This window comes from Sphingopyxis sp. (assembly GCF_050725615.1).
GTDB lineage: Bacteria > Pseudomonadota > Alphaproteobacteria > Sphingomonadales > Sphingomonadaceae > Sphingopyxis.
The window spans coordinates 1-49,032 of the sequence record NZ_JBOHHU010000023.1 but is presented as its reverse complement, the minus strand read 5'-3'; the positions used below and the strand labels follow the sequence as shown (position 1 = coordinate 49,032).

The window sequence follows — 49,032 nt, the reverse complement described above, 5'->3', positions numbered from 1 at the left end:
TACACCAGCGGCACCACCGGCAAGCCCAAGGGGGCGGTGCTGTCGAACCGCAACCTGTTCGGCCTGCGCCTCCCCAACCTCGAGGGCGGCGAACCCTGGACGAAATGGGATGCCGATGAGGGCGTGCTCGTGGCGATGCCCTGCGCGCATATCGGCGGCACCGGCCTCAATGTGATGGCGCTGGCGGCCGGGGTCGGCAGCCATGTGCTGGCCGAATTCGACACCGGGCGCGTTCTCGATCTCGTCCAGCAGGGGCGGATCACCCGCTTCTTCATGGTGCCGGCCGCGCTCCATCTGCTGCTCCAGAACCCGCGCTGCGCCGAAACCGATTTCAGCCGGCTCAAATATATCCTCTATGGCGCCGCGCCGATCCCGCTCGAACTGCTGCGGGCGTGCATCCAGATGTTCGGCGCCGATTTCATTCAGGCCTATGGGATGACCGAGACCACCGGCACCGTCATCATGCTGCCGCCCGAGGACCATGACCCGAACGGCAATCCGCGGATGCGGTCGGCGGGTCGTCCGATGAAGGGGGTCGAGGCGCGCATCGTCGATGGCGACGGCAACGACGTCCCGCTCGGCGAGGTGGGCGAGATCATCACCCGCTCGTCGAACAATATGCTCGGTTACTGGAACCTGCCCGAAGCGACGGCATCGACGCTCGACAAGGACGGCTGGATCCATACCGGCGACGCGGGCTATATGGACGCCGACGGCTATATCTTCATCCACGACCGGATGAAGGATATGATCATCTCGGGCGGCGAGAATGTCTATCCCGCCGAGGTCGAGAGCGCGATCTTCGGGCATCCGCAGGTGCTGGAGGTCGCGGTGATCGGTATTCCCGACGACAAATGGGGCGAGACGGTGAAGGCCGTCGTCGTTCCCAAGCCAGGTGAAAAGGTCGATCCCGCGAGCATCATCGCCTGGGCCCGCGACCGCATCGCGCCGTACAAGGTGCCCAAGTCGGTCGACGTGATCGAAGCGTTGCCGAGGAACGCCAGCGGCAAGATCCTGCGCAAGGACCTCCGCGCGCCCTATTGGGAGGGGCGCGAGCGGATGGTGAACTGAGCCGTTTGCGGCTAGGTCCTACCGATGAGGTCGGTCCGATTCCTGTTCGCCCTGCTGCTCGCCAGCCTGTCGTTTCCGTCGATCGCGGCCGAGGAGGCTGCGGCGCCGCAGCCGCAGGTGGTGATGATCGAGACCAATCCCTGGCTGATGGTTATGGGATCGGATTCGCCCGCCTTCGCGCTCTACGACAATGGCGACCTGATCTATGCGCGGGGCGACGCTTATCGCTTCGTCCATCTCGATGCGGAGGCGCGCGGCAAGCTGCTGGCCTCGATGAACCTCGCCGACGCTGCGGCGCACCAGGGCAATATCGAGACCACCGACGCGACCGACCAGCCTGAAAACCTGTTCTTCGTCTTCGATAGAGAAAGACCCTGGGCGCTTCGTGTCTATGGGGGGATGGCGCCATCCGGCACCGATCGGGGCGGCTCGCCGGTCGAGGCTGCGGTTCCCGCCGAGGTCCAGCGACTCTACGACACGATCGCGACCTTCGACCGCGCCGATGCGACCATATGGCTGCCCGCCAAGGTCGAGGTCATGATCTGGTCCTATGACTATGCGCCCGATCCGTCGATCCATTGGCCGGTGGGCTGGCCGGGGCTCGACGATACCGATACGCGCAAGCGGGCCGACGACAGCTTCAGCCTCTATGTGCCCTCGGCGATGCTGCCGCAGCTCCGCGACTTTCTGGCGACCCGCAAGGAACGCGGCGCGGTCGAGATCGGCGGCAAGAAATGGGCCGTCTCGCTGCGCTATCCCTTCCCGGGCGAAGAAAAATGGATGGGCGGTGGTGAGTGACATCGCGCGCCCTATTGGGAGGGGCGCGAACGGATGGTCAATTGAGGGCGTTGCGCCATTGGCCATTTCGGGCCATTGGGTCTGAAGCAAGGGGCTAACTTGCTGTATTGAAACGTCTACGGGGGATTGGTGATGTTGGGGTGGCTATTCCGTTTGCCTGCGATTGCCTATTTTGTGATTGCGGGTTTGCTGGTCGCAGGCGGTATTGCGATGTTCTTTTCGATGCGGGCGGACGATTCCGCGCGGGCGGCGGCACTCAGCCACGCGCCGCCGGCTGTGATCACGCTCGATGAGCTGAAACCGGCGACATACAAGGCCGATTATGACGAGATTGTGCTGAAGGCGCAGGCTTTTCCGCAAGGGATGATCGAATCGGTCAAGACCAAGGGATCGCGCGAAGTGGGGCGGACGCTCTATATGCCGCTCTTCCCGCTCGCGGCAAAAACGCCGGACGAGCCCGCCACCGCCGTGATCGTCGTCGAAGGCACGATTTCCGACGACGAAATCGGCAAGATGTTTGTCGCGCCCGGCACGATCGGACCGGTCGCGCAGGTCGACGGCATCTTTGAAGGAGAATCGAGCCTCGACCGATCGAAGGCCATCGAGGCCCTGCAGCGGACGGTCAAATTGTCGCCGGATTTCGCGATCATCAAGCCCTTCGTTCATGGTCGCAAGGCCGATCTTGCGCCGAAGGGCGACGGTCCTGCGGTGTTGATCGCCGCGCTGGTCGCGGCCGTCGTCAGCGCCTTGTTCGGTTTCTATCGCAAGCAGAGCGAGCCCGGTTATGGCGACCGCGCGGAGGGCTATCAGCCCTAGCGGACGATCGCCGGGCCGGTCGTGATCCCTTTGTGGAGATCACGGCCGCCTGCCTTGCGACCGCCGTGAAGCCGGCCTAGGTTAGGGCGTCGGCCTCGACCGTCGGGACAAGGGGCTGCGGGGAGGTTCGATGCCGTTTGGCCTGGCATTTGCGCTGATGGCGACACCGGTCGCGGCCTCCGCCGTTCCGGTCACCGTCATCACGGTCCACGACCTGACCCCCAAGGAAATCCGCGCGATGCAGCGGCGCGACCGGCAGCTGGTCCGGCTTTGCCGGAGCGTCGCGCGTCATCGTGGCAACCTCGCCAAGTTGCTCGTCGCCAAGGGCGCCGACAGCGATACGCTGTCCGAAGTCGCGTGGCAGCTTTGGGACGGTGAAGATGGCTGCCGCCGGGACCGGGCGCTGGCGATCGACGTGACGCGCCGGGTCATCGACGGCAAGGCGCTGACCTTCGTCGATGTCGATACGGTCGCGCAGCTCGCTATGTTCCTCCAGTCGCGCGGCGAGCCCGCCGATATGACCGAACTCGCCGAGCTTCGGCGGATGATGTGGGTGCGCGGCGACCATTATGGCGTCGGCGCTTCCCCGACCTGGTCGGCCGATGAAAAGCGCGATTTTGTCGCGCGCGACGATATTTGGGCCTTCATCGACAGTGCCGAACGGCGCGAGGGATGGAAGCATCGGGCGATGCTGCTCGAGGCATTGCTCGACCCGCTGTCGCCGCGCCACGACGCGGGGCGTGCCGTCGCCATGATCGAGGCTGACAACGACAGCCGCGACTGGACGCGCGCGGCGCGGCTGTTGCTTGACGGCAATGGATTGCCTGCGGACCCGGCGCGCGCCGAAGCGCTGCTGGTCCGCGCGGCGCCTCATAATGATGATGCGCGCCTGTTGCTGCTGCCGATCCTTGCGCCGCGGCTGGACAGTGCCGATCCGGCCGTTGGTCAGGCAGCGCTGACGCTGATGGAGACCTGGGCGTCCAGGACCGAACCGGGCGGCGCGGCGACCCGCGCGTTATTGTGGCCGCGCCTCGTCAAACAGCTGTCGGCGCCGACGGTCGACGAGCAACGCGCCGCAGCCTACGGGCTCACGCAATATGCGATTCTGGGGAGCGACGGCGACCGCCGCCCCCTGTTCCAATGGCTCGACACGGCGCTGCGGCGTGGCGACGAAGCCGGGAAGGCCGCCAGTTGGGCCAATCTGGGCCGCCTGTCGATGAACCGGGTTCCGGGCGCCGAGGCGGTGATGGCCGCGGCTTATGAGCGCGCCGGCGGCCTGCTCGATGGCGGGGCGCTCCAGCAGGGAAATTTCCTGCCCTTCATCACCGCCGACGATTATCCGGCACGCGCGATACGCGAGGAGAGTGAAGGGGTCGTCGAAGCCGAAGCCGTGATCGCACCCAATGGCCGCGTCCTGCATGTCGTGGTGACGCGCTCGGCGTCGCCGACGCTCGACGAGATCGTCCAGCGGGTCGTCGTTCGCCGCTTCCGCCTCAAGGACAAGCCCGAATTTGCCGGGCATTATGTGCGCGCCAAGCTGCCGCCGATCCAGTTTCGCTTACCCAATTGCACCCCTGGCACCGAACGGGCACCCGCGGTCGAGACGGCAATATTGGTCGATGGCGATTATTGCCGCCAGCCTATCCAGGACGTGCCGATCTCCGCCACGACTGTCGGGGCCGCCTCAGAAAAACTGCGTACCGCCGTCCTGGTTGATGATCGCGCCGGTCATATAGGCGGCGCGCTTCGATAGCAGGAAGGTGAAAAGGTCGGCGAGTTCGTGCGGGCGACCGACGCGGCCCAGCGCGACCTTCATCCCCCATTGTTCGGTCATCCAGCGGTCGAGCGCCGCCTCGGGATCGCCGCCATAGGCCGCCACCGCCTGCTGCGTTGCCGACGCCAGTGCTTCGGTCGCGACCGCGCCGGGGGCGACGCAGTTCACCCGCACGCCCTTGGGCCCATAAGCCATGGCGAGATTCTTCGACAGCGCCGCGATCCCCGATTTCATCGCGACATAGGGGTAAAGGTGCGCCGCCGCCGCGCGCGTCGAATAGGAGGCGGTGAGCACGACCGCGCCGCCGCCCGACGCCGCGATGATCGGCAGCGCGGCCTGGCACGCGCGGACGCTGGTCATCAGCACCGCCTGAAAGCTCGCCTCCCACTGCGCGTCGCCTTCGTCCTCGAAACCGCCATGGCTGAGCACGGGCCCGGCGGTGACCGCGAGCCCGTATAACCGCCCGAAGTGATCGGCGGCGGACGCGATCGCGGCTTCGACTTCCCCCGGCCGCGTGGCGTCGGCGCTTCGCACGATCACTTCGGCGCCGAGGTCGCGCAGCGCCCGAGCCTTCGCCTCGCCGCGTTCGACGTCGCGCGCGATCAGCGCCAGCTTCGCGCCTTCCTCGGCCAGTTGCCGCGCGGTTGCATAGCCCATGCCCTGCGTCCCGCCGACGATGGCAATCGGTTCTCCGGCCAGCCTCAAATCCATCGGCGCGTTCCCCCTATGCCGTCTTTTGCCGTTCGCGTGCCCGCACGAACGCGTCGCGCGCCATGCAGCGCGCCAGCCACGCCTTGGTTCTCTCGCCGAGCACATCGTCGGCGCCCAGCGTCGTCGCCAGATACGCGGCATAGCCGATGACGATGTCGGCGATCGTGAAGCGCCCCGCGACAAGCCATTCGCGCCCGTCGCCCAGTGCCGCCTCGATGCTCTTCGCGCGGCCGCCGAAAAAGGCCTTATAATCGTCGACCGCTTGGCGCAGCCGCCGTTCGGGCGCCTCGACGCGCGTGTAGCGCAGCATGATCGCGAGCGGGAAGGTCAGCGTCGCATCGCTGCGGTGGAGCCAGTTGCGATAATCCCAATAATCGGGTTCGTCGCGGCGCACCTCAAGCGGCGTCCCCTCGGCGATGCGCTCGCAGATCGCGGCGGACTCGGTCATCAACCGCCCGTCCTCGACCCAGCCGGGCACGGTCATCAGCGGGTTTACCGGGCGATAGTCGGGGGCAAAGGCGCGCGGCGGAAAGGGCAGGACGCGCAGGTCGATGTCGACGCCGGTCTCCAGGGCCGCCCACAGGCAGCGCAGCGAGCGTGCGTCGGCGCAATGATAGAGGATCGGAAGCGTCATGCGGCGATATCCTTCTGTCGCTCGATATGCAGGCGATGCTCGCGCCAGGCAATGAACAGCCCGCTCGCGACGATCAGCGGTGCGCCCATCCACGTCGTGTCGGCGGGCAGGGTCCCGAAGAACCACCAGCCGCAAGCGATCGACCACAGCAGGCTCGAATAATCCATCGGCGTCACCACCGACACCGGGGCGAGGCGCAGCGCGCCGGTCAGCGACAATTGCGCCACCGCACCAAGCAGTCCGAGCCCGACGAGCAGGCCCCATTCGCTCGTGCTGTGCGGTGTGAACACGAAGGGCAGGGCGATGCCGAGCGGCGCCATCGAGATCAGGCTGAACCAGAAGACGATCGTCATCGCGCTTTCGGTGCGGCCGAGGTCGCGGACCTGGATCGTGATCAGCGCGGTCATCACCGCGCCGCCCAGCGCGATCAGCGTGCCGAGCCCATGGTCGCCCTCGAAACCCTGCATCAGCAGGGTTGTCGGGTTGAGCACGATCAACACGCCGACAAATCCGACGATCACCGCCGCCCATCTTTGCCACCCGACGCGCTCGCCGAGCAGCGCGGCGGCAAGGAAGACGCAGATGATCGGCACCGACAGGTTGATCGTTGTCGCCTCCGCCATCGGCAGGAAGATCATGCCGCCGAAATTGAGCGCCATGCCGGTGAGCCCCATCATCGCGCGGCGCGCATGGATGCCGATACGCCGGGTCTTGAACAGACCAAGACCGCCGTGCATCAACGCCCATATCACTAGCAGCGGCAGCACCAGCGCCTGGCGCCAGAACAGGCTTTCGATCAGATGGATGCCCGCGGCGTCGATATATTTGACCAGCACGAACATCACCGACAGGCTGAGCATCGCGAGCAGCCGGAGCGCGATCCCGCCGAGATAATGTTGCGGCGGATCGGATGCGCGGACGGGGGTCATGCGCGGCGCATATCAGGGCGGAGATGCTTTGCAAGCTATGCATCGCCATAACGCTTGCCCCGCCCGCCTTGTCCCGCTAATGGCGCACTCCGGCCTAGGGGTATAGCTCAGTTGGTAGAGCATCGGTCTCCAAAACCGAGGGTCGTAGGTTCGAGTCCTACTGCCCCTGCCAGGCCGGCGTTCCGGAGTGTGTCGAGGCGCCAGAGCTTCCGCGCGTAAAAATCCCGGCATGGATCGGCGCGGGAAGGGCCGAGCGGTCCCGGGACTTTTCGGCCTGACCTTCCGCCTATAGCCGATCTCCGCCCGCTCACGGCCAAAGTCGATTATCCGCGACCCTGCTTGGTGAAACGGACGACGCAGGACAAGGTCACGAATATCGCCCCGCTGAAAACAAGCATCGCGTCGACCGAAAAGCTGCCCACGGCCAATCCTGCCAGCGAGGGAAGCAGCGCGGCGCCGCCCAGTTGGAAAGCGGTAAGGTAAAGGACCGCGCGGCGGCCCGGGTCGATTTCGATCAGCCAGCCGGCGAAGAAGGGCAGGGTGAAGAGCCAGACAAAACCGAAGGCAATGCTCACGGCGATGATCGCCGCCATGCTGTCGCGGCCGAGAAAAAAGAGGGCGACCAACACGGCGCCGACGAGGGCGCAAACGGAAATCGTGTGTCGGTTCGGCAAGCGTTCGCCAAAGCGCGCCGCCGCGAGGGCGCCCACGACCTGCGCGACTAGGCATAGCGAGACCGCGGTCCCCTCGAAGGTCGGAGGATATCCATAATGAATGAGCCAGAGGCCGAAATAGCTCCATACCGAGACGATGGCGCCGAGGAACAGGCCTGCGCCAAGGAGTGCGGTCAGGCTGGCGGGCGTCAAGGCGCCGCGCTCGCTGTCCGGCGCTGCGGGCCGAAGCTGGCGGGGAAGCGATAGCGCCGAAGCGGCAGCGATCGCGCCGGCGGCGGCGAGTGCGACCAGTGCCGTGTCGGTGCGGGAACTGGCCATGGCCAGGAAAGGAAGCGCCGCCGCGACGACGGCTTGCAGAAGCGTTTGCACGGCCAGGAAGATGGCGCTGGCCCGCTCGACCCGCGTCACGCGGGAAATGGCGACGAGGGCGGAGGCGACGAGCACCCCCTCGCTCAGGCCAGCGATGGCGCGCGCCGACGCGAGGATGGCCATGCCCGACTGGCCGGTCATCGCAAGGTTCATGGCGGCGAGGACGAGCCCCGCAAGACCGATCACGACCTGCCCGCCCGCCCGGCGGAGCAACCCGATCCCGGCCAGCGAGCCGAGAACCATCGCGAGCATTTCGATCGTTACCAGATTGCCGACCTGCGCTTCGGCTATGCGGCCCTCTTGGACCATCGCCCCGAGCAGGACCGGCTGAACGCCGAGGACGAGCAGCGCGCAGGAGCCGATCAGGATGGAGGTGGCGAGCGTCCGGCCGGTGACCGGCGACAGCGGGGCGGTCAAGGCGCGGTCTTTCGGTCGGTGCGGAGCGGCAGATATTCGGGAAGAAAGGTCCGCGAATAGGCGATGCGCGCGCGGCGGGCCTGCTCTTCCATCGCGTCGGTGATCAGCCCGTGGCGACGGATCGACAGCGACCAGATCGCATCGTTGATCACGATGACTTCGACGAGCCGGTCGTGGAGGTCGGGAATCTCCGGCATCACGAATCTTTGCGCCATCAATTCGATGCTGCGACCCGCCGTGACATAATTGCTGTCGAGGTCCTGCGTGCGAATGTCCGAAGACCAGGCCGGCCCTCCCAACAGGACCTGGCGTGCCGCGGGATGCGCGTTGAACCATTGCTGGCCCGCCCGATATTGCAGCGTCTGCAGATCCTGCCAGCTTGCGACCTCGTCGGGCACCGATGTCAGCACCCCCTCTTCGAAGCGCTTGAGGTAGCGTTCGGCCAGCGCGCTGAACACCAGCTGCGGCTCGGGGAAGAAGTGATAGATCGAGGGCGGCGAGATTTCGACTTCGGCCGCGATGGCATGGATGCTGATCGCCGAGGGGGGCAGGGTGTCGAGCAGGCGCTCGGCGCCGTCCAATATGGCCTCGAACCGGGCGCGGCTCCGTTTCTGGGCGGGGCGGCGGATTTCCGCCCGGGTCAGTTCGTTGATCGTCATGCACCCTCCTGATCCCGTCGATCATTCCCGCTGAGTGCGGGGAAAGCAACCATTTATCCGATTTATACATACGTTTTATCAAAAATTCTTGACTCTTACGTTCGTATTGCTCTCTAAATCGGATAAATATCCGAAAATGGAAAGAGGGGAAGTCGATGAAACGCGCTTTTGCACTGATTTCGGTTTCGCTGCTGGCGCTTGCTCCCGCCGTCGCGGCGGCGCAGGACGCGGGCGAGAGCGAGGGAATTGACGAAATCGTCGTCACCGCGCAGCGGCGCTCGCAGAATATCCAGGATGTCCCGATCAGCATCACCGCGATCAGCGGCGAGGCGCTGACCGAAGTCGGCATCCGCGATCCGCGCGATCTGTCGCTGCTGGTCCCAGGCCTCTCGTCGCAGGCGGGCACGTCGGCGACGACCACCTCGCTGTTCCTGCGCGGCGTGGGCATCGGCGACTTCAATTCGAACACCACCGGCGCGGTCGGCGTCTATGTCGACGACGTCTTCCTCGGCGCGAACGCCGGCAAGCTGTTCAACGTCTTCGACAGCGAGGGCATCGAAGTGCTGAAAGGGCCGCAGGGTACGCTCTATGGCCGCAATACCACGGCGGGCGCGATCCGCTTTTCGTCGCGCAAGCCGACCGACGCGCTCAGCGCCGATGCCGCCGTCTCCTATGGCCGTTTCAACGAGGTGCAGGTCGAGGGCGGGGTCGGCGGGCCGATCGCGGGCGATGTGCTGAAGGCGCGGGTCGCCGGCACCTATCTGCGCCGCGATGGCTGGCTGCTGAACCGCGTCACCGGCAACAAGCTCAACGATCTCGACATGTGGGCGGGGCGCGCGATCGTCGATTTCACGCCCAATTCCGACATCTTGATCCGCGCAATCGTCCATGGCGGCCAGAACCGCGGCGGCGCGCGCCAGTTCCAGCATCGCGGGCAGGGCATCGACTTTGCCGGCAACCCCAATTTCGCGAACGGCGTGCCGCTCGACGCCTTGGGCTATGCCGATACCGACGGCGATCTCAATGCGGGGGATTATGACATCGAGGGGCAGGAGCGGGTCAATGTCTTCGGCGGCTCGCTGACCGCGAGCCTCGATATGGGCGGGGTCATGCTGACGTCGATCAGCGCCTATGAGCAGGTGCGCCGCAGCACCGTCGAGGATACCGACGCCAGCCCGAACAATGTGCTGACCGCGACCTATATCGACCGGCCAAAGCAATATAGCCAGGAAGTGCGGCTGCAGTCGAAGGACGGCGGCGCGGTGAACTGGATCGTCGGCGGTTATTATTTCCACGACAAGCTCGTCACCGAGAGCGCATTCGACATCCTTCGCGTGTTCCGCGATCCGAACGATCTTCTCGGTACTTTCGACCCGGCCAATTCGATTGGCAATTTCGCCTATCCCTATACGCAGACGACCGAGAGCTGGGCGGCGTTTGCGCAGGCCGACGTCAAGCTGTCGGACAAGCTGACCCTGACCGGGGGGCTGCGTTATTCCACCGACAGCATCGATTTCGATTTCCACAGCTTTTTCGACGATGTGATCACGGTGCCGGTGCTCGACTTCACCGGGTCGAAGACGTTCAAGGACCTGTCGTGGCGCGCCGCGCTGTCGTTCCAGGCGACCGACGATCTGCTCTTCTACGCCTCGTCGTCGAAGGGGTATAACAGCGGCGGCTTTGCGGGCGGTTCGTCGAGCGATCCGGCCCAGTTGCAGCCGTTCCGGTCGGAAAAGCTCTACGCCTATGAGGCGGGTTTCAAAAGCGACCTGCTGGACCGCAAGTTACGTTTCAACGCCGCCGCTTTCTATTACGACTATCGCGACTTGCAGGTGTTCGTCGTCGATACGTCTGGCGTGATCCCGGTCCAGCGCAAGCTGAATGCGGGCAATGCCGAACTCTATGGAGTCGAGGTCGAATTGCAGGCGCAGCCGTCGCGCAATTTCAACGCCTTCGTCAATGCGAGCCTGCTCCACGCGCGGTACAAGGACTTCACCGCGCTCGCGGCCGAGGATTATTCGGGCAACAAGCTGGTCAACGCGCCCGAAGTCGCGATCTCGGCCGGCTTCTCGCTGACCCAGCCGCTGCCGGGCGACAGCGCGCTGCGCCTCCGCGTCGACGGCAGCCTTCAGTCGGAGGTGTTTCTGACCCCCGACAATGTGCAAGCCAACCGCGTCAAACCCTATGGCATCGCCAATGCCCGGCTGTCGTGGCTGTCGGCTGACGAGACGCTTGAGGTCGCGCTCTGGGCCAAGAATATCACCGGCACCCGCTATGTGACCTATGTGTCGCCGGTCGTGACGATGGACCAGCTTAATTACAACGACCCCGCGACCTATGGCATCCAGGCCGTCGTGAAATTCTGATGACGGGCAGGGCGCGCCATGAGCGCGCGCCCATCGAAGGAAAGACGATATTATGACCAGAACGCAGGATGCGGCGCTGCGCGCGCGCGCGCTCAAGGTGATCCCGAACGGCATGTACGGCCATGAATCGGTGCGCCTGCTCCCCGACAGTTTCCCGCAATTCTTCAGCAAGGCCGAGGGGGCCTATATCTGGGACGCCGACGGCAATCGCTATCTCGACTATATGTGCGCTTATGGGCCGAGCCTGCTTGGCTATCGCGACGAACGGGTCGAGGCGGCGGCAAGTGCGCAGGCGGCGCTCGGCGATACGCTGACCGGACCGTCGCCGCTCATGGTCGAACTCGCCGAAACCCTGGTGGAGATGGTCGACCACGCCGACTGGGCGATGTTCTGCAAGAACGGCACCGATGCCACCACCATGGCGATGAGCAGCGCGCGCGCGCAGACCGGCAAACGGGTCGTGCTGGTCGCGAAGGGCGCCTATCATGGCGCCGCGCCTTGGTGCACGCCGATCCCGGCAGGGACCGTCGCCGAGGATCGCGCGCACGTCCGCACCTATGCCTATAACGACGTCGCGAGCCTCGAAGCGGCGGTCGTCGAGGCGGGCGACGATCTTGCCGCGATCTTTGCATCGCCCTTCCGTCACGATGCCTTTATCGATCAGGAGGCGCCCGACCCTGCTTACGCCCGCCGCGCGCGCGCTTTGTGCGACGAAGCGGGGGCGATGCTGATTGTCGACGAGGTCCGCGCGGGTTTCCGTCTCGCGCGCGGCAGCAGTTGGAGCGAACTCGGCGTCCAGCCCGATCTCAGCGCGTGGGGCAAATGTTTCGCGAACGGCCATCCGATTTCGGCTTTGCTTGGTTCGGACCGCTGCCGCGAAGGCGCCGGTTCGATCTATGCCACCGGATCCTTCTGGTTGTCGGCGGTGCCGATGGCGGCGGCGATCGAGACATTGCGGATCATCCGCGAGAGCGATTATCTCGAACATATGGCTCGCCTTGGCGATCACCTGCGGTCGGGACTCGACGTCGCCGCGACAAAGCATGGCTTCACGTTGCGGCAGACCGGTCCGGTGCAGATGCCGCAGATCATGTTCGCCGATGATCCCGATTTCCGCGTCGGTTACGGCTGGGCAGAAGAAATGCTGGCGCGGGGTGTCTATATGCACCCCTGGCACAATATGTTCCTGTGCGCTGCCGTGACCGAAGCCGACATCGACATGACGCTCGCCGTAGCGGACGAGGCGTTTGCGGCGCTTGCGGCACGACGCGGCGCCCTCGAACCCCATCCGATCCTCGTCGCGCTTGCGGCGGCGACGGCCGGCTGACCATGCAACTCGATCTGCTCGCGATCGGCCTCACGACGATCGACATCACGGTCTATCCCGTCGCGTCCTTGCCCGATGGCGAGGCGGGGCAGATCGTCGAAAAGATCATCTTGTCGCCGGCGGGCACTGCGGGCGGGACCGCGTTCATTGCGCAAAAGCTGGGCCTTCGCACCGCCATCGCCTCGGCGGTCGGCGACGATCCGCAGGGGCAGTTGATCCGGTCGGTGTTCGATGCAGCCGGGGTCGACACTAGCCTGCTCGCCGTCGATGCCGCCTGGCCGACCTCGACCACGGTCCTGCCCATCCGCCCAAACGGCGATCGTCCGAACTGGCATATGATGGGGGCGAGCATCTTCGCGCCGGTTACCGATGCGGTCTTTGCCGCGCTTTCCCGCACCGCCGCCGTTCATTGGGGCGGCGTGGGGTTTCCGGGCGCTGCGGGGAAGGGGGCCGATCTGCTGCAAGCGGCACGCGAGCGGGGCATTTTTACATCGTGCGACCTGATCGCGCCGTCGGATGCGGCGCAGGCCGATCTCGACGCCCTGTTGCCGCACGTCGACCTGTTCATGCCCAGCCTTGCCGAGGTCCGCGCGCTTGCCGGAACCGACGATCCGATCGAAGGCGCGCGGCGTTTCCTGGCGCGGGGTGCGGGCGGGTGCCTCGTCAAGATGGGGAGCGAAGGGGCGCTGCTCGTTCTGGCTGACCGGCAAATTCACGTCCCTGCACACCTTATCGATCCGGTCGACACGGCCAGTTGCGGCGACAGCCTCTGCGCGGGATATATCGCGGCGCGCGCCCGTGGCCTCGATCCCGCCGAAGCCCTGCGTTTTGGCGTTGCGACCGCGGCGCAGGTCGCGCTCGGCGTCGGCACGCTGGGCAAGCTCGATGGCTATGATGGGACGCTGGCGTTCCTGCGCGAGACGCCGGTGCGGGAGGAGCTGTGATGACCGAAGACGAAGCCCGGCAACAGCTTGCCGATGCGATGCGCGCGCTCGACGCGCGCGGACTCAATCGCGGGACGTCGGGTAATCTGTCGGTCCGCTTCGCCTCTGGGATGTTCGTCACGCCGTCGGGCATCACTCCCGATCGCCTGACCCCCGACCTGATGGTCTTCGTCGACGCGGACGGCGGCGTGGCCCCCGGCGCGGCAAAGCCATCGAGCGAATGGCGAATGCATATGGGCATCTATCGACGCCGCGCCGATGCCAAGGCCGTGGTTCACTGCCACGCCCGCCACTCGACCATATTGGCCTGTGCCCATCGCGAAATCCCGCCGCTCCACTATATGGTCGCGGTCAGCGGTGGAGCCAGCGTCCCGGTCGCACCCTATGCGACGTTCGGCAGCGAAGAATTGGCGGACGGCGTCGTGCGAACGCTGGACGGCCGCCTCGCCTGCCTGATGGCCAATCATGGCCTGATCGCCCTTGGCCCGAACCTCGCGACTGCGATGGCGATCGCCGAGGAGGTCGAAGAACAGGCGGCGGTCTATTGCGGCACGCTGGCGATCGGTGGCCCAAAGCTGCTCGATGCCGCCGAGATGCAGCGGATCCTCGGCGCCTTCCGCCGTTACGGGCAGCGCGAAACGGACGATTGAATCCGGTATTTTCTTCTCAAAAGCCACCCGGGCGATCGTGCCGATCAGCTTCCGACAATGGCGTCGATCCGGGTGGCAAGCGCCTCGTCGCGCGAGGACACTCCCGCAGCGTCATGGGTGGTGAGCCAGATATCGATGCGGTTATAGACGTTGCACCATTCGGGGTGGTGGTCGGCACGCTCGGCGTCGATGGCGATCCGCATCATAATCTCCATCGCTTCCGAAAAATCTCCGCATTCGAGTCTGCGGTGGAGCGCCTTGCGTTCGGCATCGTAACGCCAATGGGGGAGCCGGTTGAGGAGTTCCGTCAATTCGGTCGGATTATAGGATTCGATCATTATCGCCTCAATGGTCGTGGGTTGTGAAGGGTCGCAGGATTGCTGGTCGCCCGCGTTCCATCGATCCGGGTTTCCCCGGCGCTGCGGGCCATGGACACGAGGTCGATCATGTTGCCGGCAGCACGACCGCGCGACACTCACCAAATCCGATCGAGACATATCCGGCGGCCGAGGCCTGCGCCTTGAGGATCAGTTCATCGCCGTCCTCGAGGAAGGTCCGCGTTTCGCCGTTCGGCAAGGTCAGGGGACGAGCCCCGCCTTCGCTGATTTCGAGCAGACTGCCGAAGCCCGATCGTTCGGGGGCCGAGATGGTGCCGGTGCCGAGCAGGTCGCCCGGCGACAGGTTGCAACCGTTCGAGGCGTGATGGGCGACCATCTGGTTGACCGTCCAGTACATGCTCGTCGCCGGACCGCTGCTCAACCGGAAAGGGGCGGCGCCCTGCGTCCGCATTCGCCGGGTATGCAGGAAAACCTCAAGGGTCAGGTCGAGCGCGCCATGTCGCTGGTCATTGTCGTCGCGCAGATAGGGCAGGGGGGCAGGATCCCCTTCCGGCCGCGACGGCTGCGACGTGCGGAACGGGGCCATCGCATCGGCGGTGACGATCCATGGCGATATGGTCGTGTGGAAATTCTTCGCGAGGAAGGGGCCGAGCGGCTGATATTCCCACGCCTGTACATCGCGCGCCGACCAGTCGTTCAGCAGGCAGAAACCGGCGACATGATGGCTCGCCTCGGCGATGGAGAGCGGTCGTCCAAGCGCATTGCCCGCGCCAATCCAGACCCCGAGTTCCAGTTCATAGTCGAGCCGCGCGGTCGGTTCGAAGACCGGCGCATCGGCATCGGGGCCCTTGCGCTGGCCATACGGCCGGCGAACGCCGACATCCGAAGGCCGAACCGAGGAGGCCCGGCCATGATAGCCGATGGGCACATACTTATAATTGGGAAGCAACGGGTTGTCGGGTCGAAACTGCCTGCCGACATTATTGGCATGGTGAATGCCGACATAGAAGTCGGTATAGTCGCCGATCCGCGCCGGGACGAGGAGTTCGCAGTCGCCGGCGCGAAACAATTTGTTCTCGACGATGTTGCGATAGTCCGGATCGGACAGAAGTTCGCTGATCCGCCGTCGCAGCGCCCGCTTGCGGCCGACCGGAAGCCCGAGCAGCGCGTTTGCGCCCGGCTGCTGGCAAGCCTGCACCACCAACGGATCGAACAGCCCGGCGTCGGCGCATGCCTTGAGGTCGAGGATCTTGTCGCCGATCGCGGTGCCGATACGCTCCGGTCGGTCCGCCGGCGCAAACAGGCCGAGCGGCAGATTCTGGATCGGAAAGTCGACATGCCCGTTCGCACTATCGACCCAGCTCGTGCGAGCCGGGTCGTGCGTCTCGTCGGTCGTCCACCAGCTCATGGTGCCACTTGCCCGAGGCTGGCGAGGAAATGGGGGATATTCTCCCGGGTCAGGCCGGCAATGTTGATGCGACCGTTCGGCGCCATGTAGATGCCGTGGCGAGCGCGCATTTCGGCGACCTCGCCGGGCGCCATCGGAAGCATGGCGAACATGCCGCGCTGACGCCCGATGAACGCCAGCGACGGCTGCCGTGCGGCGACCGTTTCGCGCAGCCCGTTGATACGAAGGCGCATCGCGGAGAGTTCGGCCTCCCAGTCCGCGCGCAGATCCCGGGAATCGAGGATGATCCGGACCAGCGCGGCCCCATGATCGGGCGGCATCGACCAGAGGCTGCGGGCGAGCGCGAACATGTTGCCGCGAACCAGCGGTGCGGTCCCCGCGCGGGGCGACTGGACCCAGAGCGCCCCGACGCGGTCGCGGTAGAGGCCGAAATTCTTGTCGCAGCTATAGGCAAGAAGCGCGGCGGGAAGCGCCGCGAACATCGCGCGGGTCGCCGCCGCATCCTCGTCCAGCCCGTCGCCGAGTCCCTGATAGGCGAGGTCGATGAGGGGGATGATGCCCTTTTCCTCGCAAAAGCCGGCGATCGTCGCCCACTGGCCGGGGGCGAGCGTCGCGCCGGTCGGATTGTGGCAGCAGCCGTGAAGAAGCAGGATGTCGCCGGGCATGGCAGCTTCCAGATCCTCCATCATGGCGGCAAAATCGATCGTCGCGGCGGCGACATCGTAAAAGCGGTGGCCCGCGACCTTCAGACCGGCGGAAAGGAAGATCGGTCCGTGATTGGGCCATGTTGGCTCGCCGATCCACACCGTGGCGTCGGGGGCTGCCCGTTGCAGCAGTTCGGCGCCGAGCCGGAGTGCGCCGGTGCCGCCGGGCGTCTGCACGCCGCAAAGGCGGGGCGAGCGGGCGATATCCGATCCCAATGCGACCTCGGCCAGAAGCTCGGCAAAGCGGCTGTCGCCGTCGGCGCCGAGATAGGATTTTGTCGATTGGTCCTGAAGGAGATGCGCTTCGGCCGATTTGACCGCGCGCATTACCGGGGTCGCGCCATCGTCGTTGCGAAACACGCCGACGCCCAGGTCGATTTTGTCGGGGCGATCGTCGGAACGATAGAGGCCGATCAGGCCGAGCAATGCATCGGCCGGCACGGCGTCGAGCTGGTCAAAGCCGTCCCAGGCACGCGCGGCGACGGGAGAATACGCGTCGATCATGGCAATTCCTTCGTGCGGTTATAGGCCTGCGTCCCCTGGTGGATGACGGTGTCGCTATCGAGCAGGTCGGCGGGCGCGAGATCGCTTTGGCTCTCAAGCTCTCGATAGAGGGGTGCGAAATCATTCTCGACGGTTTGGCGAAGCAGGTCCTCGAAGCTGTCGATGACAAAATAACTCTGCTGATAATCGTCGATCTTGTAGCGGGTCCGCATCAGCCGCCGGAGGTCGAAGCCGATCCGGTTGGGCGACGGGTCGTCGAGCGCGAAAACAGACTCGCCATAAGAGGACACGATCCCCGCGCCATAAAGCTTGAGATCGCCGCCTTGCCGGATCAGCCCGAATTCGACCGTGTACCAATAGAGGCGGGCGAGATTGTCGATCGCGCCCAACCCGTCGGCCCGCAGCCCGCCCTCGCCATAGGCCTGCATATAGTCGGCGAAGACGGGGTTCGCGAGCAGCGGGACATGGCCGAACACATCGTGGAATATGTCGGGTTCCTGCAGATAGTCGATCTGGTCGGGACGACGAATGAAGCGTCCCGCGACGAAACGGCGGTTGGCGAGATGCTCGAAGAAAAGGCGATCGGGAACGAGGCCGGGAACCGCGACGACCTGCCAGCCGGTCAGCTTGTAGAGCCGCTCGGACAGTTCTTCGAAATCCGGAATGCCCGGCTTGGTCATCCGCAGCACGTCGAGCCCGTCCATGAACTCGGGGACGACCCGACCGGGGAGCATCGCCGCCTGACGATCGAACAAATGATCCCACATCGCATGTTCGTCCGCAGTGTAGGATGTCCAATCCTGCGGGATCGTCCAGTCTTCGGCGGCGCCCGCAGGGCGCTCGAGAATTTTCTGTTCCATGAAAAGCATATCGCACGCCGCCGCCGAAAAGGGGTTTCAATTTCGCGCCGCCAGCGGCAGTATCTGATAAAAATAATTCGCAGATTGGCCATAAAATGAAAAATGATGCAAATCTTGACGGCATAGACCGGCGAATCATCTCGGAACTTCAGCGCGATGCGTCGATCAGCCATGCCGAACTCGCCGAACGGGTCGGCACGTCGACGGCCTCTTGCTGGCGCCGGCTCAAAGCCCTGGAGGCGGCGAATGTTCTGACGCGGGCGGTACGGCTGGTGAACCCCGGAGCCATCGGCCGCGACGTGAACGTGCTTTGCAATGTCCGCGTACGAAGCCACGCGCAGGAAGACACGGCCGCCTTCGAAGCCTTTGTGCTGCGCCGACCGGAAATCGTCGAATGTTTCTCGATGTCGGGCGAATGGGACTATCTGCTGCGGATCGTCGTGGCCGACGTCGCCGACTATAATGAGTTCCTGATGCGCACCTTGCTGCCGCAATCCTGCGTGAGCGGAGCGGCGTCGCATTTTGCCCTCAGTACCGTCAAATATACGACCGAACTGCCTGTCTGATGGCCGGCCATCCGTCCGGCGGGTTGCGGTAGATGCCGGCTGATGGGAAGCGTCGAAGCGACGATGGCATTCGCCTTCCGGCGTAGCGCCGCCAGCACGGGTGGCGCCAAGCCGGTTCCCAGGTCAAACAAGGCGCTTCCGGCGAGCAGCTGTCGCCGCTTCAGCGTAGAGCCGGTCAGGCTCCTCCCTTTCTCTATCACGCTGAAACCGCACACATCGCGTCGGATTCGATCGCCTGCGGCAAATTCGCCTTGTCAGGCTGGTCCGTATCCGCCGCCACCGGGTGTCTCGATCACGATCATGTCGCCTGCATCCAGCAGGACATGGTCGGTTCCGGCCAGCGCCGCTCTGCTGCCGTCGGCGCGCTCCACCCATTGCGAACCCGTGGCGCCCGGCTCGCCGCCGGCCAGCCCGAAGGGGGGCAGGCGGCGGCGCGATCCGACGAAGGTGAGCGTCATCGGCTCTAGCGCGCGGATGCGGCGGATCGCCCCGTCGCCGCCGCGCCACCGGCCGGCGCCGCCCGATCCGTCCCGCGTGCCGAAGCGCTCGAGCCGCACGGGGTAGCGAAGCTCCAATATTTCGGGGTCGGTGATACGCGTGTTGGTCATGTGGCTGTGGACGGGGCCGGTGCCATCGAAACCGGGGCCTGCCCCCGTGCCGCCACAGATCGTTTCATAATATTGATAATCGTCGGTGCCGAAGAGCAGGTTGTTCATCGTGCCCTGCGCGCTGGCGGTCGCGCCGAGCGCGCCGAGCAGGGCGTTGCAGATCGCCTGGCTGACTTCGGTATTGCCGGCGACGACCGCGCGGCCCGGTTCGGGCGAAAGGAAGCTGCCGCGCGGGACGATGATGTTGAGCGGCCGCAGGCAACCTTCGTTGAGCGGGATATTCTCCCCGATCAGGCAGCGGAAGACATAGAGCACCGCCGCGTTGGTGATGGCGGGCGGGGCGTTGAAATTGCCCTCGCGTTGCGCGCTGGTGCCGGTGAAATCGATCGTCGTCGACCGCGTGTCGTGATCGACCCGGATGCTGACCTGCAGCACCGCGCCATCGTCCATTTCATAGGTGAAGCGGCCGTCGGCGATCCGGTCGAGCACCCGGCGGACGCTTTCCTCGGCATTGGCCATGACATGGCCGGTGTAGCAGCGGATGACCGGCCAGCCATAGCGTGCGACCAGCCCTTCCAGTTCGCGCGCGCCCGCTTCATTGGCGGCGAGCTGCGCCTTGAGGTCGGCGATGTTCACATCCGGACTGCGCGCCGGATGATCCCCTGACAACAGCAGTGCGCGGAGCGCCTCCTCACGAAATTCGCCCGCGCTCACGATCAGGAAATCGTCGATGACGATGCCTTCCTGGGCGAGGCTGGTCGAATCGGCGGGCATCGACCCCGGCGTGATCCCGCCGATGTCGGCATGATGCGCGCGGTTGGCGACGAAGAAGCGGATCTCCTCGCCCGCCGCGTCGAACACCGGCGACACCAGCGTCACGTCGGGCAGGTGGGTGCCGCCGTTGAAGGGATTGTTGAGGACGACTGCGTCGCCGGGCCGCAGCGTGCCCTTGCGCGCCGCGATCACCGCGCGGACGCTTTCGCCCATCGCGCCGAGATGCACCGGCACATGCGGCGCGTTGGCGATCAACGCCCCCTGCGCGTCGAACACCGCGCAGGAAAAGTCCAGCCGTTCCTTGATATTGACGCTGGTCGACGTGTTCTCCAGCACTGCGCCCATCTGTTCCGCCGCGCTCATAAACAGGCTGTTGCACAGTTCGAGCAGGACGGGGTCGGGCGTGTCGCTGGCCGCAAAGCCATGTTCGACCCGCGACTGTGCGGTCAGCAGCAAGGCCCCGTTGGGGAGCATATGCGCGAGCCAGCCCGGCTCCACGACGGTCGTCGATATCTCCTCGCGGATCAGCGCGGGTCCGGTCAGTTCCTGTCCCGGACGTAGCGTGGCGCGGTCATAGACCGGCGCGTCCCATGTCCGCCCGCCGGTCCAGATCTCGACCCGGTCGATCGGCGCGCCTACGTCGCCTGCGGCCAGGGAAGGACGGTCGATGCTGTCGCCCGGCCGCACCGCTTCGACGACCAGCGTTTCGACGACGAGCCCGCGTTCGGGCGATGCGAAACCAAAACGTGCGCGGTGCGCGTCCTCAAAGGCGGCGCGCATGTCTGCGATCGCACCAAAGGGAACACCCAGCGCCGTATCGGTGCCATCGTAGCGCAGATGAACGGTCGCGCGATGCTCCAGATCCGACGCGCCGAACTGGGCGAGACCCCGAGCGGCCTCGACGGACAGCCTGTCCGCCGCCGCCTTCATCGCCGCCATATGCGCTTCGTCGAGTGGCAGTTCGACCGCCTGTTGCCGCGAGCTGGTCTGATCCGCCAGCCCCATGCCAAAGGCCGACAGCACCCCTGCGAAGGGGTCGATCAGCACCCGCGTCATGCCCAGCTCCTCGGCGACCCGGCAGGCGTGCTGCCCGCCCGCGCCGCCGAAGCATTGCAGCGTGAATTCGGCGGCATTCTGCCCGCGCGCCAGCGCCACGCGCTTGATCGCGGCGGCCATGTTGGCGACGGCAATGCGCAGGAAGCCCTCCGCCATGTCGCGTGGATCGGAACCGGGAAGCTGTTCGGCCAGCTCGGCGAAGCCCGCCGCGACGGCATCGGCGTCGAGCGGCTGGTCGCCATGCGGACCGAAGATCGACGGGAAATAAGCGGGCACGATCTTGCCGCACATGATGTTGGCGTCGGTGACGGTCAGCGGGCCGCCGCGCCGATAGCCGCGCGGTCCCGGATTGGCGCCCGCGCTGTCCGGTCCCGCCCGGAACCGGCTGCCGTCGAAATGCAGGATCGATCCGCCGCCGGCCGCGACCGTGTCGATCGCCATCATCGGCACGCGCATCTGCACACCCGCGACCTGCGTGTCATAGGTGCGCTCGAACTCGCCGGCGAACAGCGCGACGTCGGTCGAGGTGCCGCCCATGTCGAAGGCGATCACCTTTTCCTCGCCGACCGCTTGCGCCGTCCGGGCCGCGCCGACGACGCCGCCGGCGGGGCCCGACAGGATCGCATCCTTGCCCTCGAACTGCCCGGCATCGACCAGCCCGCCGCTCGATTGCATGAAAAACAGTGCGGTGTCGCCCAGCTCGGCGGTCACTCGGCCAACATAGTCGCGCAGCACCGGCGACAGATAGGCGTCGGCGACGGTCGTGCTGGCGCGCGCCACGATGCCGACCAGTGGACTGACCCGGTGGCTCGCGGACACCTGGGCAAAGCCCGCCGCGTGCGCCGCGTCCGCCACACGCTGCTCCATGGCGGGATATTTCCATGCGTGCATCAGGGCGATGGCGCACGCTTCGAAACCCTGCTCGCGATAGCGGCGCAGCATGTCCGTCAGAGCGGCCATGTCGAGGTCGTCGATCGGCTGGCCGTCGACGCCGATCCGGCCGCCGATTTCCTCGACGGCCTCGTACAGCGGCTTGGGCAACCTGACATCGAGTGCGAACAGGTCGGGCCGGGATTGATGGCAGATCTTGAGCAGGTCGCGCAATCCGTTGTTGACCAGCAACAGCGTGCGGGCGCCCTTGCGCTCGAGCAGGGCGTTGGTCGCGACCGTCGTGCCCATTTTGACCTCGGTCACCGTGCTCGCCGGAATGGCGCTGTTCAGCGGCAGGCTCAACAGCCGGCGAATCCCCGCCGTCGCGGCGTCGCGATATTGCTCGGGATTCTCGCTGAGCATCTTGGTCGTATGCAATCGTCCGTCGGGCGCCTTTGCCACGACATCGGTAAAGGTGCCGCCACGATCGATCCAGAATCGCCATTCGCCCACATCGATCTCCCTTCGCGAGCGCATGCAATCAAAACAATGATAAATTGTCAATATAATGTCGGTAAAATCGTCGTTGACTCGCTTCGCCCACGGCGTTCTGGTGCCACATCCGCGTGTGGAGATTGCAAAAATGACGCCTGACTCTTCGATGCCGATCGTTTCGTCGTCCCATCTGGCGGCCGGAAAATCGCCGGCATTGTCGGAGGTGGAATTCAGCCTGACCCTGGCGGCGAATGCCTATCACCGCTGGATGGTGCGATGCGCGACCGCCGCCGGGGCGCAGTTGACGCCGCTCGAAGTGCTGATCCTCCACTCCGTCTATCATCGCGGCCGGCCAAAGCGCTTCATGGACCTGATGCTGGTGCTTCACATCGAAGACGCGCATCTCGCCAGCTACGCCGTGCGCAAGCTGGTGAAGGCCGGGCTGGTGAAGACGCAGCGGCAGGGCAAGGAGAAGCTGGTCGAGGCGACCGAGGAGGGCATCGCCTTTTGCAATCGCTATCGCGATGCCCGCGAACAACTGCTGGTCGAGAGCGTCAAGGCGGGGGGAGCGACGGAAGAAGCGCTGTCGCTCACCGCGAAGCAACTGCGCAATCTTTCGGGCGACTATAACCAGGCAGCGCGGGCCGCAGCGACTTTGTGATAATTCATCGATAAATTATCTTTGACAGGGCTGCGCTTTCTTGATGATTTGAAAGGCAGGGTCATCGGGGGGCAATTCGTGACGGACAGTCGGTTGGAACGGAACGGATCGGATCTGGCATCGCTGCATGACGGCGGCGAGGCGGGAGGAGTTGCCGACGAGAATGTCAATCATCCGGGCCGCGCGCGCGCCTTCGTCGCCAGCCTGTCGGGCACGGCGCTCGAATATTATGATTTCGCGATTTACAGCTCGGCTGCCGCGCTGATCTTCGGCCAGCTTTTCTTCGACGCCAGCGACCCGATGACCGGCACCCTGCAGGCGTTCGGCACCTATGCCGTCGGTTATCTGGCGCGGCCGGTCGGTGGCATATTCTTCGGGCGGCTCGGCGACATCGTCGGGCGCAAGGTCGTGTTGGTCTACACGCTGTTGCTGGTCGGCATATCGACCTTCCTGATCGGGCTTCTCCCGACCTATGCGCAGATCGGCAGCACCGCTCCGGCGTTGTTGATCTTGCTGCGCTTCGCACAGGGTGTCGGCGTCGGCGGAGAATGGGGCGGCGCGGTGCTGCTCTCCAGCGAATTCGGGCGCGCCGATCAGCGCGGTTTCTGGGCGTCGGCCGCGCAGGTCGGGCCGCCGCTTGGGACCTTGCTGGCGAACGGCGTGCTTGCCGTCCTCACCCTGACGCTCGACGACGAGCAGTTTCTGCAATGGGGCTGGCGCGTGGCGTTTCTGATGTCGCTGCTGCTGATCGGCTTCGGCTTGTGGATCCGCAGCGCGCTGGAAGAAACCCCGGTGTTCAGCAGTATCGAGGCCAGGGGCGAGCAGCCAAAGGCGCCGATCTCCGAAGTCTTTGCAAAACAGCGGCGCCCCCTGGCCGCCGCGATCCTCGCACGACTGGGTCCCGACGTCCTGTATGCGATGTTCGCGGTTTTCGTCCTCACCTTCGCGACGCAGCGGCTTGGGTTGACGCGGGCGCAAACCATATCCTCCGTCCTCATCGGATCGGCGATGCAAGTGCCGCTGATCCCGTTGGCGGGTCATCTTTCGGACCGGTTCGGACGCCGTTTCATCTATGCCATCGGGGCTATCGGCGGCGGTCTGTGGAGCCTGGGCTTCTTCGCGCTTGTCGACAGCCAGGCCAGCCTGATCTGCGGGGTGATCGGTGCGCTGATTTTCCACGCGCTGATGTATGGACCCCAGGCCGCCTTCATCGCCGAACAGTTCGAACCGCGCCTGCGTTATACCGGATCCTCGCTCGCCTACACGCTGGCCGGCGTGCTGGGAGGGGCCATCGCGCCGCTTGTGTTCAGCTGGATCTTGTCCGGTGGCGATGCAGATTGGCTGATCGGCGCCTATATCGCCTCGGCCTGCCTATTGACGCTGCTGGGAATCTCCATGGGGAAGGGCGCGCCTTCGCTTCGTGGGAATAGTCGCGGCGGATAGCGGCGCTGACGGGTTTCAACGCATTGGTGCGCTCGAACGATCGGTTCGCGGTTTCGACAACCTGGCCGAGGCCGGATCGGCGACGCCGGCGAGCGGATGGTTCGGTTTCCTCCCGACGACCCAATCGTCGCGCTCCGTAGAAAAGGATTTTGTCGCGGCCGATATGGGGCTAATGGGTGCCGACCGGTGTCGTTGCCGCCCCGCAATATTGGGGCAATGGGCAACGCCGCCGACAGAGGCCACGTCCTCGCCCGCGCTCGCGGGCCTTCAAGTCCGGGACGGCCCGGCAGCCCGTTGAAGGAGGCTGCCACCATGGCCTGGATTTATTTGACTATCGCTGGTCTGCTTGAAATCGTCTGGGCCTTTGCGATGAAGCAATCGGATGGTTTTACGCGCCCCACCGCGTCGGCAGTCACGCTGGTCGCGATGGTCGCCAGCTTCGCCCTGCTGTCGCTGTCGCTGAAATCGCTGCCGCTCGGCACCGCCTACACGATCTGGACCGGCATCGGCGCGGTGGGGGCCTTTGCGGTCGGCATCATCGTCCTCGGCGAGCAGGCGAGCGCGATGCGGATTCTTGCCGCGCTGCTGATCGTTGCGGGGCTGGTGTTGATGAAGCTGTCGTCGCCCGCCTAAAGCGCGTCGAGCATCGCCCTCATCCTAGCGACATAGGTGCCGGCGTGGCCGTGCGTGGTGATCTTGTGGAAATCGGCGACGATATCGGCGACCGCCCGTTGGCCGCTCTTCTCGGCGAGTTCGATTTCGGTCTTGAGCAGGACATGCAGGAACCCGATCATATTGCCCGACCGGGCGAGGGGCAGGTCGTCGGGCGGCGCCTCCGCCCTCGGTTCGCGCGCCGGCGGCTTGACCGGATCGACGAGGGTGGTGGGGATATCGGTCCGCGCCGCCGGCTCGCTCAGCAGGGTCCACAGGTCGTTCGCCTGCGCGTCGCGCGCTGTCAGATGCTTCAGCCCCAGTTTCGTGCGCAGCGTCGCGAGGATCGAGGTGTGATCATAGGGCGTCGGATCGACCTTCCCCCGGGGCACCCACGGCGACACGATCACGGCGGGTACGCGCACCCCGTAGCGGCTGAAATCGAAGCAATAGCGGTTGAGATATTCCTGGCCCGCCGGGGTCTTGTCGCCCGGCGGCACCGCGCTCCCCGGCGCCACGCTGTCATAGAAACCGCCATGCTCGTCATAGGTGATGATCAGCAGGCTGGTGTCGCGGATCGGCGACTTTTCGCCGAAGACCGTCTCATAGACGAATTTGATCAGCCCTTCGCCGCCATAGCAATTGTCCTCGGGGTGCTGCGACGATCCGCCGACATAGGTCGGTCCGTCGAACGTCTGCCCGTCGGGATCATGCTGTTTGGCAAAAAAGCTCGCGCCGAAATTGGGTTCGATGAAGGTATAGGGGATTTCGGCATAGGCCGCGCTGCCGTCGGCACGGCGGGCGTGGACGTCGCCTTCGAACCAGCCGAGCGACCAGATATCGGCAAGGCTCAGCCTCTTCAGCGACGCGACCTGCGAAATCCAGCCGCCCTGCCAGGCGTGCGAGGGTTTGTCGCTGAACGCATTGCTCTTGTCCTGATACAGCCGGAACCGGTGGCCCGCCGCGCGCAGGGCGTCATAGATCGAGCCATTTTCATATTCGAAGCCGCGCAGCGTTTCCCACGGCAGTTCGCTGTTCATCTCGGGGCTGACGTCCATCCCCGCCGATGATCCGCCATGGACGAAGAACCGGTTGGGCCAGGTCGGTCCCGGCAGCGAACTGTGCCAGGCGTCGCACACCGCAAATTCCTGTGCGAGCTGGTACAATATGGGCAATTGCGCGCGCGTGTCGAAGCAGCCCATGATGTCCCTGTAATCGGCTGGATCGGGGGTGCCCGTCCCTTCGCTGACCGAGGTCGCATAGCTGCTGACAAAACCGCTGAGGTCGATCGTGGGATAATGGCATTGGCTGCAATCGACCGGATGCGGATCCGTCTTCGTGCCCTTGTCGCAGCGGTTCAGATAGGCCTTCGCCGCGTCGGCGCCGCATAATTGCTGCAGCACATCGGGAAACTCGTGCCCCGGATCGGTGGTCATCGACCAGCGCGCGGGAGCGTGGATCGGATAGGGGACGCCGCGATAGCTGTTCGAGGCATCGGCCGGCGCGACGCGCAGTCCCGGCAGCCCCGACCGCCCGAGCATCTGGTCGAACGAATGATTCTCCAGCATCAGCACGAAGATGTTGGTGATCGCGGCCTTGGCGACGTCGGACATGGTCGATCCCCCCCGGAATGAAACACATGCGCCCTGTATTTTCGTCAACTTGTGGCCCGATGCGCCGGGGACGGCAATCGAAAATCGAACCGCGTTGTTGACATGAATGTCAATTACTGAAAGCTTCGCGGCGGGATTGGAGACAAGGCGACGTGGCAGAGCAACAGGCTTCGACGGCGCCGTCCGTCCCCGCGATTTCCGCGCCGGTCGGTGACATGCCCGACACATCGCTTCGCCCGCGCACCGTCGTCGCCTACGCCGCGACCGCAGGGCCGACCGCGATCCTCAGCCTGCCGTTCAGCGTCTATCTGCCGCCCTATATCGCCGAGGGCGGGGTGATCGCAGTCGGTCTTGTCGGGCTGCTCTTTTCGCTCACCACGATCTGGGACGGCGTCGTCGACCCGCTGATCGGGACGATGATCGACCGCGTCCGCACCGGGCTCGGCGCGCACCGGCGCTGGATGCTGCTCGCGCTGGTGCCGCTGGCGCTGCTCCTCCTCACGATCGTGACCGTCGGCAATGCCTTGCCCTTCGCGGCGCTCTTCCTGCTGATGGTCCTCTTCTATTCGAGCTACAGCCTCTATGAGGTCGCGCAGCTGTCGTGGGGGGCGGCGTTGGTGCGCAGCCCCGCCGACAGCGCGCTGCTGTACGGAATGCGCGACTGGTTTGCGAAGATCGCGCTGATCGGCGCCTTTGCCGCGCCTGCGGCGGCGCAGCTGGCGATCCCGGGGATCAGCCTGCAGGGGCGTATCCTCGCTTATGCCAGCCTGTTCCTGCTCATGGTGCCCGTCGCGCTGTTTGCGATGCGGCTGGTGCCCTTGCGCAGCGTCGTCGCCGAACCCGGCATCGGTTGGCGGAACGAGATCCGCGCCTCGTTCGGCTTCACGCCGCTGATGCTGCTGTTCGGGGTGACCTTTCTCAACAGCTTCGCCTTTGGTTCGCTGACCTCGCTCTTCATCTTCTTCGCCGCCGCGGTGCTCGATCTCGATACCCAGAGCGCGGTGCTGCTGTTCGCGAGTTTTATCGGGGGCGCCATCGCATCGCCGATCTGGACCTTCCTGGCGCGTCGCTTCGGCAAGCCAAGGACGATGATCGCGATGGCGCTGCTGATTTCCGCCCTTTTGCTGGGGACGCTGGTGCAGGAGCCGCGCGGACTTGCACAGGCGGCGGGCTTTTCGCTGTCGCTCGGCACCGGCTTCGTCGGCCTGCTGTTCATCTATTCGATGCTCGCCGACCTCGTGCCGCGCGACGCCGAACGCTGCGGGCGCAGCCGCTCGGCCTTCCTGTTCGCGCTGCTCAACCTGATGCAGAAATTCGGCGTCGCCGCTGCGATCGCGGTCAGCTATGCGCTGCTCGGCCTTGTCGGTTTCGATCCGCAGAACGGTAAAGCGTCGGCGAACGCGCTGCACCTGTTGTTCGTGCTGCAACCGGTGACCGCCTGGGCGATCATGGTCGGCCTGCTGCTCGCGATGCGTCCGCACATGCCCCACCGCGCCGCCAGCCTTTGACTTGCAATCGCTCCCGCGCGCAAGTAAAGGCCGCTCCATTCGGACAGATGCGCCGTTTTCCTTCCGCCTTTCGCCGACATGCTCGGGGAGGGTGGGCGGACTATTGCCCAAAGCATGGTTGACGCTTGGGCAGTGGCAACCCATCTGGCCGATATTCGGACGCTTACGAGGACAGCAGGATCATGGCGAAGACCAGCCCCGGCCAATTCATCAATCAGGTGAAGGATGAAGCGCGCAAGATCGTTTGGCCCACCGGCCGCGAGACGGTGCAGACGACGATCCTGGTGCTGATTATGACCACGATCCTCGCCTTCTTCTTCCTCGGCGTCGACACGGTTTTCAACGCGATCGTCAGCTGGCTGACGTCGCTCGCGCGCTGATCCGCGCAGGCTTACAGGGATAGGATAGACATGGCGCGCTGGTACATCATTCACGCCTATTCGGGTTTCGAGAACAAGGTCCGCGATTCGGTGATCGCCGAAGCCGAGCGCATGGGCCTGTCCCAGCTCGTCGAATCGGTCGAGGTCCCGGTCGAGACGGTGACCGAAGTCAAGCGCGGCAAGAAGGTGCAGGCGGAGCGGAAATTCTTCCCCGGCTATGTCCTCGCCAAGCTGACGATGACCGATGACGTCTATCACCTCGTCAAGAACACCCCGAAGGTGACGGGCTTCCTGGGGTCGATGGGCAAGCCGCAGGCGATCAGCGAGGCCGAAGCCGCACGCATCCTGAACAGCAAGGAAGAGGCCGCAGCCCGCCCGAAGCAGGAAATCCGCGTCGACTACGAAATCGGCGACCAGGTCAAGGTGCTCGACGGTCCCTTCGCCAGCTTCAACGGGCTGGTCGAGGAACTCGATTTCGAAAAGGCGCGCGTCAAGGTCAGCGTCTCGATCTTCGGTCGCGCCACCCCGGTCGAGCTCGACTTCGAACAGGTCGAGCGCATGAAGTGACGGCCCGCGCCGTCGTTCTCCTCCAGGAACGGACAAGCAGATGAGCCTGACTCCCGACGCGATTCAGGCCCGCATCGACCGTGCCCGTGCGATCAACGCCAGCGTCGATGTCGGCGAAGTGGTCGCCGCCGTCGCGCGCCTGTTCGACCTCGACGCCGTGTCGGGGGTCGACGACGAATTTACCTTTCCCGCGCTCGCGACCACCGCGCGCGACCGCATCTTCGGCGGCCAGGTGATCGCGCAGGCGATGGTCGCGGCGGCGCGCACCGTCGATCCCGACAAGCGGGTCCATTCGCTCCACGCCTATTTCCTGCGCGGCGGCGACGAGACCAAGCCGCTGCATTTCCGCGTCCACCGCGATTTCGACGGACGCAGCTTCGCCAACCGCCGCGTCGTCGTGCGCCAGGACGGGAAGGTGATCTTCAACCTCACCGCCTCGTTCCAGAAACCGACCCCGGGCCTCGCGCATCAGGTGCCGATGCCCGAGTTGCTGCCGCCCGAAGAATGCCGCGATTTCCTCGAGACGATCGCCGCCGACCCCAATGTCTCCGAAGACTCGTTCAACCATATGGCGCGGCGGCGTCCGTTCGAGCTGCGCAACCATCGCCCGCCCGCGTCGGCGAAGGCGACGCAGCATTATCAATGGTTCCGCGTCGCCGCGCCGATCGGCGACGACCCGCTCGTCCACCAGGGTTTCCTTGCCTTCGCGTCGGACATGGGGCTGCTGTCGTCGGCGATGCTGCCGCACGGGCTCAACTGGTCGACCCCCGGCCTGTTCTCGACCAGCCTCGACCATGCGATGTGGTTCCACGACGATGTGCGCGTCGACGAATGGTTCGTCTATGTGATGGATAGCGACTGGTCGGGCGCCAGCCGCGGCCTCAATCGCGGCTCGATCTATCGGCAGGACGGCACGCTGATCGCTTCGGCGGTGCAGGAAGGGCTGCTGCGCCTCGCGCCACAGGGCTAAAAGCCTTGCTTCGCCGCCGATTTCCGTCTACCGGCGCCGCTTCGCGTCAGATACGGGCGTGATTCCGCGCGGGAGGAGGGGGTGATGCCCCTCTGTTCGACCGCTTATTTTGAGGGTCTCCGGCAACGGATGCCCGACAGAAAGAAAGGAGGCCATCATGGCCAAGAAGATTAGCGGCTATATCAAGCTGCAGGTACCGGCAGGGACCGCAAACCCCTCGCCGCCGCTCGGGCCGGCACTCGGCCAGCGCGGTGTCAACATCATGGAATTCTGCAAGGCGTTCAACGCCGCGACCGATTCCATGGAAAAGGGCACCCCGACCCCGACCATCATCACCGTCTTTGCTGACAAGAGCTTCAGCTTCGTCACCAAGACGCCCCCGGCGACCTATCTGATCAAGAAGGCCGCGAACCTGAAGTCGGGCTCCAAGGAACCCGGCAAGATCAGCGGTGGCAAGATCGCGCGCTCGAAGCTCGCCGAAATTGCCGAGATCAAGATGAAGGATCTCAACGCGAACGATCTGGAACAGGCAACGAAGATCATCGAGGGCAGCGCGCGCTCGATGGGCCTCGAAGTGACGGAGGGCTGATCCGATGGCAAAGCTGACCAAGAAGCAGAAGGCCCTCGAGGGCAAGGTTGACGCGCTGAAGCTTCACGCCGTCGACGAAGCGATCAAGACCGTGCGCGAGCTGGCCTCGGCCAAGTTCGACGAAACGCTCGAAATCGCGATGAACCTGGGCGTCGATCCGCGCCACGCCGACCAGATGGTCCGCGGCGTCGTGACGCTCCCCGCCGGCACCGGCAAGGACGTCAAGGTTGCGGTGTTCGCGCGCGGCGACAATGCCGAAAAGGCGCTGGCCGCCGGCGCCGACAAGGTCGGTGCCGAAGACCTGATGGAAGATATGCTCGCGGGCAACCTCGACTATGGCCGCGTCATCGCGACGCCGGACATGATGGGCATCGTCGGCCGCCTCGGCAAGACGCTGGGTCCGAAGGGCCTGATGCCGAACCCGAAGCTGGGCACCGTGACCCCGAACGTCGCCGAAGCCGTGAAGGCCGCCAAGGGCGGTCAGATCGAATTCCGCGTCGAAAAGGTCGGCATCATCCACGCCGGCCTCGGCAAGCTGTCGTTCGGCGAGGAAAAGCTCCGCCAGAACTTCGACGCCTTCGTCGATGCGATCGTCAAGGCCAAGCCGGCCGGCGCGAAGGGCAAATATGTCCGCAAGATCGCGCTGTCGTCGTCGATGGGCCCGGGCGTCAAGGTCGACACCGCCGACGTCACCGGCGCCTGATTTCAGGCACATGACTTAGGGAAGGGCCGGGGGAAACCCCGGCCCTTTTCTTATGGGATGATGGCGGTCTTCGGGGCGGGGAGCCGACGTTGCCGATCCTCCCCATGCTTCGTCACAGGGAGGATTGGATGGTCCATCGACCTTTGCGTGCTCAGAGTGCCCGCGTCCAATATTGGAGGTCGTGCGGCTCCTCGCCGCTGCCGCCGACCGTTTTCCACTCGAACGACGCGGTCACGCCCGCGAGCGGAGCATAGCCGCGGCCGCGCCAGAAGGCGTCGAGCGGGCGGTAGCTCTCGGGCCGGGCCGGGTGGTCTGCGGCCCGGATGACGCTGCAGAAGGCGGCGCGCGATGCGCCCAGCGCGCGTGCCTGCGCTTCGCGGCGGTCGAAGAAGGCGTGGCCGATGCCTTGGCCGCGATATTCGGGCAGCAGCACCGATTCGCCGAAATAGAAGGTACGGGCGATGTCGAAGCCCGCCGCGGCGAGCGGCACCTGCCAGGCTTGGTCCTGTGTGGCCAGCGGCGCGGCGGTGGCGGCGCCGACGATCATATCGCCGTCGCGCGCGACAACGATCACCGCGCCCTCTGCGGCGGCGAAGGCGGCGAGATAGTCGGCCTCATAGGCGGCGTCGCCATCGTAGAGATAGGGGAAGGCGTGAAAGACGGCGATGCGGAGTTCGGCGAGCGCGGGCAGCACATCGGCAAGCCCCGCGCCGGTCATCGGCGCAACGTCGATCGTCATGCGCCGACCTGTTGGAGCCAGTCGGCGAGATTATAATAGGTGGTGATGCGGTCGATTTGCCCGGCCGCGTTCACCGACAGGAAGGCGCCGGCGGGAAGGCGGTACGTCTGGCCCGTCGCTTCGGGCAGGCCGTCGTCGGTCGCGAGATAGGTGCCATTGACGATGAACTCGGCGGCGGCGCGCTCGCCTTCGACAAAGATCACCATGTCGGTGAGCTGCTCGCGGTAGCAGCGCGTCATATGCGCGTTGAAGTCGGCGAACAGCGGCTTGCCGTGGCGCGGCTCGCCCTGGTTGACGTCATGCCGCACATCGTCGGCGACGAGCGCGAGCATCGCGTCGGTGTCACCGCTATTGAACGCGGCATAATAAGCGGTGACGATGTCGCGGGTGGTGGTCATGGCTATTCGGTCCCCATTTCAAGCTCGTCATTGCGAGCGAAGCGAAGCAATCCAGAGCGGTTTACGCGACTCTGAATTGCCGCGTTGCTTCGCTCCTCGCAATGACGAAGTTTGTGATATTTCGGGGCTAAATCACCGCCATATTATAGCAATGCCAGCTGAAGATCGCCGCGGCGCCGCGGTGGGGGCGCCAGGCTTCGGCGATCTCGCGGATCGTCTTTTCGCTCGGCCGCGCGTCGAGTTGCATGATGCGGCCGACGGCTTCCTGCACCGCAAGGTCGCCGGCGGGCCAGATGTCGGGGCGTCCCTCGGCGAAGAGCAGATAGATTTCGGCCGACCAGCGGCCGATGCCCTTGACCTTGGTGAGCAGCGCGATCGCCTCCTCGTCGTCGGCAGGCAGGGCATCGAAGGCGAGGTCGCCGTCGATGACGAGCTGCGCGAGGCTCTTGGCATAGCCCTGTTTCTGCGCCGACAGGCCGCAGGCGCGTAGCGCGTCGAAATCGGCAGCGGCCATCACCTCCGCCGGGCATCCCTCGCCGAATCCGGCCTCAAGCTTGTTCCAGATCGAGGTCGCGGCGGCGACGCTGACCTGCTGGCCGACGATCGTGCGCAGCAATGTGGCATAGCCGGGTGCGCGGATGCGCGGCTCGGGGTAGCCCGCATGGCCGAGCGCCCGCGCGAACCCCGGCTCGATCCCGGCGAGCGCGTCGATTCCGGCGTTTAGCTGCTGCTGGCTCAGGCCCATGCCGATATTCTCCTTTTGTTCCGACTTGTCTAACTAGCAGCGCTTGATTTGCCGCGCAACGCGCGACATAGCGCACTCGAATCGAACGATATGGGGATGCACATGGCCAAGCTGATTGTGGTGACGCGCGACGGGACCGAACATGAGATCGAGGGCGACACCGGCCTGACCGTGATGGAAAATATCCGCGACGCGGGTTTCGACGAACTGCTCGCGCTGTGCGGCGGTTGCTGTTCGTGCGCGACCTGCCACGTCCATGTCGAGGTCGCGGTGGGCGACATGCCCGCGATGAGCGAGGACGAAAACGACCTGCTCGATTCGACCACCGACCGCGACGACAGCTCGCGCCTGTCGTGCCAGCTGCCCTTTACCGAGGCAATGGACGGCCTGAAGGTGCGGATCGCCGCCGAGGATTGACCCGCGTCAGCGGCCCGCCGTGGCGACCGCGTAAAGCGCGATCGCCGCGGCGTTGGAAATGTTCAGGCTTTCCATGCGCGGCGAGATCGGCAGTTTCGCCAGCACGTCGCAATGCTCCATGACATTGTGGCGCATGCCGTCGCCTTCGGAGCCGAGCACCAGCGCGACCTTGCTGCCGTCAAGGACCGACCCGAGCGTCGTGTCGGTGTCGCCCATCAGCCCGATGCGCCAATATTGCGCCTCGGCGATCTCTTCGAGCGCACGCGACAGGTTGACGACGCGCACCCATGGCACCATTTCGAGCGCGCCCGACGCCGAGCGCGCGATGACGCCGCTCTCGGGCGGGCTGTGGCGATCCTGGGTGACGATCGCGGCGGCGTCGAAGGCGGCGGCCGAGCGCAGCACCGCGCCGATATTATGCGGGTCGGTGACCTGATCGAGGACGATGATCGGGCGGCGGCTGTCCGCGTCCGTCTCTTCCTGTAACAGGTCGCCGAGATAGAGGCCCTCAAGCGGGTCGACCTCGATCACCAGCCCCTGGTGCGGCGCGTCGCGCGCGACGAGTCGCGCGAGGTCGGTGACCTCGGCATAGCTGATCGGAACCACCGGCGGCAGGTCGAGCTGGCCCAGCGCCTCGCGGGTGCCCCAGATCCGCTTGACGGTGCGTTCGGGGTTGGCGAGTGCGGCGAGAACGGCGTGCCGGCCCCAGAAACGAATGGGTTGTCCCTTGGACGATTGGCCGGCGGGGCGACGATGGCGTGAAAATTGTCTCATAACGCCGCGCCTTTCCCACGAGCGGCATTGACAGGCAAGCCTCGTTTCGCCATTGGGCCACTTCCCAAAGCGGACCCCATGGACAGGTGGCCGAGTGGTTAAAGGCAGCAGACTGTAAATCTGCCCGGGTTTCCGTACGCTGGTTCGAATCCAGCCCTGTCCACCATTCCCCATCCCCACCCATCCAAGTTGCGCCCGGAAGTCGAGGTTTCCTGCGGATCGCGGCAGTGATTCGCGCCCTGACCTGTCCACGCCGATCCACCTTTGGCCGATGTCGAGTGTGGGAAAAAATGGGGAAAACAAGGAGCCCTGAAAAGGCTTTCTGCAACCTGGGCGAAGGCCGAATCCGGGTCGGACGCAATGGTGAGAGGACATGGTCGGAAATCGATTGGGAAGCGCGCCTACCGCCGTGGACCGCTATGGGAGAAGCGCCGTGAGGTGAGGGCCGCATGGTCAAAATATTGCCCGCCCTTCCGCGAACAATGGCCGTTCGCACGTCAGGACGCTGTGGGCGTTTTGTCCCGCCTGTTCAGGCATGAAGCGTGCAAGCCTTGCGCGTCGCCCGTTCCTGCCTGACAGAGAGGTTTCCACCTGGTAGCGGATGATGTCGTGACCTCAGAAAATATGGGCGGTCTCCTCGAAGAGATTGAGCGCAAGCGGCTGGCCATGCGTCCGCTCGAGCCCGACCAGAATGAGTGCGAACGTCTGGGCCAGCAGGCGCTCGACCATGCGCTCGACTATCTGCGCCAGATTCCCGAGGGTCCGAGCAACTGGCCGGCTGACGGCGTATTTTCTCACCGCCTCGATCCCGAGTTCCCGGAGGTTGGCCGCGAAGCGACGGCCATATTCGACTATATCGCCGAGGCCGTCGATCGACCCGGCTTCGCCGCGACCTCGCCGCGATTCATGGCCTATATCCCGGGCGGCGGGCTTTTTCACAGCGCGCTTGCCGACATGCTCGCCGCCACGTCGAACAAATATTCGGGCTTTGCGTCGGCGAGCCCGGGTGCCGTTCGTCTCGAAAATCTCGTCACGCGCTGGCTGGCGGACGTCGTCGGGTTTCCGGCCGAAGCCGCAGGTACGCTGACCTCTGGCGGCAGTATTGCCAACCTCACCGCGATCGTGGCGGCGCGCGATGCGCGCGACCCCGACGGCGGCGGGGCGGTCTACCTCACCCGCTGCGCGCATCACTGCGTCGACAAGGCGCTGCATATTGCGGGCCGCGCCCGCGCGCCGCGGCGAACGATCGCCACCGATCCGCACCAGCGAATGGATCCTGCGGCGCTCGCCGCAGCGCTCGAAGCCGATCGCGCGGCCGGGATCAAGCCCTGGCTGGTCATTGCCTCGGCGGGAACGATCGACACCGGCGCGGTCGATCCCTTGCGCGACATTGCGGCCTTGTGCCGGGACTATGGCGCCTGGTTCCACATCGACGGGGCTTATGGTGGTCTCTTCGCCCTGTGCGACGAGGGCCGCGCGATACTGGACGGCATTGAACTGGCCGACAGCGTCGCGCTCGATCCGCACAAGACGCTGTTTCTTCCCTATGGGACCGGCGCGGTGCTGGTGCGCGACGGCCGCCACCTGCTCGCGTCGTACAGCTCGAACGCCGCCTATATCGAGCCGCTGGGCGACTATGGCGTGGGTCCGTCACCGGCCGATCTTTCGGTGGAGCTGACGCGGCACTTTCGGGCGCTGCGGCTTTGGCTGCCCTTGCAGCTCGCCGGCGTGGCGGCGTTTCGGGCGGCGCAGGCCGAAAAGCTTGCTCTGGCGCGCTATTTTCACGCGCGAATGCAGGGGGTTGCGGGCATCGAGACGGGGCCTCCCCCGGACCTCTCGGTCGTCGCCTTCCGCTATGTGCCGAAGTCGGGGGATGCCGATGCCTATAACGAGGCGCTATTGCGGCGCCTCGTCGATGACGGGCGCATTCTTCTCAGTGGAACGCGCGTCGATGGAACCTATGTTCTGCGCTGCGCAATCCTGTCATTCCGCACGCACATCGAACATGTCGACGAGGCGATCGATACGATCGTCGCTGCCATCGCGGAAGCGGCTTGAGGGCGAGCGAGGGCGACGCTCGGCCTTTGCGGACAGCCAGCCTTAGCCGTACGCCATCATGGCCGCGAGGCGGCGCGCGATGATCGTGTCGGCGTCGGCCATGATCCGATCGATCAGGTCGCGGCAGGTCGGCAGGTCGTGGATCAGGCCCTGCGCCATGCTGGCCCAATAGACGCCATGATCGAGGTCGCCGTTCGACAACAGTTCGCGGCCCCGTGCACCGGCGACAAGATGGGCGACGTCAGCGAAGGTCGAGTCAGGCTGATTCAGGACGCGAACGACGTCTTCGGCCACGCGATTGCGGCCGACGCGTGCGGTGTTGTTGAGCTTGCGGAACAGCAGGAGCGTGCCGCGTTCGTCATTGTCGAGATACGCCCGTTTGACGTTGGGGTGGATCTGCGCCTCCTGCGTCGCGCAAAAGCGGGTGCCCATGTTGACGCCGTCGGCGCCGAGCGCGAGTGCCGCGACGAGCCCGCGGCCGTCGGCGATGCCGCCGCTGGCGAGCAGCGGCACCTTGACCTTGTCCGCCGCCGCCGGGATCAGGACCAGCCCCGGTATGTCATCTTCGCCCGGATGGCCGGCGCACTCGAACCCGTCGATCGACACGGCGTGCACGCCGAGCCGCTCGGACGAGAGCGCATGGCGCACCGACGTGCATTTGTGGATGATCGTGATGCGGCGCGCGTGCAGCATGTCCCACACCTCGCGCACGGCCGGGGTTCCCGCCGTTTCGACGATGGTGATGCCGGCGCCGGCGATCGCATCGACGATGGCCGGATAGTCGGGCGGGTTCATCGTCGGAAACACCGAGATGTTCACCGCGAAGGGCTTTGCGGTCATCGCCTGGCAGCGCTCAATCGCATCGCGCAGCGCCGCAGCCGACGGGAAGGTGAGGGCGGTCAGCATGCCAAGGCCCCCCGCATTCGACACCGCCGACGCCAGTTCGGGCACGCCGACGATCTGCATGCCTCCCTGCACGATCGGATGTTCGATCCCGAGCAATTCCGTGATCCGCGTGGTCAGCGCCATCTGCTTCTTTCCGTTGCGTCGGTTGTGCCCGACTTTAGCGCTCGGCCTGAGCGGGGGGAGGCGTCGCTATGTCGCCGAAATGCGGGCCCTACCATTCCAGCCAGAAGGACTCGGTCCCGGAGGTCACGCCGCCGAGATGCCGGATTTGTTGACCGGGCTCGAGCCGGAAGCCGGGGATCCGGGCGAACCATTCTTCCAGCAGGATTTTGATTTCCAGCCGGGCGAGGAACTGGCCGGGGCAGATGTGCGGGCCAGCGCCGAAGGTGACCTGCTTCTTCACCGCGCGGTCGAGGTCGACCTCGAACGGGCAACGTGACCAACGAATCCTATATCACGGCGGTCTCGACCTACCTTGACACGCTTGTCCGCTATCGTGGTAAGCCTTCGGTTTACGGCGTCTCGGTCCAGTTCAAATATTGATCAGCCTTCCGGCGTGCGGGGTCGTCATCGCTGGCGACCCCGCACTCATTTCAGGACAACAAGAATGAGTTCCGGCGAATTTCCCGAGAAATTGACCTTCCTGCTTCAGGAGTTCGAGCGCTCATCGCTTCGGGAAGTGCATATCCGGCGCGGCGACATCGAAATTCATCTGTCGCGCGGCGCGGCGTCGGCGCGCAGCGCCCCGGTTCGCCGGGACGGGCAGGGCGGGGTTCCGGCTCCGACCGTAAAGGCTCCGGCCGCCGCGCCGGCTGCAGCCGCTGCTGCGGCACCCGCCGCCGATCCGGCGGCGAACCTGCCGCCGGGCGGAGTGATCATCACGGCGCCCAACATCGGCACCTTCTATCGTTCGCCCAAGCCCGGCTCCGCGCCCTATGTCGAGGTTGGCGACACGATCGCCGAGGGCGACGAGCTTTGCCTCATCGAAGTGATGAAGCTCTTCACCGCGCTCAAATCCGACAAGGGCGGACGCATTCACAGCATCCTCGTCGAAGACGGCGTCATGGTCGAGGGTGGGCAACCCCTGTTCGTGGTGGTGCAAGGCTGATGGCGATCAAGCGTCTGTTCGTCGCCAATCGCGGTGAGATCGCCCTCCGGGTCGTTCGCGCCGCGCAGGCGCTCGATATCGAAACCGTGGTCGCGGTGTCCGAAGCCGACCGCGACAGCGCCGCTGCGCGCCTTGCCGATCGCGCGATCGTCGTCGGTCCGGCGGCGGCCGCCAAATCCTATCTCGATCCGCGCCTGATCGTCCACGCCGCCCGCGAAAGCGGCTGCGACGGGCTCCACCCGGGCTATGGTTTCCTATCGGAGCGCGCCATTCTCCCGCGCCTCTGCAACCAGCATGGCATCGCCTTCGTCGGACCCGAGCCCGACATGATCGACGCGCTCGGCGACAAGCTCCAGGCGCGCGCGATGGCGGGCGCGGCCGGCGTCCCGCTCGTGCCCGGAAGCGAATGCATCGCGAGCGCCGCCGATGCGCGCCGCGAGGGCGACCGGATCGGCTATCCGGTGCTGCTCAAGGCATCGGCGGGCGGCGGCGGCCGCGGCATGGTCATCGCGCATAATGGCGACGACGCCGAGGCGGGCTTTCACCGTGCATCGGCCGAGGCGGTCGCCGCCTTCGGCGACGGCACCCTCTTCATGGAGCGCTTCGTTCCCGAAGCGCGCCACGTCGAAGTGCAGCTGATGGGCGACGGGCAGGGCCGCGTCCTCCATTTCGGCGAGCGCGACTGCTCGGTCCAGCGCCGCTACCAGAAGCTGATCGAGGAGGCGCCCTGCGCCGCCATGTCCGACGCGCTGCGCGCGCAGCTCCACCAGTCGGCGGTCGATCTCGCCGCCAGCGTCAATTATCGCAACGCCGGCACTGCGGAATTCCTGTTCGACGTCCAGCGCCAGGAATTTTATTTCATCGAGGTCAATGCGCGTATCCAGGTCGAGCATCCGGTGAGCGAGATGATCTCGGGCTTCGACCTCGTCCAGGAACAGATTCGCATCGCCGGCGGCGCGACCCTGTCGGTCGCGCAGGACGACATCAAGCTTTCGGGTCATGCGATCGAGCTGCGTATCAATGCCGAGGACGCCGCGCGCGACTTCATGCCGAGCCCCGGGCGCATCACGCGCTGGGAACCGCCGACGGGCGAGGGCATTCGCCTCGACAGCCATATGGCGGCGGGCGCGATGATCCCGCCCTATTATGACAGCATGGTGGGCAAGCTGATCGCGCATGGCCGCGACCGCGCCGATGCGATCGCGCGACTGGTCGCCGCAATCGACGAATTTGCGATCGAAGGCGTGCCGACGACGCTCGGCCTGCAGCGCGCGATCATCACGCACCCCGATTTTATCGAGAACCGGATCCATACGCGCTGGCTCGAACAGGTCGTGCTGCCCGACTTCGGAAAGGCAGCGGCATGAGCGACGTCCAAGACCCGTTCGCGGCCGCGATCGACGACCTGCGCGCGCTGATGACGAGTTTCCTCGATAGCGACTGGTCCGAGGCGCATGTGATCGATGCGCGCGGCGAGATCTTCATCGCGCGCGAAGGCGGCGGGCCCAATCCGTTGCTCGACGAAGTCGGCGGCTATGAAGCGGCCGATGTCCCGGCGGCGGGCGCGCTGCGCGATCTTGCTGCGCCGCATGTCGCGACTTTGGTGTCGATCCTCGCGCCCGGCGACCGGGTCGCGGCGGGCGCCGAACTCGCGCGGCTTTCGGTTCTCGACGAAGAACAGCCCTTCCTGTCGTCGGCGGCGGGCGAAGTGGCCGAGGTCTGTGTCTCGGCGGGCGCGCTGGTCGAGCATGGTACGATCCTCGTTCGCTTCCGGGAATCGGGCGAATGACGACCGTTTCGCGGGTCGCCGTGTGCGGCGCCGGCGCCATGGGATCGGGAATTGCGCTGATCGCCGCGCAGAGCGGCGCGACCGTGCGCCTGTTCGATCTCTCCGCCGACGCGCTCGCCGCCGCGCGGGCGCGCACCGGCAAGGCGCTCGACGGTCTGGTCGCAAAGGGACGCCTCGAAGCCACCGACGCGGCCGCGATCCTAGGGCGCATCATCTGCACCGAGGATCTCGCGACGCTCGCCGACAGCGAGTTGGTCATCGAGGCGATCGTCGAAAATGCCGCGATCAAGGCCGAGTTGTTCACGCGGCTCGAAGCGATCGTGGGGCGCGAGGCGGTCCTGGCGAGCAACACCTCGTCGTTGCCCATCGCGGGCCTCGCAAAACCGCTGGCGCAACCCGAGCGCTTCGTCGGCATGCATTTCTTCAATCCGCCCGCCGCGATGAAGCTGGTCGAGATCGTCTCGGGTCCGGCAACCGATGCGGCCGCGTCCGACACCGTCACCAATGCGGCCAAGGCGTGGGGCAAGGTCGCGGTGCCGGTCGCCGATGTGCCGGGTTTCATCGTCAACCGCGTCGCACGCCCATTTTATGCCGAAGCCTTCACTGCGCTCCAGGAACAGGCGGCGAGTGCGGGGGCGATCGACGCGGCGGTCCGCGCCGCGGGCTTTCGCATGGGGCCGCTCGAACTCACCGACTTCATCGGACAGGACGTCAACTTCACCGTCGCCCGCTCGGTCCATGACGCCTATTTCGGGCGTACCCGCTTCGTGCCGCAGCGCGCGCAGGCCGCGCTTGTCGATGCGGGCTGGTATGGGCGCAAGACGGGGCGCGGTATCTATGATTATTCCGAAGGCGCTCCGGTGCCCGCCAGCATCGACGCCGAACCGCGACCGGCTCCGGACGGGCGAGGCCGTGCCGAAGCCGAGGCCCTGCTTCGCTCGGCGCCCGGCGACCTCCTCGCTGTCGGCGGCGCCTCGCTCGGCATCACCGCCGGGCGCACGGCAAGCGCTCTTGCGACCGAAACCGGCAGGCCGGTTGCGCTGATCGACTGGACGCTGGCCGAGAATGAGGGTCCGATCATCTTCGCGGCGTCGGACGGTGCGGCGGCCGAGGTCGCGATCGACCTCGCGGGCGCGCTCGGGCGCGCCGCGATCCGCATCGCCGATCGTCCGGGCCTCATCGTCTGCCGCACGCTTGCGCAGATCGCCAACGCCGCCGCCGACGCCGTGTTCGAGCATGTCGCGGGCGAGGAGGACATCGATGCCGCGATGCGCTTTGGCGCCAATTATCCTGTCGGCCCCTTTGCCTGGGCCGATCTTTACGGTCGCGGGCGGGTGCGCGCCGCACTCGCTGCGATCGCCGACGAAACCGGCGAGGCGATGTATCGCCCGTCGCAATATATGAGGAACTGGATGTGAGCGAAGCCGATGCCAGCCTGATCTGCGAGCGGCGCATCGAACATGTGCTGCTGCTGCGCCTCAACCGGCCCGAGAAGCGCAACGCGCTCGCAACCGACCTGCTCGGCCGCATCGCCGATGCGCTCGACGCGGCGGCGAGTGATCCCGCCGTGCGTGCGGTGATCGTCACCGGAAACGAGAAGGTTTTCGCGGCGGGCGCCGACATCGGCGAACTCGCTTCGCGCGATACGGCCGGGGCGATGAACGATCCGCGGCCGGCAATCTGGGCGCGGATACGGGCGTTTTCCAAGCCGCTCATCGCCGCGGTCGAAGGCTGGTCGCTCGGCGCGGGCAACGAGCTTGTCATGTGCTGCGACCTTGTCGTCAGCGGCGCTTCGGCGAAATTCGGACAGCCCGAAACCAATCTCGGGATCATTCCCGGGGCCGGCGGGACCGCGACCTTGCCGCGTATCGTCGGGCGCGGCCGGGCGATGAAGATGGTCCTGCTCGGCGAGGCCCTGACCGCCTCCGAAGCCTTGCATGCGGGCCTTGTGACCGACGTCGTCGGTGACGGCCAGGCCGTCGCGGCGGCGCTCGAACTCGCCGAAAGGATCGCGGCGCGCGCGCCAATGGCCATGCAGCAGGGGAAGGCGCTCGTCCGCGCGGGTTTCGAGACTCACCAGACGGCGCATCTTGCGATGGAGCGCCAGGCGTTCGCGGGCCTGTTCGGCACCGCCGACAAGGTCGAAGGCGTATCCGCCTTTCTGGAGAAGCGCCCCGCCGTGTGGCAGGGGCGTTAGGTTTCAGCCGGCAGTGCTCCGATCGGAACCGCTCCGCGACTGGAGCGCATCGCGCACGCCGCTACGGCTGGCGTCATTTTCGACCAGGTCGCCCGAGGCGCGTTGCGACCTCTCATAAGCGGCGAGCCATGCCGTGCCTTCGAGTTCGAGCGTATCGCGTTTGCGCGCTCGCATCGCGGCGGGGTCTTTCGCGGCGAGTTGCTCTGCCAGCGCTAGCGCGCGGGGGAGAACCTCGCTCTCCTCGACGACATAGTTGAAGAAGCCCGTCGGCTCGAGGTCCGCCGCAGTGAAGCGCGCGCCGGTGTACAGCATCTCGCGCAATTTCGGTTCGGGGAGCCGCAAGGCGGCAAAGCGGCCCGCGCCGCCGCTGAGCAGCCCGAAATCGATTTCGGGGACGGCGAAAGCGGCCGATGCGGCGGCGATGCGAAAGTCGCAAAGGCTGGCGAGGACCATGCCGAGTCCGATCGCGGCCTTGTTGATCGCCGCGATCGTCGGCCGGTCGAGCGCATGAAAGCGCGGTAGCACGCTGTTGATGAAGGCGTAGCGTTCGGCGCGCGCCGCCTTGGTGATTCCCTCGAAATCCCGGAGGTCGGCGCCGCCGCACCAGGCGCGCGCATCGTCGGGGGCGGCGAGGACGAGCGCACGGATCGCCTCGTCGGCCTCGACATGGGCGATCAGGTCGCCGAGCGCGCGATATTCCGCGATCGAGAAAGCATTGACCGGGGGGCGGCAAAACGTCGCGATCGCGACACCATCGGCGCGGCGTTCGAGCGTGAACGCCCCGAAGGCGATCGATCCCGACGTTTCCGCCACCGCGTCAGTCGGCCATTTCGAGGTCGAGGCCGGTGAGCTTGCGCAGCGCGGCGAGATCGAGCCCGTCGACCATCTCGACGACCTTCGCGCCATCGGGGCCGAGGTCGAAGATGGCGAGGTCGGTGTAGAGCCGCGAAATGCATCCAAGCCCGGTCAACGGGTAGCTGCATTCTTTCACGAGCTTGCTCTCGCCGGTCTTGGAAAGCAGGTCCATCATCACGAAGACCTGCTTCGCCCCGACCGCGAGGTCCATCGCGCCGCCGACCGCCGGGATCGCGTCGGGCGCGCCGGTGTGCCAGTTGGCGAGATCGCCTTTCTCGGACACCTGATAGGCGCCCATTACGCAGATATCGATATGGCCGCCGCGCATCATCGAGAAGCTGTCGCCATGGTGGAAGAAGCAGCCCCCGGTGAGCAGCGTCACCGGCTGCTTGCCGGCGTTTATGAGGTCCCAGTCGATATCGTCCTCGGCGGGTGCCGGCCCCATGCCGAGAATGCCATTCTCGCTGTGAAGGAAGAAATCGCCATCGGTGGGGAGGAAATTGGCGACCTTGGTGGGAAGCCCGATGCCGAGATTGACATAGGTGCCTTCGGGAATGTCCCTGGCGACGCGCGCCGCGAGGGTTTCGCGATCCATCCGTTGCATGTCCATGTCTCCTTCAGGCCGCCGTTGCGGCGCGGGTGGGGATCGCGACGATGCGATTGACGAAAATGCCGGGGGTGACGACGATCTCGGGGTCGAGTGTCCCCAAGGGATCGACCTGTTCGACCTGTACGATCGTGTTTTTGGCCGCCATCGCCATGATTGGGCCGAAATTGCGCGCCGCCTTGCGATAGACGAGATTGCCCCAGCGGTCGGCGGCCCAGGCCTTCACCAGCGCGAAATCGGCGTGGATCGGATATTCGAGGACATAGTGGCGCCCGTCGATCTCGCGCGTTTCCTTGCCCTCGGCGAGCATCGTTCCATAGCCTGTCGGCGTGAAGACGGCGCCGAGGCCCGAGCCTGCGGCCTGGATGCGGCAGGCGAGATTGCCCTGCGGCACGAGCTCGAGTTCGAGATCGCCCGCGCGATACCGTGCCTCGAAATGCACCGAATTGGCCATGCGCGGATAGGAGCAGATGACCTTGCGCACCCGGTTCGCCTTGATGAGGGCGGCGATGCCGACTTCGCCGGTGCCGGCATTGTTGCTGATGATCGTGAGGTCGGTGGCGCCATGATCGACGACGGCGTCGATCAGTTCGGCAGGGACCCCCGCCTCGCCGAAACCGCTGATCATAATCGCCGCACCATCGTGCAGGCCCGATACGGCCTCGGCGGCGGATGCGGCCAGCTTGTCAATCATCTGTCCTGTCCCTTGATTTGCCCAACATCGTTCAATCCCGTCGCCGGCGGCCGTCTGACGCGACCTAATGCTTGTCCTTTTACGCCGCCACCAGCGGCGCCGGCGTACAATATCCGCCATCCATATAGAGCAAAGGTTCGGCGCCCGCCGTCCTGCTCATATGCCGCACGCGACCGATGAAGATATCGTGCGTGCCATGGCTGTGCTTCGCCTCGAGTTCGCACTCAAACACCGCGACCGCACCTTTCAGCATCGGCTGGCCGAGTTCGCCTTCATCCCATTGGCCGTCGAGAAATCGCGCTGTGCCCGAGAGGCCGCGCTGGGCTGAGAAGATCGCGACCGTTTCGACGTCCCGGGGCGAGAGCAGGTTGACGCTGAATCGCCCCGAGGAGGCGATCAAACCGTTCGCGCTGGCGTTCCGATTGACGCAAACGAGCAGCATCGGCGGCTCGGCGCAGAGCGAATTCCACGCCGTCGCCGCCATGCCGGTCCGTTCGTCGCCATCGGCCGAGCAGATCAGCGCGACGGGTCCGGGGACCACGCGCATTTGCGCGACGAAGTTCGCCCGGTGATCGTCGGGGCAGCAGTCGGCCTGCAAAGGGACGGCGCTATCGGCCACTTGAGAACTCCAAAACCGATGAATGATCGGATATTGATATCATTGTCTACGAGATATTCAAGGTATCTCTTGGTATTTTTGTCTGAATGACGTAGATAATACGATTGATCATTGGATTTATGGATGGACTCGAAGGAGCGCGATCATGGGTGATGTGGCAACGGCGGCTTCCCTTGTCGCGCGGGGGGGAGGAAGGCGTCATGAGCTCGCGATAGCGACGGTCGAGGAAATCATCGACGAGGCGCGCAATGGGCGCATGTTCATCCTGGTCGACGATGAGGATCGCGAGAATGAAGGCGACCTCATCATCCCCGCCCAGATGGCGACCCCCGACGCGATCAACTTCATGGCCAAACATGGGCGCGGGCTGATCTGCCTCGCGCTGCAGCGGCAGCGCACCGAACAGCTCGGGCTCGAGATGATGTCGAACCAGAACCGGACGCGCCACGAGACCGCGTTCACCGTGTCGATCGAGGCGCGCGAAGGCGTCACCACCGGGATCAGCGCCGCCGACCGCGCGCGCACGATCGCGGTAGCCATCGACGCCGCGCGCGGCCCCGCCGACATCGTGACCCCGGGACATGTCTTCCCGCTCGTCGCGCGCGATGGCGGCGTCCTCGTGCGCGCCGGGCATACCGAGGCGTCGGTCGATGTCGCACGCCTGGCCGGACTTAACCCGTCGGCGGTGATCTGCGAAGTGATGAAGGCCGATGGCAGCATGGCGCGGCTCGACGATCTCATGGAGTTCGCGGCCGAACACCGGATGAAAATCGGGACGATCCGTGACCTCATCGCCTATCGCCGCAAGCATGACCGCATGATGAAGCGGATCGGCGAGCGAAAGGTCGTGAGCGAATTCGGTGGTGAATGGAAAGCAATCGCCTTTGAAAACACGTCGACCGGCGAGGAAACCCTCGCACTGGTCAAAGGCGAAATCGATCCGGCGAAGCCGACGCTGGTGCGAATGCATCTGCTGTCGATCATGCACGACGTCTTCGCCGAGGCCTCCGATCGCACGCACCTCGTCGAGAAATCGATGGAGATGATCGGGGCGGCGGGAAGCGGGGTCATTGTGATGATCAACCGCTTCGTGAACGACTATGTGAGCCGCGCTCTCATCCCGTCGACCGACCCGGTGCGCCGCGACATTGCGCGGAGTCTCGAGCTTCGCGATTATGGGGGCGGCGCCCAGATCCTCGCCGAGCTCGGCGTGCACGACATGATCCTGCTGACCAACGCCCCGCAATCGCTCGTGGCGCTCGAAGGCTATGGCCTGTCCATCGTCGAACAGCGGCCGATTTCCTGAGCGCGGCCATCTGCGATGAGGAGGTGAGGCGATGATGGACGTCAGCCCGTGGAGCCCCGCGGAGATCGTCGAAACGGCCGTGTCTGACGACCCGCGCCACTGGGTTCCTGCTGCGACCGAGGGGGTTTGGATGCGTCCGCTCCTCTTCGATACCGTGCGCGGCGCGTGGACGAATGTCGTTCGCATCGACATGCATGGCTTCATCAGTCGCCACGCGCATCCGTCGCCGGTGCACGGATATGTCATTCGCGGATCATGGCACTATCTCGAGCGCGACTGGCGCGCGGAAGCCGGGAGCTATGTCTTCGAAGCGCCGGGCGACATCCACACGCTGACCGGCGACGGATTTTCCGAAACGCTGTTCTGGATCACGGGAACGCTCATCGAACTCGATAGCAACGGCAAGGCGGCCGGCTATGCCGATGTCTTCACACGGATCGAGCAGGCCGCCGCGCATTTCGAAAAGGTCGGCCTCGGCAGGGATTATGTCCGCAGGTTCATCCGTTAGACCGGCTGCAGCGAGCGCATCGCGATTCGGCCCATAGGATATCCGGTTCCGCTCCGCATCCCGGCCTTCTTATCCGTCGAGCTTCGCTTCGGCCTCCAGCAGCCGCACCAGCCGTTCGGCCATCTCGGACCCGGCCTTGGTCAAATTCTTGGGCTTGCGGTACAACAGCCAGGTGATGATCAACTGGCTTGATCCGCCGATGATCAGCGCCGCCGTCTCATAGAGATTCTGTTTCGGCGATACCCAGCCTTCCGATATGCCCTCTTCCAGCAACTTGATGACCGGCTTCGCAAAATCGTTGATGCTCGTCTGGACCTCGGTGTCGACGACCAGCACGCTGGGCCAGATTTCGAGATAGAAGAGGCGGGCCCAATCCGCATGCTCGCGGGCATAGTCCGCCGACAGCGTCAGATAGAGCACCAGGCGCTCGCGCGCGCTTTCCTCGCCCGTCAACGCGTCGCGGTAGGATTCGAAAAAGGCCGAGAGATTCTTGAGCGGAAGATCATAGGCGAGATCCTCTTTGCTCTTGTAATATTCATAGAGGGTCGACGTCGAAATGCCTGATTCTGCGGCGATATCGGCAATCCTCGAGCGCGAAATCCCGTCGCGCGCGAACACCCGCAAGGCTGCGGTCAAAATCTGCTGCTCGGTCCGCTTGCTGCGATCCTGCTTGCGCTCGGTGCCACGGCGCGAGCGATCCGTTATTTCCGCAAGAAGAATATCCCAATCGTCGCCGGCCGCTACTTCCACGCCGCCTGCGGGCGCAAGTTTACCTGCCTTGGGCATGCCGCCTCCAAATCCGATCTTTGTCCAGCTTTAGCCGGAGAACTCCGCCTGTCTCTGCACGTCTAAGCGCATCCCTACAAGCTGAAAACCGGCAAGAAAAGGACCGAAGCCATCCGATCCGCCACCATGAACCATGCTCAGCTGATCGTAAACGGTCCCAGCTGCCCGAGTGAACGCCGGTTGAGATCATGGCCCGGATATTCCTCGCGCTCACGAAAGCGCGGCAGGACGACGCCGCCGTTTACGAGGTCCGCTATGGCAAGGGCGGGCGAGGGTGCGCTCCCGCTGCGGTCTTCCATTCCGATCTGGCCAATATCGCAAAGAGCGATCACGGATAGAGGCGCTCGATCATCGCGTTGAATCTCGCCGGCATGTCGGTCCCGGCGGATATCGTCCGAAAGCGCTGTCGCAGCATGGCGAGCCGCACGAGCGAGCGGGACTCCGCTTGCCGGTCGTTTGGCGCCAGCGCGGCCCGAAAGGCGAGTTCCTTCACCAGCGCGACGACGCAGTCCGCCGCGTCTGGCAGCTCCATCGCCGCGAAACCGATGCGGGCGGCGGACCAATGAGGAAGCTTCGCCGGGGCGGAAAATGGCGCGTCCCGGTCGCCGGTCAGGATCGCGATCGCCAGCGCGGTGCTCCAGATGATGCGCTCGCCTTTGGTCAAAGATCGGTCGCCAAGGTCCCGGACCCTGCGATCGATCGCGCGCAGCACCGCATCATGTCGATGGCGCTGCCGCTGATGGACGGGCATCGCGGGGCAAGGCGGCTCGGCCCCCCGCCTGGTCCGGCGGGACGCCAGCCATAGGCTCAACAGGATGGACATGGCGCGGTCTCGACGCGCGTCGTTGCCGCCTCGGCGCGTAGGATGGCGGCGCCGATCAGGATGAGGGTCGGCGCGTCGGCGGTCAGCGCCCGCGTCGCCAGACCGAGCAGGTCGAGGCGGGTCGTGAGTCGTTGCTCGTCGGGGCGGCTGATGTTGCAGGCGATCATCACCGGCATGTCCGGTGCCATGCCGGCGCCGATCAGGCCGCGCGCGAGGTCGGCGGCGGCATCGCGCCCCATATAGAAGGCGAGGGTCGATCCGCCGCGCGCGAGCGAATGCCAGTCGAGGTCGAGGGC

At 65.4% G+C, this 49,032-nt stretch carries 50 protein-coding genes, 2 tRNA genes and 1 pseudogene; 29 read left to right on the top strand and 24 right to left on the bottom strand.

Annotated elements, in window-relative coordinates:
- From ACREB7_RS07530 to ACREB7_RS07515, 4 genes are all read left to right on the top strand, one after another.
- Positions 1–1,071: AMP-binding protein (locus ACREB7_RS07530; RefSeq protein WP_431591674.1), on the top strand; the 1,071-nt coding region annotated here is incomplete at its 5' end.
- A gap of 24 nt (positions 1,072–1,095) precedes the next feature.
- Positions 1,096–1,869 (top strand): hypothetical protein, encoded by a 774-nt coding sequence (locus tag ACREB7_RS07525; RefSeq protein WP_431591673.1) that lies wholly within the window; start codon positions 1,096–1,098, stop codon positions 1,867–1,869.
- A gap of 210 nt (positions 1,870–2,079) precedes the next feature.
- A complete protein-coding gene (locus ACREB7_RS07520) occupies positions 2,080–2,685 on the top strand; it encodes a hypothetical protein (RefSeq protein ID WP_431591672.1) in 606 nt (201 codons plus the stop codon).
- A gap of 130 nt (positions 2,686–2,815) precedes the next feature.
- A complete protein-coding gene (locus ACREB7_RS07515; RefSeq protein WP_431591671.1) occupies positions 2,816–4,438 on the top strand; it encodes an energy transducer TonB in 1,623 nt (540 codons plus the stop codon).
- On the opposite strand, the gene ACREB7_RS07510 is transcribed toward ACREB7_RS07515, so the two are convergent.
- From ACREB7_RS07510 to ACREB7_RS07500, 3 genes are read right to left on the bottom strand one after another with little or no spacing between them, the layout of a single operon-like run.
- Complete coding sequence (locus ACREB7_RS07510) at positions 4,370–5,170, bottom strand: SDR family NAD(P)-dependent oxidoreductase (RefSeq protein ID WP_431591670.1); 801 nt, start codon at positions 5,168–5,170, stop codon at positions 4,370–4,372. The genes ACREB7_RS07515 and ACREB7_RS07510 overlap by 69 nt on opposite strands.
- 13 nt (positions 5,171–5,183) lie before the next feature.
- Positions 5,184–5,804, bottom strand: a complete 621-nt coding sequence (locus ACREB7_RS07505) for a glutathione S-transferase family protein (RefSeq protein WP_431591669.1) — start codon at positions 5,802–5,804, stop codon at positions 5,184–5,186.
- Positions 5,801–6,733 (bottom strand): DMT family transporter, encoded by a 933-nt coding sequence (locus ACREB7_RS07500; protein WP_431591668.1) that lies wholly within the window; start codon positions 6,731–6,733, stop codon positions 5,801–5,803. The genes ACREB7_RS07505 and ACREB7_RS07500 overlap by 4 nt, the downstream gene beginning before the upstream one ends.
- 96 nt (positions 6,734–6,829) lie before the next feature.
- Between ACREB7_RS07500 and ACREB7_RS07495 the strand changes: the two genes are divergently transcribed.
- Positions 6,830–6,905 (top strand) — tRNA-Trp (locus ACREB7_RS07495).
- Between the two features lie 151 nt (positions 6,906–7,056).
- Here the strand turns inward: ACREB7_RS07495 and ACREB7_RS07490 are convergent.
- Both ACREB7_RS07490 and ACREB7_RS07485 read right to left on the bottom strand, forming a co-directional pair.
- The gene (locus ACREB7_RS07490) at positions 7,057–8,193 is read right to left on the bottom strand and encodes an MFS transporter (RefSeq protein WP_431591667.1); all 1,137 of its coding nucleotides are present in this window, start codon (positions 8,191–8,193) and stop codon (positions 7,057–7,059) included.
- Positions 8,190–8,852 (bottom strand): TetR/AcrR family transcriptional regulator, encoded by a 663-nt coding sequence (locus tag ACREB7_RS07485; protein WP_431591666.1) that lies wholly within the window; start codon positions 8,850–8,852, stop codon positions 8,190–8,192. The genes ACREB7_RS07490 and ACREB7_RS07485 overlap by 4 nt, the downstream gene beginning before the upstream one ends.
- A gap of 155 nt (positions 8,853–9,007) precedes the next feature.
- Between ACREB7_RS07485 and ACREB7_RS07480 the strand changes: the two genes are divergently transcribed.
- From ACREB7_RS07480 to ACREB7_RS07465, 4 genes are read left to right on the top strand one after another with little or no spacing between them, the layout of a single operon-like run.
- Complete coding sequence (locus ACREB7_RS07480; protein WP_431591665.1) at positions 9,008–11,218, top strand: TonB-dependent receptor; 2,211 nt, start codon at positions 9,008–9,010, stop codon at positions 11,216–11,218.
- A gap of 52 nt (positions 11,219–11,270) precedes the next feature.
- Positions 11,271–12,545 (top strand): aminotransferase class III-fold pyridoxal phosphate-dependent enzyme, encoded by a 1,275-nt coding sequence (locus tag ACREB7_RS07475; protein WP_431591664.1) that lies wholly within the window; start codon positions 11,271–11,273, stop codon positions 12,543–12,545.
- A 2-nt stretch (positions 12,546–12,547) separates the two neighbouring features.
- Positions 12,548–13,489, top strand: a complete 942-nt coding sequence (locus tag ACREB7_RS07470; protein ID WP_431591663.1) for a carbohydrate kinase family protein — start codon at positions 12,548–12,550, stop codon at positions 13,487–13,489.
- A complete protein-coding gene (locus tag ACREB7_RS07465) occupies positions 13,489–14,139 on the top strand; it encodes a class II aldolase/adducin family protein (protein WP_431591662.1) in 651 nt (216 codons plus the stop codon). Before ACREB7_RS07470 ends, ACREB7_RS07465 begins: the two co-directional genes overlap by 1 nt.
- A gap of 44 nt (positions 14,140–14,183) precedes the next feature.
- On the opposite strand, the gene ACREB7_RS07460 is transcribed toward ACREB7_RS07465, so the two are convergent.
- The 4 genes from ACREB7_RS07460 to phhA all read right to left on the bottom strand — a co-directional run bounded on the left by ACREB7_RS07460 (position 14,184) and on the right by phhA (position 17,953).
- On the bottom strand, positions 14,184–14,477 hold the full coding sequence (locus ACREB7_RS07460) for a 4a-hydroxytetrahydrobiopterin dehydratase (RefSeq protein ID WP_431591661.1): 294 nt from the start codon (positions 14,475–14,477) through the stop codon (positions 14,184–14,186).
- Between the two features lie 106 nt (positions 14,478–14,583).
- Positions 14,584–15,885, bottom strand: a complete 1,302-nt coding sequence (fahA, locus tag ACREB7_RS07455; protein ID WP_431591660.1) for a fumarylacetoacetase — start codon at positions 15,883–15,885, stop codon at positions 14,584–14,586.
- Positions 15,882–17,093 (bottom strand): aromatic amino acid transaminase, encoded by a 1,212-nt coding sequence (locus tag ACREB7_RS07450; RefSeq protein ID WP_431591659.1) that lies wholly within the window; start codon positions 17,091–17,093, stop codon positions 15,882–15,884. Before ACREB7_RS07450 ends, fahA begins: the two co-directional genes overlap by 4 nt.
- Positions 17,090–17,953: a phenylalanine 4-monooxygenase gene (phhA, locus tag ACREB7_RS07445; RefSeq protein WP_431591658.1), complete on the bottom strand. Its 864-nt coding sequence runs from the start codon at positions 17,951–17,953 to the stop codon at positions 17,090–17,092. The genes ACREB7_RS07450 and phhA overlap by 4 nt, the downstream gene beginning before the upstream one ends.
- A gap of 95 nt (positions 17,954–18,048) precedes the next feature.
- On the opposite strand from phhA, the gene ACREB7_RS07440 reads away from it, so the two are divergent.
- Positions 18,049–18,519, top strand: a complete 471-nt coding sequence (locus ACREB7_RS07440; RefSeq protein WP_431591657.1) for an Lrp/AsnC family transcriptional regulator — start codon at positions 18,049–18,051, stop codon at positions 18,517–18,519.
- A gap of 254 nt (positions 18,520–18,773) precedes the next feature.
- On the opposite strand, the gene ACREB7_RS07435 is transcribed toward ACREB7_RS07440, so the two are convergent.
- A complete protein-coding gene (locus ACREB7_RS07435; protein WP_431591656.1) occupies positions 18,774–22,340 on the bottom strand; it encodes a hydantoinase B/oxoprolinase family protein in 3,567 nt (1,188 codons plus the stop codon).
- 130 nt (positions 22,341–22,470) lie between these two features.
- Here ACREB7_RS07435 and ACREB7_RS07430 point away from each other — a divergent pair, with 130 nt between their 5' ends.
- From ACREB7_RS07430 to ACREB7_RS07420, 3 genes are all read left to right on the top strand, one after another.
- Positions 22,471–22,983: a winged helix DNA-binding protein gene (locus ACREB7_RS07430; protein ID WP_431591655.1), complete on the top strand. Its 513-nt coding sequence runs from the start codon at positions 22,471–22,473 to the stop codon at positions 22,981–22,983.
- A 78-nt stretch (positions 22,984–23,061) separates the two neighbouring features.
- Entirely contained in the window at positions 23,062–24,426 is a 1,365-nt protein-coding gene (locus ACREB7_RS07425) for an MFS transporter (RefSeq protein ID WP_431591654.1), read from the top strand.
- 312 nt (positions 24,427–24,738) lie between these two features.
- Positions 24,739–25,059: a DMT family transporter gene (locus tag ACREB7_RS07420; protein ID WP_431591653.1), complete on the top strand. Its 321-nt coding sequence runs from the start codon at positions 24,739–24,741 to the stop codon at positions 25,057–25,059.
- On the opposite strand, the gene ACREB7_RS07415 is transcribed toward ACREB7_RS07420, so the two are convergent.
- Positions 25,056–26,690 (bottom strand): alkaline phosphatase family protein, encoded by a 1,635-nt coding sequence (locus ACREB7_RS07415; protein WP_431591652.1) that lies wholly within the window; start codon positions 26,688–26,690, stop codon positions 25,056–25,058. The two genes, ACREB7_RS07420 and ACREB7_RS07415, sit on opposite strands and share 4 nt — an antisense overlap.
- A 215-nt stretch (positions 26,691–26,905) precedes the next feature.
- On the opposite strand from ACREB7_RS07415, the gene ACREB7_RS07410 reads away from it, so the two are divergent.
- The 6 genes from ACREB7_RS07410 to rplA all read left to right on the top strand — a co-directional run bounded on the left by ACREB7_RS07410 (position 26,906) and on the right by rplA (position 31,407).
- Positions 26,906–28,198, top strand: coding sequence for an MFS transporter (locus ACREB7_RS07410; protein ID WP_431591651.1), 1,293 nt, complete (start codon positions 26,906–26,908; stop codon positions 28,196–28,198).
- 182 nt (positions 28,199–28,380) lie between these two features.
- Positions 28,381–28,578: a preprotein translocase subunit SecE gene (gene secE / locus ACREB7_RS07405; RefSeq protein ID WP_431591650.1), complete on the top strand. Its 198-nt coding sequence runs from the start codon at positions 28,381–28,383 to the stop codon at positions 28,576–28,578.
- Between the two features lie 30 nt (positions 28,579–28,608).
- Positions 28,609–29,145, top strand: a complete 537-nt coding sequence (nusG, locus tag ACREB7_RS07400) for a transcription termination/antitermination protein NusG (RefSeq protein WP_077028837.1) — start codon at positions 28,609–28,611, stop codon at positions 29,143–29,145.
- Between the two features lie 40 nt (positions 29,146–29,185).
- The gene (locus ACREB7_RS07395) at positions 29,186–30,115 is read left to right on the top strand and encodes an acyl-CoA thioesterase (protein ID WP_431591649.1); all 930 of its coding nucleotides are present in this window, start codon (positions 29,186–29,188) and stop codon (positions 30,113–30,115) included.
- Positions 30,116–30,272: 157 nt separating this feature from the next.
- Positions 30,273–30,704: a 50S ribosomal protein L11 gene (gene rplK, locus ACREB7_RS07390; protein WP_056348400.1), complete on the top strand. Its 432-nt coding sequence runs from the start codon at positions 30,273–30,275 to the stop codon at positions 30,702–30,704.
- A gap of 4 nt (positions 30,705–30,708) precedes the next feature.
- Complete coding sequence (gene rplA / locus ACREB7_RS07385; protein WP_431591648.1) at positions 30,709–31,407, top strand: 50S ribosomal protein L1; 699 nt, start codon at positions 30,709–30,711, stop codon at positions 31,405–31,407.
- 151 nt (positions 31,408–31,558) lie between these two features.
- Here the strand turns inward: rplA and ACREB7_RS07380 are convergent, their stop codons facing one another.
- The 3 genes from ACREB7_RS07380 to ACREB7_RS07370 all read right to left on the bottom strand — a co-directional run bounded on the left by ACREB7_RS07380 (position 31,559) and on the right by ACREB7_RS07370 (position 33,289).
- A complete protein-coding gene (locus ACREB7_RS07380; RefSeq protein ID WP_431591647.1) occupies positions 31,559–32,146 on the bottom strand; it encodes an N-acetyltransferase family protein in 588 nt (195 codons plus the stop codon).
- Positions 32,143–32,544: a ketosteroid isomerase-related protein gene (locus ACREB7_RS07375; RefSeq protein WP_431591646.1), complete on the bottom strand. Its 402-nt coding sequence runs from the start codon at positions 32,542–32,544 to the stop codon at positions 32,143–32,145. Before ACREB7_RS07375 ends, ACREB7_RS07380 begins: the two co-directional genes overlap by 4 nt.
- 127 nt (positions 32,545–32,671) lie before the next feature.
- Positions 32,672–33,289, bottom strand: a complete 618-nt coding sequence (locus ACREB7_RS07370; RefSeq protein WP_431591645.1) for a DNA-3-methyladenine glycosylase family protein — start codon at positions 33,287–33,289, stop codon at positions 32,672–32,674.
- Positions 33,290–33,391: 102 nt separating this feature from the next.
- On the opposite strand from ACREB7_RS07370, the gene ACREB7_RS07365 reads away from it, so the two are divergent.
- Positions 33,392–33,706: a 2Fe-2S iron-sulfur cluster-binding protein gene (locus ACREB7_RS07365; protein ID WP_431591644.1), complete on the top strand. Its 315-nt coding sequence runs from the start codon at positions 33,392–33,394 to the stop codon at positions 33,704–33,706.
- A 6-nt stretch (positions 33,707–33,712) separates the two neighbouring features.
- On the opposite strand, the gene rlmB is transcribed toward ACREB7_RS07365, so the two are convergent.
- A complete protein-coding gene (gene rlmB / locus ACREB7_RS07360; protein WP_431591643.1) occupies positions 33,713–34,480 on the bottom strand; it encodes a 23S rRNA (guanosine(2251)-2'-O)-methyltransferase RlmB in 768 nt (255 codons plus the stop codon).
- Positions 34,481–34,560: 80 nt separating this feature from the next.
- Here rlmB and ACREB7_RS07355 point away from each other — a divergent pair.
- Positions 34,561–34,646 (top strand) — tRNA-Tyr (locus ACREB7_RS07355).
- A 443-nt stretch (positions 34,647–35,089) separates the two neighbouring features.
- Entirely contained in the window at positions 35,090–36,538 is a 1,449-nt protein-coding gene (locus tag ACREB7_RS07350) for a pyridoxal phosphate-dependent decarboxylase family protein (protein ID WP_431591642.1), read from the top strand.
- A 42-nt stretch (positions 36,539–36,580) separates the two neighbouring features.
- Here ACREB7_RS07350 and ACREB7_RS07345 read toward each other — a convergent pair whose 3' ends face one another.
- Together ACREB7_RS07345 and ACREB7_RS07340 are read right to left on the bottom strand one after the other, a co-directional pair.
- On the bottom strand, positions 36,581–37,567 hold the full coding sequence (locus ACREB7_RS07345; RefSeq protein ID WP_431591641.1) for an NAD(P)H-dependent flavin oxidoreductase: 987 nt from the start codon (positions 37,565–37,567) through the stop codon (positions 36,581–36,583).
- Between the two features lie 88 nt (positions 37,568–37,655).
- Complete coding sequence (locus ACREB7_RS07340; protein WP_431591640.1) at positions 37,656–37,847, bottom strand: cytochrome P450; 192 nt, start codon at positions 37,845–37,847, stop codon at positions 37,656–37,658.
- 204 nt (positions 37,848–38,051) lie between these two features.
- Between ACREB7_RS07340 and accB the strand changes: the two genes are divergently transcribed.
- The 5 genes from accB to ACREB7_RS07315 are packed head-to-tail and all read left to right on the top strand — an operon-like array spanning position 38,052 to position 42,538.
- On the top strand, positions 38,052–38,552 hold the full coding sequence (gene accB, locus ACREB7_RS07335) for an acetyl-CoA carboxylase biotin carboxyl carrier protein (protein ID WP_431591639.1): 501 nt from the start codon (positions 38,052–38,054) through the stop codon (positions 38,550–38,552).
- Positions 38,552–39,919 (top strand): acetyl-CoA carboxylase biotin carboxylase subunit, encoded by a 1,368-nt coding sequence (locus ACREB7_RS07330; RefSeq protein ID WP_431591638.1) that lies wholly within the window; start codon positions 38,552–38,554, stop codon positions 39,917–39,919. The genes accB and ACREB7_RS07330 overlap by 1 nt, the downstream gene beginning before the upstream one ends.
- Positions 39,916–40,341, top strand: coding sequence for a biotin/lipoyl-containing protein (locus tag ACREB7_RS07325; RefSeq protein WP_431591637.1), 426 nt, complete (start codon positions 39,916–39,918; stop codon positions 40,339–40,341). Before ACREB7_RS07330 ends, ACREB7_RS07325 begins: the two co-directional genes overlap by 4 nt.
- Positions 40,338–41,759 (top strand): 3-hydroxyacyl-CoA dehydrogenase NAD-binding domain-containing protein, encoded by a 1,422-nt coding sequence (locus ACREB7_RS07320; protein ID WP_431591636.1) that lies wholly within the window; start codon positions 40,338–40,340, stop codon positions 41,757–41,759. Before ACREB7_RS07325 ends, ACREB7_RS07320 begins: the two co-directional genes overlap by 4 nt.
- Positions 41,756–42,538 carry an enoyl-CoA hydratase-related protein gene (locus ACREB7_RS07315; protein WP_431591635.1) on the top strand — a complete coding sequence of 261 codons (783 nt, stop codon included), beginning with the start codon at positions 41,756–41,758 and terminating at the stop codon, positions 42,536–42,538. The genes ACREB7_RS07320 and ACREB7_RS07315 overlap by 4 nt, the downstream gene beginning before the upstream one ends.
- Before the next feature lie 3 nt (positions 42,539–42,541).
- On the opposite strand, the gene ACREB7_RS07310 is transcribed toward ACREB7_RS07315, so the two are convergent.
- The 4 genes from ACREB7_RS07310 to ACREB7_RS07295 form a co-directional block, all read right to left on the bottom strand.
- Positions 42,542–43,351, bottom strand: coding sequence for an enoyl-CoA hydratase/isomerase family protein (locus tag ACREB7_RS07310; protein WP_431591634.1), 810 nt, complete (start codon positions 43,349–43,351; stop codon positions 42,542–42,544).
- Positions 43,352–43,355: 4 nt separating this feature from the next.
- On the bottom strand, positions 43,356–43,997 hold the full coding sequence (locus ACREB7_RS07305; RefSeq protein ID WP_431591633.1) for a 3-oxoacid CoA-transferase subunit B: 642 nt from the start codon (positions 43,995–43,997) through the stop codon (positions 43,356–43,358).
- 13 nt (positions 43,998–44,010) lie between these two features.
- Entirely contained in the window at positions 44,011–44,694 is a 684-nt protein-coding gene (locus ACREB7_RS07300; protein ID WP_431591632.1) for a 3-oxoacid CoA-transferase subunit A, read from the bottom strand.
- Between the two features lie 79 nt (positions 44,695–44,773).
- Positions 44,774–45,313 (bottom strand): flavin reductase family protein, encoded by a 540-nt coding sequence (locus ACREB7_RS07295; protein WP_431591631.1) that lies wholly within the window; start codon positions 45,311–45,313, stop codon positions 44,774–44,776.
- A 145-nt stretch (positions 45,314–45,458) separates the two neighbouring features.
- Here ACREB7_RS07295 and ribB point away from each other — a divergent pair, with 145 nt between their 5' ends.
- Both ribB and ACREB7_RS07285 read left to right on the top strand, forming a co-directional pair.
- Complete coding sequence (gene ribB, locus ACREB7_RS07290; protein ID WP_431591630.1) at positions 45,459–46,619, top strand: 3,4-dihydroxy-2-butanone-4-phosphate synthase; 1,161 nt, start codon at positions 45,459–45,461, stop codon at positions 46,617–46,619.
- A gap of 31 nt (positions 46,620–46,650) precedes the next feature.
- The gene (locus ACREB7_RS07285; protein WP_431591629.1) at positions 46,651–47,127 is read left to right on the top strand and encodes a 2,4'-dihydroxyacetophenone dioxygenase family protein; all 477 of its coding nucleotides are present in this window, start codon (positions 46,651–46,653) and stop codon (positions 47,125–47,127) included.
- Positions 47,128–47,196: 69 nt separating this feature from the next.
- Here the strand turns inward: ACREB7_RS07285 and ACREB7_RS07280 are convergent, their stop codons facing one another.
- The 3 genes and pseudogenes from ACREB7_RS07280 to ACREB7_RS07270 all read right to left on the bottom strand — a co-directional run.
- A complete protein-coding gene (locus tag ACREB7_RS07280) occupies positions 47,197–47,913 on the bottom strand; it encodes a TetR/AcrR family transcriptional regulator (protein WP_431591628.1) in 717 nt (238 codons plus the stop codon).
- Positions 47,914–48,241: 328 nt separating this feature from the next.
- On the bottom strand, positions 48,242–48,736 hold the full coding sequence (locus ACREB7_RS07275) for a hypothetical protein (protein WP_431591627.1): 495 nt from the start codon (positions 48,734–48,736) through the stop codon (positions 48,242–48,244).
- Positions 48,721–49,032, bottom strand: a pseudogene (locus ACREB7_RS07270) (uroporphyrinogen-III C-methyltransferase); the annotation flags it as partial. The gene ACREB7_RS07275 and the pseudogene ACREB7_RS07270, both read right to left, overlap by 16 nt.

Bases quoted from the DNA above. Each gene is read 5' to 3' on its own strand.
- ACREB7_RS07525 (WP_431591673.1), top strand. From the start codon at position 1,096: ATGAGGTCGGTCCGATTCCTGTTCGCCCTGCTGCTCGCCAGCCTGTCG.
- ACREB7_RS07520 (WP_431591672.1), top strand. From the start codon at position 2,080: ATGTTCTTTTCGATGCGGGCGGACGATTCCGCGCGGGCGGCGGCACTC.
- ACREB7_RS07515 (WP_431591671.1), top strand. From the start codon at position 2,816: ATGCCGTTTGGCCTGGCATTTGCGCTGATGGCGACACCGGTCGCGGCC.
- ACREB7_RS07510 (WP_431591670.1), bottom strand. From the start codon at position 5,170: ATGGATTTGAGGCTGGCCGGAGAACCGATTGCCATCGTCGGCGGGACG.
- ACREB7_RS07505 (WP_431591669.1), bottom strand. From the start codon at position 5,804: ATGACGCTTCCGATCCTCTATCATTGCGCCGACGCACGCTCGCTGCGC.
- ACREB7_RS07500 (WP_431591668.1), bottom strand. From the start codon at position 6,733: ATGACCCCCGTCCGCGCATCCGATCCGCCGCAACATTATCTCGGCGGG.
- ACREB7_RS07485 (WP_431591666.1), bottom strand. From the start codon at position 8,852: ATGACGATCAACGAACTGACCCGGGCGGAAATCCGCCGCCCCGCCCAG.
- ACREB7_RS07480 (WP_431591665.1), top strand. From the start codon at position 9,008: ATGAAACGCGCTTTTGCACTGATTTCGGTTTCGCTGCTGGCGCTTGCT.
- ACREB7_RS07475 (WP_431591664.1), top strand. From the start codon at position 11,271: ATGACCAGAACGCAGGATGCGGCGCTGCGCGCGCGCGCGCTCAAGGTG.
- ACREB7_RS07470 (WP_431591663.1), top strand. From the start codon at position 12,548: ATGCAACTCGATCTGCTCGCGATCGGCCTCACGACGATCGACATCACG.
- ACREB7_RS07465 (WP_431591662.1), top strand. From the start codon at position 13,489: ATGACCGAAGACGAAGCCCGGCAACAGCTTGCCGATGCGATGCGCGCG.
- ACREB7_RS07460 (WP_431591661.1), bottom strand. From the start codon at position 14,477: ATGATCGAATCCTATAATCCGACCGAATTGACGGAACTCCTCAACCGG.
- fahA (WP_431591660.1), bottom strand. From the start codon at position 15,885: ATGAGCTGGTGGACGACCGACGAGACGCACGACCCGGCTCGCACGAGC.
- ACREB7_RS07450 (WP_431591659.1), bottom strand. From the start codon at position 17,093: ATGATCGACGCGTATTCTCCCGTCGCCGCGCGTGCCTGGGACGGCTTT.
- phhA (WP_431591658.1), bottom strand. From the start codon at position 17,953: ATGGAACAGAAAATTCTCGAGCGCCCTGCGGGCGCCGCCGAAGACTGG.
- ACREB7_RS07440 (WP_431591657.1), top strand. From the start codon at position 18,049: ATGAAAAATGATGCAAATCTTGACGGCATAGACCGGCGAATCATCTCG.
- ACREB7_RS07430 (WP_431591655.1), top strand. From the start codon at position 22,471: ATGACGCCTGACTCTTCGATGCCGATCGTTTCGTCGTCCCATCTGGCG.
- ACREB7_RS07420 (WP_431591653.1), top strand. From the start codon at position 24,739: ATGGCCTGGATTTATTTGACTATCGCTGGTCTGCTTGAAATCGTCTGG.
- ACREB7_RS07415 (WP_431591652.1), bottom strand. From the start codon at position 26,690: ATGTCCGACGTCGCCAAGGCCGCGATCACCAACATCTTCGTGCTGATG.
- ACREB7_RS07410 (WP_431591651.1), top strand. From the start codon at position 26,906: ATGCCCGACACATCGCTTCGCCCGCGCACCGTCGTCGCCTACGCCGCG.
- secE (WP_431591650.1), top strand. From the start codon at position 28,381: ATGGCGAAGACCAGCCCCGGCCAATTCATCAATCAGGTGAAGGATGAA.
- nusG (WP_077028837.1), top strand. From the start codon at position 28,609: ATGGCGCGCTGGTACATCATTCACGCCTATTCGGGTTTCGAGAACAAG.
- ACREB7_RS07395 (WP_431591649.1), top strand. From the start codon at position 29,186: ATGAGCCTGACTCCCGACGCGATTCAGGCCCGCATCGACCGTGCCCGT.
- rplK (WP_056348400.1), top strand. From the start codon at position 30,273: ATGGCCAAGAAGATTAGCGGCTATATCAAGCTGCAGGTACCGGCAGGG.
- rplA (WP_431591648.1), top strand. From the start codon at position 30,709: ATGGCAAAGCTGACCAAGAAGCAGAAGGCCCTCGAGGGCAAGGTTGAC.
- ACREB7_RS07380 (WP_431591647.1), bottom strand. From the start codon at position 32,146: ATGACGATCGACGTTGCGCCGATGACCGGCGCGGGGCTTGCCGATGTG.
- ACREB7_RS07375 (WP_431591646.1), bottom strand. From the start codon at position 32,544: ATGACCACCACCCGCGACATCGTCACCGCTTATTATGCCGCGTTCAAT.
- ACREB7_RS07370 (WP_431591645.1), bottom strand. From the start codon at position 33,289: ATGGGCCTGAGCCAGCAGCAGCTAAACGCCGGAATCGACGCGCTCGCC.
- ACREB7_RS07365 (WP_431591644.1), top strand. From the start codon at position 33,392: ATGGCCAAGCTGATTGTGGTGACGCGCGACGGGACCGAACATGAGATC.
- rlmB (WP_431591643.1), bottom strand. From the start codon at position 34,480: ATGAGACAATTTTCACGCCATCGTCGCCCCGCCGGCCAATCGTCCAAG.
- ACREB7_RS07345 (WP_431591641.1), bottom strand. From the start codon at position 37,567: ATGGCGCTGACCACGCGGATCACGGAATTGCTCGGGATCGAACATCCG.
- accB (WP_431591639.1), top strand. From the start codon at position 38,052: ATGAGTTCCGGCGAATTTCCCGAGAAATTGACCTTCCTGCTTCAGGAG.
- ACREB7_RS07330 (WP_431591638.1), top strand. From the start codon at position 38,552: ATGGCGATCAAGCGTCTGTTCGTCGCCAATCGCGGTGAGATCGCCCTC.
- ACREB7_RS07325 (WP_431591637.1), top strand. From the start codon at position 39,916: ATGAGCGACGTCCAAGACCCGTTCGCGGCCGCGATCGACGACCTGCGC.
- ACREB7_RS07320 (WP_431591636.1), top strand. From the start codon at position 40,338: ATGACGACCGTTTCGCGGGTCGCCGTGTGCGGCGCCGGCGCCATGGGA.
- ACREB7_RS07305 (WP_431591633.1), bottom strand. From the start codon at position 43,997: ATGCAACGGATGGATCGCGAAACCCTCGCGGCGCGCGTCGCCAGGGAC.
- ACREB7_RS07300 (WP_431591632.1), bottom strand. From the start codon at position 44,694: ATGATTGACAAGCTGGCCGCATCCGCCGCCGAGGCCGTATCGGGCCTG.
- ribB (WP_431591630.1), top strand. From the start codon at position 45,459: ATGGGTGATGTGGCAACGGCGGCTTCCCTTGTCGCGCGGGGGGGAGGA.
- ACREB7_RS07285 (WP_431591629.1), top strand. From the start codon at position 46,651: ATGATGGACGTCAGCCCGTGGAGCCCCGCGGAGATCGTCGAAACGGCC.
- ACREB7_RS07280 (WP_431591628.1), bottom strand. From the start codon at position 47,913: ATGCCCAAGGCAGGTAAACTTGCGCCCGCAGGCGGCGTGGAAGTAGCG.
- ACREB7_RS07275 (WP_431591627.1), bottom strand. From the start codon at position 48,736: ATGTCCATCCTGTTGAGCCTATGGCTGGCGTCCCGCCGGACCAGGCGG.